Source organism: Janthinobacterium sp. 75 (assembly GCF_004365495.1).
In the GTDB taxonomy this organism is placed as follows: domain Bacteria; phylum Pseudomonadota; class Gammaproteobacteria; order Burkholderiales; family Burkholderiaceae_D; genus Janthinobacterium.
In genome coordinates this window covers 2,626,355-2,682,386 of record NZ_SORD01000001.1, presented here as the reverse complement: position 1 = coordinate 2,682,386, position 56,032 = coordinate 2,626,355, and the positions used below count along the sequence as shown (strand labels likewise).

The 56,032-nt window shown below is 61.6% G+C and carries 55 protein-coding genes, 4 tRNA genes and 1 pseudogene (1 of these 60 only partly in view); 13 read left to right on the top strand and 47 right to left on the bottom strand.

The window, feature by feature from the left end; genetic code table 11:
• Positions 1–123: 123 nt before the first annotated feature.
• A tRNA-Asn gene (locus tag C8C89_RS12165) sits at positions 124–199 on the bottom strand.
• A 391-nt stretch (positions 200–590) separates the two neighbouring features.
• Between C8C89_RS12165 and C8C89_RS12160 the strand changes: the two genes are divergently transcribed.
• Positions 591–1,298, top strand: a complete 708-nt coding sequence (locus C8C89_RS12160) for a GntR family transcriptional regulator (protein WP_133990084.1) — start codon at positions 591–593, stop codon at positions 1,296–1,298.
• Between the two features lie 88 nt (positions 1,299–1,386).
• Here the strand turns inward: C8C89_RS12160 and C8C89_RS12155 are convergent, their stop codons facing one another.
• From C8C89_RS12155 to C8C89_RS12135, 5 genes are all read right to left on the bottom strand, one after another.
• Complete coding sequence (locus C8C89_RS12155; protein WP_101482142.1) at positions 1,387–2,685, bottom strand: NCS2 family permease; 1,299 nt, start codon at positions 2,683–2,685, stop codon at positions 1,387–1,389.
• A 75-nt stretch (positions 2,686–2,760) separates the two neighbouring features.
• Positions 2,761–3,162, bottom strand: a complete 402-nt coding sequence (locus tag C8C89_RS12150; protein WP_101482143.1) for a GtrA family protein — start codon at positions 3,160–3,162, stop codon at positions 2,761–2,763.
• Between the two features lie 145 nt (positions 3,163–3,307).
• Positions 3,308–4,777, bottom strand: coding sequence for a c-type cytochrome (locus C8C89_RS12145; RefSeq protein WP_166674718.1), 1,470 nt, complete (start codon positions 4,775–4,777; stop codon positions 3,308–3,310).
• Positions 4,774–6,432, bottom strand: a complete 1,659-nt coding sequence (locus C8C89_RS12140) for a GMC family oxidoreductase (protein WP_101482144.1) — start codon at positions 6,430–6,432, stop codon at positions 4,774–4,776. The genes C8C89_RS12145 and C8C89_RS12140 overlap by 4 nt, the downstream gene beginning before the upstream one ends.
• Complete coding sequence (locus tag C8C89_RS12135; RefSeq protein WP_133990082.1) at positions 6,429–7,088, bottom strand: sugar dehydrogenase complex small subunit; 660 nt, start codon at positions 7,086–7,088, stop codon at positions 6,429–6,431. The genes C8C89_RS12140 and C8C89_RS12135 overlap by 4 nt, the downstream gene beginning before the upstream one ends.
• 326 nt (positions 7,089–7,414) lie before the next feature.
• On the opposite strand from C8C89_RS12135, the gene C8C89_RS12130 reads away from it, so the two are divergent.
• From C8C89_RS12130 to C8C89_RS12120, 3 genes are all read left to right on the top strand, one after another.
• Positions 7,415–7,930 carry a GNAT family N-acetyltransferase gene (locus tag C8C89_RS12130; RefSeq protein WP_133990080.1) on the top strand — a complete coding sequence of 172 codons (516 nt, stop codon included), beginning with the start codon at positions 7,415–7,417 and terminating at the stop codon, positions 7,928–7,930.
• Between the two features lie 76 nt (positions 7,931–8,006).
• Entirely contained in the window at positions 8,007–8,255 is a 249-nt protein-coding gene (locus C8C89_RS12125) for a hypothetical protein (RefSeq protein ID WP_133990078.1), read from the top strand.
• Positions 8,256–8,263: 8 nt separating this feature from the next.
• On the top strand, positions 8,264–9,232 hold the full coding sequence (locus tag C8C89_RS12120) for an alpha/beta hydrolase (RefSeq protein ID WP_133990076.1): 969 nt from the start codon (positions 8,264–8,266) through the stop codon (positions 9,230–9,232).
• A 157-nt stretch (positions 9,233–9,389) separates the two neighbouring features.
• Here C8C89_RS12120 and C8C89_RS27315 read toward each other — a convergent pair.
• The 6 genes and pseudogenes from C8C89_RS27315 to C8C89_RS12090 form a co-directional block, all read right to left on the bottom strand.
• Positions 9,390–9,515, bottom strand: a pseudogene (locus C8C89_RS27315) (alpha/beta hydrolase); the annotation flags it as partial.
• Between the two features lie 125 nt (positions 9,516–9,640).
• A tRNA-Asn gene (locus C8C89_RS12110) sits at positions 9,641–9,716 on the bottom strand.
• A gap of 89 nt (positions 9,717–9,805) precedes the next feature.
• Entirely contained in the window at positions 9,806–10,132 is a 327-nt protein-coding gene (locus tag C8C89_RS12105) for a Dabb family protein (protein ID WP_101482147.1), read from the bottom strand.
• Positions 10,133–10,258: 126 nt separating this feature from the next.
• A tRNA-Asn gene (locus C8C89_RS12100) sits at positions 10,259–10,334 on the bottom strand.
• Positions 10,335–10,468: 134 nt separating this feature from the next.
• Positions 10,469–10,544, bottom strand: a tRNA-Asn gene (locus C8C89_RS12095).
• Positions 10,545–10,675: 131 nt separating this feature from the next.
• The gene (locus tag C8C89_RS12090) at positions 10,676–11,890 is read right to left on the bottom strand and encodes an amino acid aminotransferase (RefSeq protein ID WP_208327694.1); all 1,215 of its coding nucleotides are present in this window, start codon (positions 11,888–11,890) and stop codon (positions 10,676–10,678) included.
• 111 nt (positions 11,891–12,001) lie between these two features.
• Between C8C89_RS12090 and uvrB the strand changes: the two genes are divergently transcribed.
• The gene (uvrB, locus tag C8C89_RS12085) at positions 12,002–14,089 is read left to right on the top strand and encodes an excinuclease ABC subunit UvrB (RefSeq protein WP_101482148.1); all 2,088 of its coding nucleotides are present in this window, start codon (positions 12,002–12,004) and stop codon (positions 14,087–14,089) included.
• A 66-nt stretch (positions 14,090–14,155) separates the two neighbouring features.
• Here the strand turns inward: uvrB and C8C89_RS12080 are convergent, their stop codons facing one another.
• The 4 genes from C8C89_RS12080 to C8C89_RS12065 all read right to left on the bottom strand — a co-directional run bounded on the left by C8C89_RS12080 (position 14,156) and on the right by C8C89_RS12065 (position 16,695).
• Positions 14,156–15,106, bottom strand: a complete 951-nt coding sequence (locus C8C89_RS12080) for an alpha/beta fold hydrolase (RefSeq protein ID WP_133990074.1) — start codon at positions 15,104–15,106, stop codon at positions 14,156–14,158.
• A 12-nt stretch (positions 15,107–15,118) separates the two neighbouring features.
• On the bottom strand, positions 15,119–15,775 hold the full coding sequence (locus tag C8C89_RS12075) for an SdpI family protein (protein WP_243857989.1): 657 nt from the start codon (positions 15,773–15,775) through the stop codon (positions 15,119–15,121).
• Positions 15,772–16,056, bottom strand: coding sequence for an autorepressor SdpR family transcription factor (locus C8C89_RS12070; RefSeq protein ID WP_101482150.1), 285 nt, complete (start codon positions 16,054–16,056; stop codon positions 15,772–15,774). Before C8C89_RS12070 ends, C8C89_RS12075 begins: the two co-directional genes overlap by 4 nt.
• Before the next feature lie 144 nt (positions 16,057–16,200).
• The gene (locus C8C89_RS12065) at positions 16,201–16,695 is read right to left on the bottom strand and encodes a DUF3224 domain-containing protein (RefSeq protein ID WP_243857988.1); all 495 of its coding nucleotides are present in this window, start codon (positions 16,693–16,695) and stop codon (positions 16,201–16,203) included.
• A gap of 56 nt (positions 16,696–16,751) precedes the next feature.
• On the opposite strand from C8C89_RS12065, the gene C8C89_RS12060 reads away from it, so the two are divergent.
• Positions 16,752–17,594, top strand: a complete 843-nt coding sequence (locus C8C89_RS12060; protein WP_243857987.1) for a helix-turn-helix domain-containing protein — start codon at positions 16,752–16,754, stop codon at positions 17,592–17,594.
• A 42-nt stretch (positions 17,595–17,636) separates the two neighbouring features.
• Here C8C89_RS12060 and C8C89_RS12055 read toward each other — a convergent pair whose 3' ends face one another.
• The gene (locus C8C89_RS12055) at positions 17,637–18,551 is read right to left on the bottom strand and encodes a LysR family transcriptional regulator (protein WP_101482152.1); all 915 of its coding nucleotides are present in this window, start codon (positions 18,549–18,551) and stop codon (positions 17,637–17,639) included.
• Positions 18,552–18,897: 346 nt separating this feature from the next.
• On the opposite strand from C8C89_RS12055, the gene C8C89_RS26950 reads away from it, so the two are divergent.
• The 3 genes from C8C89_RS26950 to C8C89_RS12045 are packed head-to-tail and all read left to right on the top strand — an operon-like array spanning position 18,898 to position 21,264.
• Positions 18,898–19,074 carry a hypothetical protein gene (locus tag C8C89_RS26950; RefSeq protein WP_166674717.1) on the top strand — a complete coding sequence of 59 codons (177 nt, stop codon included), beginning with the start codon at positions 18,898–18,900 and terminating at the stop codon, positions 19,072–19,074.
• Positions 19,075–19,091: 17 nt separating this feature from the next.
• Positions 19,092–19,895 carry a substrate-binding domain-containing protein gene (locus tag C8C89_RS12050; RefSeq protein ID WP_133990072.1) on the top strand — a complete coding sequence of 268 codons (804 nt, stop codon included), beginning with the start codon at positions 19,092–19,094 and terminating at the stop codon, positions 19,893–19,895.
• 34 nt (positions 19,896–19,929) lie between these two features.
• Positions 19,930–21,264: an MFS transporter gene (locus C8C89_RS12045; protein ID WP_133990070.1), complete on the top strand. Its 1,335-nt coding sequence runs from the start codon at positions 19,930–19,932 to the stop codon at positions 21,262–21,264.
• Between the two features lie 35 nt (positions 21,265–21,299).
• On the opposite strand, the gene C8C89_RS12040 is transcribed toward C8C89_RS12045, so the two are convergent.
• On the bottom strand, positions 21,300–21,926 hold the full coding sequence (locus C8C89_RS12040) for a flavin reductase family protein (RefSeq protein WP_133990068.1): 627 nt from the start codon (positions 21,924–21,926) through the stop codon (positions 21,300–21,302).
• Positions 21,927–22,134: 208 nt separating this feature from the next.
• On the opposite strand from C8C89_RS12040, the gene C8C89_RS12035 reads away from it, so the two are divergent.
• The 3 genes from C8C89_RS12035 to C8C89_RS12025 all read left to right on the top strand — a co-directional run bounded on the left by C8C89_RS12035 (position 22,135) and on the right by C8C89_RS12025 (position 24,720).
• Complete coding sequence (locus C8C89_RS12035) at positions 22,135–23,196, top strand: AI-2E family transporter (protein ID WP_133990066.1); 1,062 nt, start codon at positions 22,135–22,137, stop codon at positions 23,194–23,196.
• A gap of 3 nt (positions 23,197–23,199) precedes the next feature.
• The gene (locus tag C8C89_RS12030; protein ID WP_133990064.1) at positions 23,200–23,934 is read left to right on the top strand and encodes a hypothetical protein; all 735 of its coding nucleotides are present in this window, start codon (positions 23,200–23,202) and stop codon (positions 23,932–23,934) included.
• A 126-nt stretch (positions 23,935–24,060) separates the two neighbouring features.
• Complete coding sequence (locus C8C89_RS12025) at positions 24,061–24,720, top strand: glutathione S-transferase family protein (RefSeq protein ID WP_101482159.1); 660 nt, start codon at positions 24,061–24,063, stop codon at positions 24,718–24,720.
• A 6-nt stretch (positions 24,721–24,726) separates the two neighbouring features.
• Here C8C89_RS12025 and C8C89_RS12020 read toward each other — a convergent pair whose 3' ends face one another.
• The 19 genes from C8C89_RS12020 to ndk all read right to left on the bottom strand — a co-directional run bounded on the left by C8C89_RS12020 (position 24,727) and on the right by ndk (position 43,397).
• Positions 24,727–25,032 (bottom strand): NIPSNAP family protein, encoded by a 306-nt coding sequence (locus tag C8C89_RS12020; protein ID WP_101482160.1) that lies wholly within the window; start codon positions 25,030–25,032, stop codon positions 24,727–24,729.
• Positions 25,029–25,964, bottom strand: coding sequence for a hypothetical protein (locus C8C89_RS12015; RefSeq protein ID WP_101482161.1), 936 nt, complete (start codon positions 25,962–25,964; stop codon positions 25,029–25,031). Before C8C89_RS12015 ends, C8C89_RS12020 begins: the two co-directional genes overlap by 4 nt.
• Entirely contained in the window at positions 25,961–26,470 is a 510-nt protein-coding gene (locus tag C8C89_RS12010; protein ID WP_101482162.1) for a GNAT family N-acetyltransferase, read from the bottom strand. Before C8C89_RS12010 ends, C8C89_RS12015 begins: the two co-directional genes overlap by 4 nt.
• 65 nt (positions 26,471–26,535) lie before the next feature.
• On the bottom strand, positions 26,536–27,081 hold the full coding sequence (locus tag C8C89_RS12005) for a phosphoribosyltransferase family protein (protein ID WP_034752020.1): 546 nt from the start codon (positions 27,079–27,081) through the stop codon (positions 26,536–26,538).
• A gap of 66 nt (positions 27,082–27,147) precedes the next feature.
• Positions 27,148–28,461, bottom strand: a complete 1,314-nt coding sequence (locus tag C8C89_RS12000; RefSeq protein ID WP_034752021.1) for an adenylosuccinate synthase — start codon at positions 28,459–28,461, stop codon at positions 27,148–27,150.
• 3 nt (positions 28,462–28,464) lie between these two features.
• Complete coding sequence (locus C8C89_RS11995) at positions 28,465–29,625, bottom strand: ATP phosphoribosyltransferase regulatory subunit (RefSeq protein WP_133990062.1); 1,161 nt, start codon at positions 29,623–29,625, stop codon at positions 28,465–28,467.
• Between the two features lie 271 nt (positions 29,626–29,896).
• Positions 29,897–30,784 carry a protease modulator HflC gene (gene hflC, locus C8C89_RS11990; protein ID WP_101482164.1) on the bottom strand — a complete coding sequence of 296 codons (888 nt, stop codon included), beginning with the start codon at positions 30,782–30,784 and terminating at the stop codon, positions 29,897–29,899.
• Entirely contained in the window at positions 30,784–32,076 is a 1,293-nt protein-coding gene (hflK, locus tag C8C89_RS11985) for an FtsH protease activity modulator HflK (RefSeq protein WP_101482165.1), read from the bottom strand. Before hflK ends, hflC begins: the two co-directional genes overlap by 1 nt.
• A 2-nt stretch (positions 32,077–32,078) precedes the next feature.
• Positions 32,079–33,311 (bottom strand): GTPase HflX, encoded by a 1,233-nt coding sequence (gene hflX / locus C8C89_RS11980; RefSeq protein WP_101484652.1) that lies wholly within the window; start codon positions 33,309–33,311, stop codon positions 32,079–32,081.
• Between the two features lie 114 nt (positions 33,312–33,425).
• Positions 33,426–33,662 (bottom strand): RNA chaperone Hfq, encoded by a 237-nt coding sequence (hfq, locus tag C8C89_RS11975; RefSeq protein ID WP_008450615.1) that lies wholly within the window; start codon positions 33,660–33,662, stop codon positions 33,426–33,428.
• 240 nt (positions 33,663–33,902) lie between these two features.
• The gene (gene der, locus C8C89_RS11970; RefSeq protein WP_034752028.1) at positions 33,903–35,249 is read right to left on the bottom strand and encodes a ribosome biogenesis GTPase Der; all 1,347 of its coding nucleotides are present in this window, start codon (positions 35,247–35,249) and stop codon (positions 33,903–33,905) included.
• Positions 35,250–35,253: 4 nt separating this feature from the next.
• Positions 35,254–36,399, bottom strand: coding sequence for an outer membrane protein assembly factor BamB (gene bamB / locus C8C89_RS11965; RefSeq protein ID WP_101482166.1), 1,146 nt, complete (start codon positions 36,397–36,399; stop codon positions 35,254–35,256).
• A gap of 85 nt (positions 36,400–36,484) precedes the next feature.
• Positions 36,485–37,153 carry a tetratricopeptide repeat protein gene (locus C8C89_RS11960; RefSeq protein WP_133990060.1) on the bottom strand — a complete coding sequence of 223 codons (669 nt, stop codon included), beginning with the start codon at positions 37,151–37,153 and terminating at the stop codon, positions 36,485–36,487.
• 54 nt (positions 37,154–37,207) lie between these two features.
• Positions 37,208–38,569 (bottom strand): histidine--tRNA ligase, encoded by a 1,362-nt coding sequence (gene hisS / locus C8C89_RS11955; RefSeq protein ID WP_101482168.1) that lies wholly within the window; start codon positions 38,567–38,569, stop codon positions 37,208–37,210.
• A 51-nt stretch (positions 38,570–38,620) separates the two neighbouring features.
• Positions 38,621–39,883 carry a flavodoxin-dependent (E)-4-hydroxy-3-methylbut-2-enyl-diphosphate synthase gene (gene ispG / locus C8C89_RS11950; protein ID WP_101482169.1) on the bottom strand — a complete coding sequence of 421 codons (1,263 nt, stop codon included), beginning with the start codon at positions 39,881–39,883 and terminating at the stop codon, positions 38,621–38,623.
• 38 nt (positions 39,884–39,921) lie between these two features.
• Positions 39,922–40,878, bottom strand: a complete 957-nt coding sequence (locus C8C89_RS11945) for a helix-turn-helix domain-containing protein (protein WP_101482170.1) — start codon at positions 40,876–40,878, stop codon at positions 39,922–39,924.
• 13 nt (positions 40,879–40,891) lie between these two features.
• Positions 40,892–41,668 carry a type IV pilus biogenesis/stability protein PilW gene (gene pilW / locus C8C89_RS11940; protein ID WP_243857986.1) on the bottom strand — a complete coding sequence of 259 codons (777 nt, stop codon included), beginning with the start codon at positions 41,666–41,668 and terminating at the stop codon, positions 40,892–40,894.
• An 11-nt stretch (positions 41,669–41,679) separates the two neighbouring features.
• Positions 41,680–42,855 carry a 23S rRNA (adenine(2503)-C(2))-methyltransferase RlmN gene (rlmN, locus tag C8C89_RS11935; protein ID WP_034752035.1) on the bottom strand — a complete coding sequence of 392 codons (1,176 nt, stop codon included), beginning with the start codon at positions 42,853–42,855 and terminating at the stop codon, positions 41,680–41,682.
• Positions 42,856–42,980: 125 nt separating this feature from the next.
• Positions 42,981–43,397: a nucleoside-diphosphate kinase gene (ndk, locus tag C8C89_RS11930; RefSeq protein ID WP_070223377.1), complete on the bottom strand. Its 417-nt coding sequence runs from the start codon at positions 43,395–43,397 to the stop codon at positions 42,981–42,983.
• Between the two features lie 221 nt (positions 43,398–43,618).
• On the opposite strand from ndk, the gene C8C89_RS11925 reads away from it, so the two are divergent.
• On the top strand, positions 43,619–44,305 hold the full coding sequence (locus tag C8C89_RS11925; protein ID WP_101482172.1) for a Bax inhibitor-1/YccA family protein: 687 nt from the start codon (positions 43,619–43,621) through the stop codon (positions 44,303–44,305).
• Positions 44,306–44,421: 116 nt separating this feature from the next.
• On the opposite strand, the gene C8C89_RS11920 is transcribed toward C8C89_RS11925, so the two are convergent.
• From C8C89_RS11920 to C8C89_RS11875, 10 genes are all read right to left on the bottom strand, one after another.
• Positions 44,422–45,267 carry a LysR family transcriptional regulator gene (locus tag C8C89_RS11920; protein WP_101482173.1) on the bottom strand — a complete coding sequence of 282 codons (846 nt, stop codon included), beginning with the start codon at positions 45,265–45,267 and terminating at the stop codon, positions 44,422–44,424.
• Positions 45,268–45,295: 28 nt separating this feature from the next.
• The gene (cfa, locus tag C8C89_RS11915) at positions 45,296–46,483 is read right to left on the bottom strand and encodes a cyclopropane fatty acyl phospholipid synthase (RefSeq protein WP_133990056.1); all 1,188 of its coding nucleotides are present in this window, start codon (positions 46,481–46,483) and stop codon (positions 45,296–45,298) included.
• 268 nt (positions 46,484–46,751) lie between these two features.
• Positions 46,752–47,798: a cupin-like domain-containing protein gene (locus tag C8C89_RS11910; RefSeq protein ID WP_133990054.1), complete on the bottom strand. Its 1,047-nt coding sequence runs from the start codon at positions 47,796–47,798 to the stop codon at positions 46,752–46,754.
• 78 nt (positions 47,799–47,876) lie between these two features.
• A complete protein-coding gene (locus C8C89_RS11905; RefSeq protein WP_243857985.1) occupies positions 47,877–49,799 on the bottom strand; it encodes a glycosyl hydrolase family 18 protein in 1,923 nt (640 codons plus the stop codon).
• A gap of 393 nt (positions 49,800–50,192) precedes the next feature.
• Positions 50,193–51,536, bottom strand: a complete 1,344-nt coding sequence (gene rlmD, locus C8C89_RS11900; RefSeq protein ID WP_101482176.1) for a 23S rRNA (uracil(1939)-C(5))-methyltransferase RlmD — start codon at positions 51,534–51,536, stop codon at positions 50,193–50,195.
• A gap of 131 nt (positions 51,537–51,667) precedes the next feature.
• Complete coding sequence (gene rpoS / locus C8C89_RS11895; protein WP_101482177.1) at positions 51,668–52,699, bottom strand: RNA polymerase sigma factor RpoS; 1,032 nt, start codon at positions 52,697–52,699, stop codon at positions 51,668–51,670.
• 8 nt (positions 52,700–52,707) lie between these two features.
• Entirely contained in the window at positions 52,708–53,628 is a 921-nt protein-coding gene (locus C8C89_RS11890; protein WP_133990052.1) for a peptidoglycan DD-metalloendopeptidase family protein, read from the bottom strand.
• A gap of 42 nt (positions 53,629–53,670) precedes the next feature.
• A complete protein-coding gene (locus tag C8C89_RS11885) occupies positions 53,671–54,561 on the bottom strand; it encodes a protein-L-isoaspartate(D-aspartate) O-methyltransferase (RefSeq protein WP_101482179.1) in 891 nt (296 codons plus the stop codon).
• The gene (gene surE / locus C8C89_RS11880; RefSeq protein WP_101482180.1) at positions 54,558–55,295 is read right to left on the bottom strand and encodes a 5'/3'-nucleotidase SurE; all 738 of its coding nucleotides are present in this window, start codon (positions 55,293–55,295) and stop codon (positions 54,558–54,560) included. Before surE ends, C8C89_RS11885 begins: the two co-directional genes overlap by 4 nt.
• A gap of 94 nt (positions 55,296–55,389) precedes the next feature.
• A protein-coding gene (locus C8C89_RS11875; RefSeq protein ID WP_166674716.1) for a tetratricopeptide repeat protein crosses the window boundary here: on the bottom strand, positions 55,390–56,032 show its 3' end. The gene runs 1,823 nt beyond the window's last position; 643 of the gene's 2,466 nt are visible here — the last part of the coding sequence; the start codon falls outside the window, past its right edge; the stop codon is at positions 55,390–55,392.

Genomic DNA, 56,032 nt, shown 5'->3' with positions numbered 1-56,032 from the left:
CTGGCGGACCGGCAACGCGCACGTCGCTAAAACACGTAAGGGATGGCAAGCGTGTATGGAAAACCGTGCGCGCATGACAAAAGGGCCACGTGTTGCCACGTGGCCCTTTGCTGCTGCTTGTTCTGGCTCCCCGACCTGGACTCGAACCAGGGACCTGCGGATTAACAGTCCGTCGCTCTACCAACTGAGCTATCAGGGAAAGGAGGCCGAATTATATACGTCAAAATTTCTCATGTCCAGTTGTTGCTGCATGCCCGGCAAAAACAGGCTGCCTGTGGCTGCCTGCCTCGCTGGGACGTGAACGAATGGCGGGCGCTGCGGCGCGCCTTCGCCTTGAGCATAGGCGCTGACTGGGCGCTGCTGTGGCATCGTGCGCGTGCGCCAGACGGGACGCCGACGCCGGACGGCGCAAGCCTGCGGGTAGCCGCCGCGTCCGTCTGCGCGGCGCCACGCAAGATAGTAGAATAGCCAGGTCTTCCCGACACGGAAGGCGCTAACGGCATGCCGCCAACGGGGCGTCGACCACGCCACCGTGCGGGCATGTGCTTGCAAGGCTCATCCTTGCCCCTGGCTGACTGCTCTCACCCGACATGACAGAATCAAGCGCACCCCTGGTGGAAAAGCACGGCAGCGGCGACAGCTCGGCAGAGATTGCCGAGCATATGACGGCAGCCATCGTGGCGCGCCAATTGCCGCCCGGTACGCGGCTGCGCGAAGAGGCGCTGTGCCGGCTGTATGGCGTCAGCCGCACCAAGATCCGCGCCGCCCTGTTGATCCTGTCCAAAGACAAACTGATCCGCATGGTGCCCGACAAGGGCGCCTTCGTCAGCCAGCCCACCGAAGCGGAAGCGCGCGACATCTTCGCCGCACGGCGCATCATCGAGGCGGCCCTGGCGCGCGAGTTTGTCGCGCGGGCCAAGCCCGCCGACTACCGGATGCTGGAGCGGCACCTGAAAGCGGAGCGCCTGGCGCTGATGCAAGCGACGCCGCTGCGCTCGCAACTGCTGGGCGACTTCCACGTTTTGCTGGCCGACATCGCCGGCAACGCCGTCCTGCGCGACATCGTGCGCGAACTGGTGGGGCGCAGCTCGCTCATCACCATGCTGTACCAGTCCAGCCATGCTGCCGCCTGCTCGTATGACGAACACGGCCGCTTTCTTGAGGCCGCGCGCAGCGGCGATGCGGACCTGGCAGCGCGCTTGATGGTCGAGCACCTGGCACATGTGGAAGCGGCCTTGCGCTTCGATGGCAGCGCCGGCGACGCCAAAAAAGACCTGGTGGCGGCGCTGCTGATGTAAGCGACGCCATGATCAAAAAAAAAGGCCGCCCCTGCGGATGCCCGGGCGACCTGTCTCATGCGACGGCAACTGCTTGTCAGCAACCTGGCTATTCGCCCAGGTAGATAAACTTGAACAGGAAGATCGCGGCGATGATGTAGGCTACCACCGACACTTGCTTGCCCTTGCCAGTCAACAATTTTAATACCGCATACGTAATGAAACCGAACGCCACGCCGCTGGCCACCGAGTAGGTAAACGGCATCATCAGCGCCGTGATGGCAGCCGGAATGCTTTCCGTGCTGTCATCCCAGTCGATATAGGTCAGTTCGCGCAGCATCAGGCACGCCACGTACAGCAGTGCAGGCGCCGTCGCGTATGGCGGCACCGTGTGCGCCAGCGGGGCGAAGAACAGGCTGCCCAGGAACAGCAGCGCGACGGCCACGGCCGTCAAGCCCGTGCGACCACCGGCTTGCACGCCGGCCGCGCTTTCCACGAAGGCCGTGGTGCTCGACGTGCCCAGGCAGGCACCGGCGGCAATCGCCGTGCTGTCGGCCAGCAAGGCCTTGTTCATGCGCTCCATTTTGCCGTCTTTCAACAAGCCGGCACGGTTGGCCACGCCCATCAGGGTGCCCGTCGCATCGAACAATTCCACCAGGAAAAATACCAGCACCACGTTGACGATGCCGATCGACAGCGCGCCCATGATGTCGAGCTTGAACAGCGTCGGTTCGATGGCGGGCGGCGCCGAGATGATGCCGTTGAACTGGTTGCCGCCAAAGAAGAAGCTGGCGATGGTGATGGTGAGGATGCCGATCAGGATGGCGCCAGGCACTTTCAGGCGGTCCAGCGCGACGATGATGAAAAACCCGAGGATGGCCAGAATGGGCGCCGCCTTGTGCAAGTCGCCCAGAGCGATGATGGTGGCGGGGTTCGACACCACCACACCTGCGCTTTTCAGGGAGATGATCGCCAGGAACAGGCCGATACCGACGGTAATCGCCGTGCGCAGCGCGGGCGGGATGCTGTTGATGATCAACTCGCGCACCTTGAACAGGCTGACCAGGATGAACAGGCAGCCGGAAATGAAGACGGCACCCAGCGCTACTTCCCAGCTCATGCCCATGCCCTTGACCACCGTGTACGAGAAATAGGCATTCAAGCCCATGCCTGGCGCCAGTGCGATCGGATAGTTCGCGTACAGGCCCATGATCAGGGTGCCGATGGCGGCCGCCAGGCAGGTGGCAACAAAAACGGAGTCTTTCGGCATGCCCGCGTCGCCAAGGATGGACGGGTTGACGAAGATGATGTAAGCCATCGTCAGGAATGTGGTCAGGCCGGCCAGCAGCTCCGTGCGCACATTGGTCCCGTTGTCCTTCAGTTTGAAATAGCGTTCCAGGAACTGCATGATTAACCCCTTGTTTTGGTAAAACCGCGCGCGTGGTCTTGGACTATGCGCATCTTTTTTTCTTGCAAAAAATACTTACTTGGTCGGCGCGCTGGCCGGCTTGAAGGCCCACCAGCGGCTGCCCGCAAAATTCCAGACCAGCCCGATTCCCGTCGCCAGCACCTGCGCCAGCCAGTAATACCAGCCCAGTTGGTGTACCAGCAGCCACATCAGGCCCGTATTGATGCACCAGCCTATGCCCAGCAGGGTGAAATACTTGCTGGCCGCTTCGCCATGCCCCTTGTCGCTTTTAAACGTGAAAAAGTAATTGAGGATGTAGTTGACGACGGAACCGAGGATATAGCCGATGCCGGAAGCGGCGGCGGCGCTGATGCCAGCCCATTCCACGCCGCCCCACAGCACGCTGTACTGTACGGCCGTGCCGGAAGCGCCGACGGCGGCAAAACGTAAAAATTGGTGATGCAGGGAATGGGACATTGTCAATTTTCAAATGAGGCGAAAGCCAGGATCGGGCCAGAATAAAAAATGGCTACGATTGCTCGTAACCATTTTTCAGCCTGCATTTTACTGCAAGTTGCGTCCAACGTTCATAGTCGCCGCCGTTTCGCCGCCGCTTCGACTCTTAAACGTTGCGTTGACGGCGCCGGCGCAGCCACACCAACAGCGCGATCAGCAGCAAGATGCCCACGATGCCGCCGGGCAGCATGAAGGGTTGCATGCGCGCCAGCACGGGCTTCTCGCCGCCGCTGCGCGCCTGCGCCACGTACGCGGGAGTGACGGACACGTCCGGATTGCCATACTGCTTCAGCACGTAGTTGGCGATCGAAGCGATCTGCTCATCCGTCAATGGCTGTACGTAGGAACGCTGGTCGAAACGGGGCATGAAGGCTTCGTGCTCCTCCCCTTCGATCTTGCGCTCGACGCCAAACAGAATGGCCGACACCAGGTTGGCCGGCGTGTTGCCGCCCGTCGCCGTGTTGTTGAACAGGGCCGGGTAACTCTGGCCCGTGCTGCCGGCGCCGCTGGCCGAATGGCAGCTGGCGCAGTAGCCGGAAAACAGCACCGCACCGCTGTTCAGGGAATGGTTCTCGGTGGAACTGGCCATGCCGCGCAGCACAGCTTCCTCGCTGGCCGCGCTGCCATGGCTGAACGCGGCCTTGGTCTGCCCCGGCGCGCGCACGGCCGGCACCGTGCGCAAGTACGCCACGATCGCGGACACGTCGTCATCGCGCAGGAATTGCAGGCTGTTCTGGATGGCTTCGGCCATGCCGCCCGCCGCCTGCCCCTTGCCTTCCACGTGGCCCGTCTTCAGGTAGGCGGCAATTTCCCCGTCCGTCCAGGCGCCGATACCGCTGACCTTGTCGGACGTGATGTTGGGCGCGTGCCAGGAACCAAGCGACGCGCCCGCCAGGGTCTGGCTGCCGATTTCCGCCATCAGCGCATTGCGCGGCGTATGGCAGGCGCTGCAGTGCGCCAGGCCTTCGGCCAGGTAGGCGCCCCGGTTGATCTGCGCGCTCTTCGCTGGATCTGGCACAAAGCGTTTATTGTCGAGGAACAAAGTATTCCAGCCCAGCATGGACAGGCGCACATTGAACGGGAATGGCAGGGCCGTCTGGCGCGCCGGTTCATCGACAGGCTTGACGGCCTGCATGAAGTAGTAATACAGGTCGCCCACGTCCGCGTCCGTCAGCTGCGCATAGCTGGTGTAGGGCATGGCGGGATACAGATGGCTGCCATCGGCGCGCACGCCTTCGCGCAGCGCGCGCGCAAAGTCAGCTTCGCTGTAGTGGCCGATGCCGCCTTTTTTCGATGGCGTGATGTTCGTGGCGTAAATCGTGCCCAGCGGCGAGTCGATGGCATAACCGCCCGCATACGGCTTGCCGCCCGCTGCCGTATGGCAGGCCATGCAGTCGGCGGCGATGGCCAGGTAACGGCCCCGCTCCAGGCGCGCATCGGGGCCAGCCGCAGCGACTGCAGCGGGCGCGGCCGGGCGGTCCGGCGTCAGCGTGACGGGCGGAACAGGTGGCGCAGCGTGCACGGCCAGCGGCACGCCGGCCGCCAACGCCAGGCCAAGCAAGAAACGGCGCATCATGCTGCCTCCCTTGCCAGGGTGCGGGCGATGTCGTCGGCCGCGCGCAAACCGAGCGCGGCCATGCTGAGGGTGGTGTTCACCACGCTGGCCGACGGCATGGCGCCGCCGCCCGGCAGCCACAAATTGGCATGGTCGTGGGCGCGGCAATTGCCGTCGACCACGGAGTCAAGACGATTCGAACCCATGATGACGCCGCCCATGATGTGGTTATTCGCGTTCAGGCTGCTGGTGATGTTGAATTCCACGGCGCCGAACAGCTTGCCGATGTGCTCCAGCTGCGCATGCGCGGCCTTCGCGCCATCGCGCACGTAATCGCCCACGTCGTAATAAATATCGGGACAGGCCAGGCCCAGCGGGTCCTTGCGCGTCTTGCTCAAAGTCAAGCGGTTATGCGCTTCGGGCAGCGGCTCCAGGCTGATCGACAGGTCCACGCCAAAGGCGGCGCGGCGGCGGATTTCATCGTCGAGATCCTTGCCCACCAGGCCCAGTTTGAGCGACTGCTGGGTAGCAGGTCCCACGCGGGTAATATTGTTCAGGATCATCTTGTTGGCCGAATACTGCGAACGGAAGGCGCCGTCGCGCGGCCCCACCAGACAGCTGCTCTGCGCAGGACCACGCCCTGTCCAGATCGGCTCATTGGCGAGGAAGGTACAGTGGAAGCCCGAGTGATCCATCATGTTGCGGCCGACTTGATCCGAACTGTTGGCGATGCCGTTCGGATTGTTCTGGTTCGCCGCCAGCAACAGCAAACGGGGCGTTTCGATGCCATTGCAGGCAATCACGAAAGCCTTGCCGGTCGCCATGTGCGACTGTTTTTTTGCGTCATACCAGTGCACTGCCGTCACGCGGTTGTTGTGGTCCGTGTCGATGCGGTAGACGACGGCCTCGGCCAGCACGCCAGCGCCCTTCAGCTCGGCACGCTCCACATGGTGGATGCCGTTGTACATGGCGCCGATGGGGCAGATCGGCTGGCAGTTGTTATTGCCACAGCAAGTCGGACGGCCCTGCCACGGACGCGTCGAGCGGCCTTGCGGAATCGGCACGGAACGGTAGCCGTGCGGGTTGACCACTTCGGCGAAGCGCTTGTCGCCATAGCCCCAGGGCACCATGTCCATCGGGTACGGCGCGCTTCGCTCGCTGGGCGACTGCAGGGCCGGATCGTTGGGGCCGGCCACACCCATTTCCTGCTCGGCGCGGCAATAGTACGGTTCCAGCTCATCGTAGGAAATGGCCCAGTCGCGCCCTACCCCGTAATCGCTCTTCATGCGCATGTCGGACGGCAAATGGCGCCAGCATGAAGCGGCCCAGTGCCAGGTCGTGCCGCCCACAGTGCGCAGATAGCCCTGCTGGAAACTGCTGCCGCTGGGGCCGGACAATTCCACATAGTTATTCTTTGGGAAATACAGGGGCGCGGGCGCGTTCTCCGCCTGCGGATACAGGCCCTGGAAGTCGGAACCGACGCGGTTTTCGAACGGCATGTTGCGCCAGTTTTCCACGGCCTGGCCCCGCTCGATGCGCAAGCCCGCTTCCAGCATGATCACGGAGTGGCCCTGCGCGGCCAGCTGGTCGGCCATCATGGCGCCCACGACGCCTGTACCGACGATGACGACATCGGCGACGACGTCGCCATTACTCTTGAATTGGGGTGATTTCATTTTGCTTGCTTGCCTTTCGGTTCGGGAGTGCCGGTGGTGGCCGGGGCCGGTACGGGTTTCGGTGCCACGGGCGCGGAGACGCGCACGGCCGGCGGTGCCTTCAGCCACCACAGGGGGCCGTAGTTGCAATAGGTGGGCACGACCTGGCCATCGGCCACCGTGCGGTACATCAGGGCTTCCGCATACGCGACGACGATGGACTTCGTGCCCTGCGCCGGGTTGCCGGCCACGGTGCCCGTGTACCAGGCGGCGACGATAGCCAGCGCCAGCTCGCGCAGGCTGGCATCCACAGCGGTGGCGGCCGCCAGCAGCGCCTTGGCTTCCTGGCCCGTGACGAGCAGCGCGCCCAGCTGCGGCAAGCGCTCGGCAAAGCCGGGCAAGTTTGCGCGCATGGCTTGTTCGATGCGCGCCGCCGTAGCGGCGGACAGATCGCGGTGGCCCGTGATCGTTTGCGACAAGGTATAGAACAGCATGGTGGCGGGCGCCAGACCGGCAGCCGGAGCGCTGGCCGGCGCCTGCATGGCGGCGGACAGGGGATTGCTCCAGAAACCGGCCTGCGCCAGCAAGGCGGCCAGACCGATCAGGGCGTGGCGGCGGCTGATGCGGGGAAGGGATGACACGGATGTTGCAGATGGTTCGCTGCCTGGATGGTTCATGAGACTCCCGCAAGACTTGTTGTTTTGTTGACTTGGATGATTGCGTTACATTGCATTTGCGCATATGGAACCGGTTCCATCATTATCCTACATAAATAAATTGTTTGCCAATGGAGTATTACTACTGGGACAGTAGTGGGCAATAGACCTGCCGCAGTCGCAGGGCATCGCTCGCAGGCTTGTCGGTGCAGACGGTGCAGGATGCATGACCATCCCTCTTGAAATGATTGCAAGCTTGCTTAAAAATTGGCAGCATAGCGAATAGGCAAACGCCTGCAATACCGCCTGGGGCGTATCCACCAGTCTATCCCTGAACCGGAGCATCGATGCACACTTTGCCGCCTCCCCTCCTTGCCGCCCTGCCCGCCCCCTATCAATTGCGGCTACAGCACGACGGGGACGATGCCTTTGCCGCCGCGCTGTACAGTGCCACGCGCGATGACCTGCGCCAGATGCAGGCCGAGCCTGCCCTTATCGAAGAGTTGATCGCCATGCAGCGGCGCATGCAGTCGCACGGCTACCGCCGGCATTTTCCGCAAGCGGCCTACCTGGTGTTGCTGTACGGCGACATTCCCATTGGCAGGCTCGTCATCGAGCAGCGGGAACAGGCGCTGCGCGTGGTCGATATCGCCGTGCTGCCGGAGGCGCGGGGCCGGGGCGCAGGCAGTGCCGTGCTGCGCTGTCTGCAGTCGCTGGCCGAGGCGCAGCAATTGCAGATCCACCTTGGCGTCAACCGCAATAATATGGCCGCGCGCAAGCTGTATCTGCGGCTGGGATTTCAGGTACAGGCGGAAGACCAGGTGCAGGAGCAGCTGGTATGGCGAGCAGCGCGATGCCACTGACCTTCGATGTGGCCCGCATGCTGCACCCGGCTCAGTTGCCGCTGCCCCGCCTCGGCCTCGCCCCACGGCCGCGCAGTTGCAAGCGATGCGCGCGCGGCGGCGTGCATGCGACATAGGGCACGGCCTTCCACGGCGATCCACCGGTGCCCAGGACGACTGCCAGATCGATGATTTTTCTGCAGCCAACTATCTGAAGAGGAGGTTTGTCGACGCACCCGATGAAAACCATGCGAGCCGCATGGCCCTCGCGTACCCCATGCAGCTGTTCAAAGGCGGCGCGCAATATGCCGCTGCAATCAACCTGAAACTGACCCTGAAACCATGATAAAAAAAATGACCCTGGCAGTACTCTTAACCGCCCTGTTTCCCTTCTACGGATGCCAGGCGCAAACCACGGCTGAAGCAAAAACCGTTTCCGCTGAAGTCACTACCACCCTGACACCCGACATCGGCGGCATCAAGCAGGTGGTGGAAATCAAGACTGACGACGCGACCAAACCCGTGCTCCTGTTCTTGTCCGGCGGGCCGGGAAGCTCCATGATCAAGGGTGCGGATACCTTTACCAATGCGCTGAAAAGCAGATACACGCTGGTGCAATGGGACCAGCGCGATGCCGGGAAAACCTTGAAACTGAATCCCTCCCCCACGCAACCGTCCGTCGCTCAGATGGAGCAGGACACGTATCAAGTCATACAATTTCTGCGCAAGGAATTAAAGCAGGAAAAAATATACTTGCTGGGTAGCTCCTGGGGTAACGTCCTGGGCTTTTATATCGTCAAGCATCACCCGGAACTGCTGCATGCCTATTTCGCGTCGAATCCTGTCGTGAGCCAGCTGGAAAGCGAAAAAGAATTGCTGCAAGCCTTGAAAGTGCACTTCAAGGACAATGCCGTCGCCAGCAAGGAGCTGAACAGCATCAGTTTCCCGTTTACCAGTGACGAAAGCATGTTTTATTTAAGAAAATGGCTTTTCTACAAGGATGGCAAGGCATTTGCAACGAGCGAGGGTTTCAAGACGGGCTTTCTTCAATGGTCAAAAACCTGGTCGCCAGTCTGGAACGAGGTCATGAACATTGATTTGCCAAAGACCTTGAAGAGCGTTGACTGCCCCGTGTATTTCTTCGTCGGCAAAAATGACATCCAGACCTCGACCAGGATCACGCAAGCGTATTTCGAGACCTTGAAGGCGCCAAAGAAGGGACTGTTTTTCTTTGATCATTCCGGGCATCAGATACACCAGGATGAACCTGCAAAGTTCCAAGAAGCCATCATCAAGACATTGGATACGGCTGGCAATTCCTGACGCCACGCGCTGGATAAACAAACTGCCCCGACTCTGGTGTTGCCCATGACACCATGCTCGGGAGCTGGCCAGCCGGCCAAAACAGCGCCGCCTCACTCGCCGGCAATGCTCGCAACGGCCCTCCCGATCAGCGACGCCAACGCATGGGCTTGCAAAGCAAGGAATCGACAGACTCGCCTCGATCCGGCACAAACGCCGCAATGCAGACCAATGCCTGGGCCTTGGCATCGTTCCCCGCTTGCGTGACCACGGCGCCGCCATACGAATGAGCGACCAGGACCACAGTCGCTGGATGCCTGGCGGTCTATGTGGCGGATCAAGGGCAGGCAACATGGGCGTCTCGTGCGGGCTTTGAAACGCAAAAAGCCCAACCGGTAAAGGCTGGGCTTTTCGATACTGCTGATGTTCTGGCTCCCCGACCTGGACTCGAACCAGGGACCTGCGGATTAACAGTCCGTCGCTCTACCAACTGAGCTATCAGGGAAAAGAGGCCGCATTCTATAGGGTAAATTTTGCGATGTCCAGATTTCCTCCTGAAAAAGGTATATTTTCCTGCCTCACCTTGCCAGACACTCAGCCAGGATGCTCTTGCGGGTAGTAGTCAAAGACCAGCACCCGCCCCAGCCAAGGCTTGAGCTGCTCGACAAAGGCCAGGTGGGCCGGATGGGTCAGATACACGTCGCGCGCAGCAGCGTCATCGAAGGTCAGGGTAAAGCAATCGGTAAAGCCATCATCGAGGCCTTCCGGGCTGACGTTCGGCCCCCACTCAAATTGCCGCACGCCGGGAATGCGGTGTTTCAGTTGGGAAAACTCATAGACGAGCTCGGCATGCTTGGCGGAGGTGATGCCATCGAGAAAGTCGCACAGGACGATGTGGCGCAAGGCGGAGGTACAAGTCATGGGAAGGTGCTCCTGAAGTGATGCCTTCAGGATAGCGCAAAACGCGATCACGCACAGCCCGGCCCAGCCCAGCTGGCAACAACGGAAAAAAAAAGGCCATGTTTTTCAACATGGCCTTCCGAATTCTGGCTCCCCGACCTGGACTCGAACCAGGGACCTGCGGATTAACAGTCCGTCGCTCTACCAACTGAGCTATCAGGGAAAAGAGGCCGTATTATATAGGGCAACTATTCACATGTCCAGATTCCCATAGGGAAATTCTTGTCCTGCCTATCTGCCCGCGCCTGCGGCGGAAAACAAAAAAGGCCACGTTTTTCAACGTGGCCTTCCAAATTCTGGCTCCCCGACCTGGACTCGAACCAGGGACCTGCGGATTAACAGTCCGTCGCTCTACCAACTGAGCTATCAGGGAAAAGAGGCAATATTATATGTCGCTTGTTCCACATTTGCAAGAGCGATACTGCATCTCCACAAACACGGCTACCACCGACTTTCTACCGCCATCAGCGCCGCACTTGCATGCAGCGCCGAAGAAGCAAGATCTTAAAGCACTTTGGCGATCGCGTCAATAACGATGTCGATATTGCGCGAATTCAACGCTGCCACGCAGATGCGGCCCGTGTCGACGGCATAGATCGATTGCTCGCGCAAGGACGCCACTTGCTCCTTGGTCAGGCCCGAGTACGAGAACATGCCGATCTGCTGGCGCACGAATTCGAAGTCGTGCGCTGGCGCCTTGGCTTTCAGCTTTTCCACGAAGGCATTGCGCATTTCACGGATGCGCACGCGCATGCCGGCCAGTTCCTCTTCCCACAACTGGCGCAGTTCCGGCGTGGCCAGGACGGTAGCAACCACCTTGCCGCCATGCGTAGGCGGGTTCGAGTAGTTGGTACGCACGACGCGCTTCAATTGCGACAGCAGACGGGCAGCTTCATCGGCGCTCGCAGCGACGACGCTCAGGGCGCCCACGCGCTCGCCATACAGCGAGAACGATTTCGAGAACGAGTTCGACACCAGCAGCGGGCCGCCCGCGTCGGCGAAGCGGCGCACCACGGCGCCATCTTCGGCGATGCCGTTGGCAAAGCCCTGGTAAGCCATATCCAGGAACGGCACCAGGCCCCGCGACGTGACGATGGCGATGATCTGATCCCACTGGGCCACGCTCAGGTCGGCGCCGGTCGGGTTGTGGCAGCAAGCGTGCAGCACGACGATGGAGCCGGCTGGCATGGCGTTCAGGCTGGCCAGCATGCCGTCGAAGTTCACCCCGTGGGTGGCTGCATCGTAATACGCGTAGTTATTCACGACGAAACCGGCGTTTTCAAACAGCGCGCGGTGGTTTTCCCAGCTTGGATCGCTGATGTAGACCTGAGCACCCGGCGCGAAGCGCTGCAGGAAATCGGCACCGATCTTCAGTGCGCCCGTGCCGCCGATGGCTTGCACGGTGATGGCGCGGCGCTCTTGAATAACGGCACTATCGGCACCAAATACGAGTTCTTGCACCGCCTTGTCGTAGGCGGCCAGGCCTTCGATCGGCAGATAGGTGCGTGGCGAGGCCTGTTCGATCAGGATGGCTTCTGCCTTGCGTACGCAAGCTAACAGCGGCACTTTACCGTTGTCGTCATAATAGACGCCAACGCCCAGATTGATTTTGGCGGGATTCTGGTCCGCGTTAAATGCTTCGGTGATGCCCAGGATCGGGTCGCGTGGGGCCATCTCGATGGCGCTAAACAGACTGGCAGAAACAGTTGGGTTCGTCATGATAAGATTGGATTCGATTGGAAGCAGGTTCACAGCGGAGTTGTAGACAGCGCCCCGAATACAACGCCAGGGCCGCCAGCAGAGCACTATTCTAACAAAGGTCTGATTCACATGCCCGAATTATCTACCGCCAGCGAGGCGGAAAGCGCAATTATCTCTTTCCCGGACTCCCCCTTCAAGCTGCACCAGCCCTTCCCTCCGGCTGGCGATCAGCCGGCGGCGATCGCCCAGTTATCCGAGGGGATTGCCGATGGCCTGGCCTTCCAGACCCTGCTGGGCGTGACCGGTTCGGGCAAGACCTACACCATGGCCAACGTCATCGCGCGCATGGGCCGGCCGGCCATCGTCTTCGCGCCCAACAAGACGCTGGCGGCGCAACTGTACAGCGAATTTCGCGACTTTTTCCCGCAGAACGCGGTCGAATACTTCGTCAGCTACTACGATTACTACCAGCCAGAAGCCTACGTGCCGCAGCGCGACCTGTTCATCGAAAAGGACTCGTCGATCAACGAACATATCGAGCAGATGCGTTTGTCGTGCACCAAGTCGCTGATGGAGCGGCGCGACGTCATCATCGTCGCCACCGTCTCGGCCATCTACGGTATCGGCAACCCGAACGAATACCACCAGATGATACTGACGTTGCGCGTAAAAGACAGGGTCGCGCAGCGCGACGTCATCGCGCGCCTGATCCAGATGCAGTACACGCGCAATGAAGTCGATTTCGGCCGGGGCACCTTCCGCGTGCGCGGCGATACCATCGACATCTTCCCCGCCGAGCATGCGGAACTGGCCGTGCGCCTGGAAATGTTCGACGACGAGATCGAATCGATCCAGCTGTTCGACCCGTTGACGGGCCGCGTGCGGCAAAAAATCCCCCGCTTCACCGTGTACCCGGGTTCGCACTATGTGACGCCCCGCTCCACCGTGTTGCGCGCCGTCGAGACCATCAAGGACGAACTGCGCGAGCGCCTCGAGTTCTTCCGCAAGGAAAACAAGCTGATCGAAGAACAAAGGCTGGAACAGCGCACGCGCTTTGACCTGGAAATGATGGCCGAAATCGGTTTCACCAAGGGCATCGAAAACTATTCGCGCCACCTGTCCGGCGCGCTGCCGGGCGAACCGCCGCCCACCCTGGTCGACTATTTGCCCGCTGACGCGCTGATGTTCCTCGACGAGTCGCACGTGCTGACGGGCCAGCTGAGCGCCATGTACAACGGCGACCGTTCGCGCAAGACCAACCTGGTCGACTATGGCTTCCGCCTGCCGTCGGCGCTCGACAACCGGCCCTTGAAATTCGAGGAGTTCGAACAGAAGATGCGTCAGACGATCTTCGTCTCGGCCACCCCGGCCGACTACGAAAAAACGCATTCCGACCAGGTGGTCGAGCAGGTCGTGCGCCCGACCGGCCTGGTCGACCCGCAAATCATCGTGCGCCCCGCCAGCAGCCAGGTGGACGACCTGATGTCGGAAATCGTCGAACGCATCAAGAAGGATGAGCGCGTGCTGGTAACGACACTAACCAAGCGCATGTCCGAGCAATTGACGGAATACCTGGGCGACCATGGCATCAAGGTGCGCTACCTGCACAGCGATATCGAAACGGTGGAACGCGTGGAAATCCTGCGCGACCTGCGCCTGGGCACCTTCGACGTCCTGGTGGGCATCAACTTGCTGCGCGAGGGCCTGGACTTGCCGGAAGTGTCGCTGGTCGCCATCCTCGACGCGGACAAGGAAGGCTTCTTGCGCTCAGAGCGCAGCCTGATCCAGACCATCGGCCGCGCCGCGCGTAACCTGAACGGCACGGCAATCCTGTACGGCGACCGCATCACGGACTCCATGCGCCGCGCCATCGACGAGACAGAACGCCGCCGCGCCAAGCAGATCGCTTTTAATACGGCCAACAACATCATCCCGATCGGCGTCAAAAAATCGATCCGCGAAATGATCGACGGCGTCTACAGTCCGCAGGAAGCGCGCGAAAACCTGCAAGTGGCGCAGGAAGCGGCGAAGTTCGAGGCCATGAGCGAGAAACAGGTCAGCAAGGAAATCAAGCGCCTGGAAAAACTGATGGTCGACCACGCCAAGAACCTGGAGTTCGAAAAGGCGGCGCAAGTGCGCGACCAGCTGCACCTCCTCAAGCAGCAGCTGTTCGGTGCACCCGGCACCGACAATGTGGCGTCGATCCTGGGCAAGTAAGCGCCAGCAATGGTGTCGGATGACGGCGCTTCGCGCCTGATCCGGCCTGCCCCATCTTCCCGGTTTTCAACGCTCCTGAACAAAGGCCGTCACCGCGTCGATCAGCGCGGGCGCCAGCGGCAGCTCGGGATTGCCATACGACGGCATTTGTTGCGCCAAATCGCCACTGACCATTTTCAATACATGGTTCATGCCTGGCACGATCAGCAACTGCGCCCTCGGCGCGGCCGCCGCCAGCGCCTGCGCGTCGACCACCGACACCTGTAGATCGGTCGTCCCTTGCACGATCAACAACGGCATGCGCAGCGCGGCCACCGCATCGCGGGGCGAATACTTCAGCGACGAGATCAGATACGGCTGCACGGAAGGCCGGTAAAGCGCCATCAGGGCAGGCGGCACGTCCTTTGCCAGCTCACCCTGCCTGAGCGAGACCAGGATGCGTTCGTTCTGCGCATACAGCCCGGGTGGCAGGCGCGGCTTGAGCTGCGCGCGCAGGATTTCGTCGAGCGTGCTACCCGCGCCAGCGATCGAGATGCAGGCATCGGCAGGCGCCCTCTGGCAAGCTAGCGCAGCGATCAGCGCGCCTTCGCTATGGCCAGCCATCACGATATGCGAAAAGCGTGGATCGGCGCGCAATTGCCGCAGCCAGGCCGTTGCGTCGTCGATATAGTGGTCGAAACGCAGATCAGCTTCACTCAGCCCTGCCTGCGTGCTGGCGCCGATGCCGCGCTTGTCAAAGCGCAGCGTAGCGATGCCATTACGCGCCAACGCGTCAGCCAGCATGCGCAGCCCATCATTGTGGCCCGGCAACATGGCGCTGTTGCCATTGCGGTCAGTCGGACCGGAGCCGGCATGCAGCAGCACAACCGGCACCTTTCCATCCACCTTCGGCAGCGACAGTGTGCCGTGCAATACGCCGCCAGTCACCGCCAGCGTCACCTCCTGTTCACCACCGGTGGCGGCGCGTACCGACAAGCACACCATCAAGACCAACATTCCCAGCGTCCATCGCAACATGGTTCCCTCCTGTCAGTGAATTTCCAGTTGATCCTTGTCCAAGCGCTTGTACTGCAGCAACGAGTACAGGATGGCCAGAGGCACCCAGGCCAGCGCCAGCACCAGCAGCAGCCAAGCAGGGGCGCCCAGTGCCAGTGCGACCAGTCCCAGCAGACCGCTGCCCACCATCAGCCTGGCCGCCAGTCGGTGGGTGACATACCAGACGCGCTCGCTGGCCAGCGTCCACGGCGTGCGGATGCCGAGATAGAAATTGCGGCGCACCTTGCCCATTGGATTGCCAGCCAGTATCAGCATCACCAACAGCCCGGCCGGCACCGCGCGCGCTATCGGCACCTCCATGCCCATGGCGCTGGCCAGCACCAAGCCATGCACGTACGCGAGCAGGCCCATCACGACCACGAAGCTGTAGTAAAAAGTGGGCGCGAACGGCTGCACTTCAAAGCGACGCGGCGACAGCGATGGCAGCAGCAAGGCCAGCAGCAGGAGGAAGGCCATCAGGCCCGGCCCCAGCAGCCACAGCACCGCGCGCGGCGCGTAGCCATCCACCTCGCCCCGGTAATTCCAGTGCACGGCCACCACCTCGGGCATCTGCGGCCAGGCGTACAGGGTGGCCGCAATGACGGCGGCGATCATCAACAGGCTCAGGGCGATAAAGCGCGCTTTCATCATTTGCTCTCCTTATGGTCGGTATCGGTCAGGTCCAGCATCCACGCCAGCACATCCTGCAGCACAGTGGTGTTGAGGCCATACCAGATGGTCTGGCCTTCGCGCCGGCGCGTGATCAGGTCGGCATCCGCCAGCACCGCAAAATGGTGCGACATGGTCGGCTTGCTCATGTCGAAACGGGCGGCCAGGTCGCCGGCCGTCATTTCACCGGCCCGCAGCAGCCGCAGGATTTCGCGCCGCGCAGGGTCGGCAATCGCCTTGAAGGCACTGTTGGCGGCATTCATATTAAGATAAACATCTAATTAGATAGTTATCTAAATATAGAGCCAGCTGCGGCAGGGGTCAAGAGATTTTCAGTACCCGCCCGGACAAGAAGACGGACGGGACACGATTCCCGGCCCTGCTCTCAGGCCCAGCCCGGCACCGCCCTACTCCGGCAGCGAATAGTCGATGTCGTAGAAATGCTGACCATCGACGATGCGGATGGCCATCGTCCCGCTGATGCCCGTCAGTTGCCCCGTGCCGGAATACGGCACGATGACGATACTCAGCTCCTGCCTGCCGTCGGCCATCGTGCCGAAATGCTGGGCCACGAAACTGCCCTCTTTTCCCTGCAGGACGCCCGTGATGGCTTCCATCGCGACATAGCCGGCAGCGCCTTTGGTGTCGGTCACGCCATTGAGCATCTGCCCCTTGGCAGTGGCGACAAGGTCGCCCGCATACACCTTGTCAAGCAGCACCCTTCCCAAGGTCGTGCGCCCCGCGCGTTGCGGCGCCGTGGCCGGCGTCATGGTGATGCTAAAACTTCCCGTAGCGTGCGCGTGCATGCGATGATTCCCCTCTGTAGACGAGGCGGCGCCGGCTGGCGCCACCGATAGACAACATGCGGCCAGCATCAGGCCCGACCAACTGTGTGATTTCATGATTCCCTTCCGATCAATGCGAGAGGGCCAGCTTAAGGCCGTGCAGGAGACAAATATTGGATAAAGCCGACAGCGCGGCCAATCTGCTTGCCGTGCGCGGGCAAGCACCGAAAGGCATCGTCGACCCGCACGCAGCGGCCCGCCGCATACGCCTGGCGATCTATCCACCGGCTGCAGCGCTGGCGCCGTTCGTCGAGTATTGCTGGGTGGTCGAATGGGACAGGCGGGGCTGCGCACCGGAGACGCAGCGCGTGCTGCCGTATCCGAACGCCCATCTGGTTTTCGATGCCGGACGCACCGCCATTCATGGCGTGGTGCGCGGCGCCTTTGACAGGCCATTGATCGGTGCAGGCAAAGTACTGGGCGTGCGTTTCGCGCCGGGTGGCCTGCGCCCGCTCATCACGCAGCCACTGTCAAGCTTCACCGACACGACCATCGCGGCCGAGGCGCTGCTGGGCATGCCGGCAGCGCAAGCCGAGGCGCGGGTGTTAGGCAAGTCCGACGATCTGACCATGGTGGCGCAGGCACAGGCACTGCTGCTGGCAAGACTGCCGCAGGTCGATGATGCTGCCCTGCTGTCCGCCCGCTTGACTGCCGCGGCAGCGGCCCATAACGGTCCGGCGAGTGTGGCGCAACTGTGCGAAAAAATGGCCATTGGCGAACGCAGGCTGCAGCGCCTGTTCGCCAACTACGTAGGCGTGCCGCCTAAATGGGTCATACAGCGCTACCGCCTGCAGGAGGCGATCTGGCGCCTGGCGCAGCCCGATGCACCCGACTTGGCCAGCCTCGCACATGAACTGGGCTTTTTTGACCAGGCCCATTTCAGCCGCAGTTTTGCGGAACTGGTGGGCAGCGCGCCGCTCGACTATCGCCGCTCGCAACTGGCGAAAGTCGCCTAGCCCGGCGCTTCAGTGCACTCACCACATCGCACTGCACTGCAGTCATGTTCGCCGCCCCTGCTTTCCTATGCTCGCGCTCATCATGTCGAACAGGGTGCGTGACGCGGGCGGCATCGCATACTGATGCCGGCTAATCAAGCCCAGTGTCCGCTTCACGGCAGGATTGACGAGCGGCACGCCGACCACCGTGCTTTGCCGCTCCGGCAAAATGGACAGCCCCGGCACCGCTGCCACGCCCAACCCCGACTCCACCAGCGCCAATATGCCTGATACATGGTTGATCTCGCACGAGATCCAAGGGTGCTTTTCCACGCCAGCCAGCGCCGCATCGAGCACGCTGCGGTTGCCGCTCGACTTGGCCACCGAGATATAGCGCTCGTCGACGGTGTCCTTCCAGTTCAGTTTCTTGCGCTTGGCCAGCCGGTGATCGTGCCGCATCGCCAGCACGTAGGTCTCGACGTAGATGGGCTGGAAATTGATCTCCGGATTTTCCGCGCCGGTAAAGCTGATGCCGAAATCCGCCTCCCCCGCCAGCACGAGATTGAGCACGTCTTGGGCGCTTTCGTCATGCACGCGCACGCGGATTTTCGGAAACTGCGCGCTGAAGCGCTTGAGCACGTCGGGCAGGAAATGCCATACGGCCGAAGGCACGCAGGCGAACGTCACCGTTCCGGTGCGGTGTGCGGCGAGGTCGGCGACGCCCAGTACGGCATCCTCCAGGCCATTGAGCGCATCGCGTACGTTCACCAAAAACACCTGTCCGACATTGGTTAGCTGCACGCGCCGGGTGGTGCGTTCGAACAGCTTGACACCCAGCGCATCCTCCAGTTTTTCGATGCGGCGGCTGAGCGCCGGCTGCGACAGGAACAGGTCGGCTGCGGCCTGGCGAAAGCTGTTGCGCTCCGCCACTGCCACGAAGGCCTGCAAATCATGAAGTTCGTAATTGATGCGTGCCACGCATTAATCCCTGGAAAAATTGCAATTATCAAATTATGCCATTTCAACGATGATGGGATCCTAATACTGAGCCTCGCCAAGAAGGCATCACTCAAAAACCGGAGACACCATGCCCGCCATTTGCAGCGGCGTCAACAACACAAACTGCGGGGGCGTGCGCGGCCAAAGCCGGGAAGCTGTGCGACCGGCAGGCCTGGGCCGACCTCAAGCCGCCGCTCGGATCGGTGTATCTGGGACGCCAGGCGACCATGCTGGGCGACACCAACGCGCCCTTGGACCCGCTGGCGATCCACTGCGCCTCCCTCCATCCGAACATCGACATCGCGCAGCGCCACGGGCCATGTCGATGACGGCTTCCAGCGCGCTTTCGCCTACCCGGAAAAAAGCGCTCTCGCCACGCTTGGCCCTGGACCTCGAATTGGACTACACCCTGTGGCAAGGCGATACCGCCGGCGTCACAGGAGCGCGGAGCAACGACCGCAAAGGCATGAGCCTGACGTTCGGCCTCATGCGCAAATTTTAACGACAGGAGAAACAACGATGCTTCAACATATCCTGGTGCGGCGATCCGCCCCCATACTGGCCGGCTTCATGCTGCTCGCCGCCGGCGTGGCCCACGCCGCCGACATCCGCGTGGTCAGCTCAGGCGGTTTCGCGCAGGCCTACAAAAACCTGGCGCCCACCTACGAGCGCGCCAGCGGCAACCATCTGCTGTCCGAATGGGGGCCGTCGATGGGTACCACAAAGAATGCGATCACGGCGCGGCTGGCACGCGGCGAACCGATCGACGTCGTCATCATGGTGGGCGACGCGCTCGACAAGCTGATGCAGGAGGGGCGCCTGGTCCCCGGCAGCAAGGTAGTCCTGGCGAATTCGCCGATTGCCTGCGCCGTGCGGCGCGGCGCGGCAAAGCCCGACATCAGCACCACCGAGGGCTTGCGCAGCGCTTTCCTGCACGCGAACAAGGTGGCCTATTCGGACAGCGCCAGCGGCGAATACATCGAGAAGCAACTGATGAAGAAACTGCACATCTCGGAACAGATGCAGGGCAAGGCCGCAAAAATTCCCGCCACCCCCGTCGGTGAAATCATCGCGCATGGCGAGGCAGATTTTGGCTGCCAGCAGCGCAGCGAACTGCTGCCGGTCGAGGGCATCGACATCGTCGGCCTGCTGCCGCCGGAAGTACAACTGATGACGCAGTTTTCGGCAGCGCTGGTCCCGGGCGGCAAAGAACCAGAAGCCGGCCGCGCCTTGCTACGCTTCCTCGCCGCCCCTGCCAACGCCGGCGCGATCGAAGCAACCGGACTGGAACCGGCATCGGCACCCATGCCAATCACACACTAGACGACGTCACTCATCTTTCATCAATAGGTAAACCATGGCCATTCCATCCACCGTCACGCCCAACGCCAAGGCTGCACCGCCGCGCGCGCAGGTGCACCCTCCCTCGCGCATCGCCACCGTCATCCGGGTGACGAGCGGGAACTTCATCGAAATGTACGATTTTTTCCTGTTTGGTTTTTACGCGACGTATATTGCCAAGGCCTTCTTCCCAGCCACCAGCGAATACGCGGCCTTGATGATGACGTTCGCCACCTTCGGCGCGGGTTTCTTCATGCGGCCGCTGGGCGCCATCATCCTCGGCAGCTATATCGACCGCATCGGCCGCCGCAAGGGCCTGGTGCTGACCTTGGCCATCATGGCTTCCGGCACGGCGCTGATCGCCTTCGTGCCCGGTTATGCAACCATCGGGCTGCTGGCGCCGTTCCTGGTGCTGATCGGGCGTTTGCTGCAAGGCTTCTCCGCCGGCGTAGAACTGGGCGGCGTCTCGGTCTACCTGTCCGAGATGGCGACACCGGGCAACAAGGGATATTACGTGAGCTGGCAATCGGCCAGTCAGCAAGTCGCCATCATCTTTTCCGCCGCGCTCGGCTACTATCTCAACGAAACCTTGAGCAAGGAATTCATCGCGGACTGGGGCTGGCGCATCCCGTTCTTCATCGGTTGCTCCATCATCCCGGTGGTGTTCTACATCCGCCGTTCACTACAGGAGACCGAGGCCTACCTGACGCGCAAGTCCCATCCGACGTTCCGGCAAATGCTGGGGACTATCACCCTCAACTGGCCGCTGGTCGTCGCCGGAACGATGCTGATCGTGCTGACGACGGTCGCGTTCTACCTGATCACCGTCTACACGCCGACCTTCGGCAAGAACGTGCTCAAGCTGAGCACAGAGGAAAGCCTGCTCGTCACGCTGTGCATCGGTTTGTCGAACTTCATCTGGCTGCCCCTCATGGGCGCTCTGTCCGACCGGATCGGGCGCTGGCCGATCATGGCCGCGTGCTCGGCGCTGACGGTGCTGACCGCCTATCCGGCCTTGTCCTGGCTGGTCGCCCATCCCAGTTTCGACCACATGCTCATGGTGGAGCTGTGGCTGTCCTTCCTCTATGGCAGTTACAACGGGGCCACCATCGTCGCGCTGACGGAAATCATCCCGGCCAGCGTCAGGACCACGGGTTTTTCGCTGGCCTACAGTCTGGCCACCGCGCTGTTCGGCGGCATGACGCCGCTGGTATCGACCTTGCTGATCGAAAGCACCGGCGACAAGGCGGCGCCAGGCTACTGGATGGCAGGCGCCGGCGCCATCAGCCTGCTGGCCACGTGGCTGATCTATCGCGGCATCGTCAAGGAGCGCCATCCCGTCCCGGCATGAACCAGTCCCACCTGGCCAGACGGCATGTCATGGTGTCATGGCCAGGCGGGCCGGCGCATGTGAAACAGGCTGTCCGGTCCGATCTCAAAATAATCGGCCGGCCCGCCACCGCGCAATATCGGTGCAGCGGCGGCCGTGTCGTACACGCCATCGCTCAACAGATGGCGCGCGATATGCACGCCCACCACTTCACCCAGCACCAGCCAGCTGCCGACACCATCGCCATTGACGCCTTGCAGCTCGATGATCTGCGTGCGCCGGCATTCGAAGGACACGGGGCTGTCGGCTACGCGCGGCACATTGACGATGCGCGAGGCGGCCGGGCTCAAGCCGGCCAGCGCGAATTCGTCGACGTCGGGCGGCGCCGCCGCGCAGCTGAGGTTCATCGCCTCGGCCAGCGGACGCGTCGCCAGGTTCCACACGAATTCGCCCGTCTGCTCGATATTGCGCAAAGTGTCCTTGCGGCCGATGCTGGAAAAACCGATCAGCGGCGGCGTGTAATTGAAGGCGTTGAAAAAACTGTAGGGCGCCAGGTTCAGCACGCCTGCGCTGCTGCGCGTGGCGATCCAGCCGATCGGCCGTGGTCCGACAATCGCATTGAAGGGATCGTGCGGCAGGCCGTGGCCCTGCGCAGGTTCATAAAAGTGAATGGGGTCAAGCACGCGCGTTCCTGAAGTCAAAAGAAGTCAAAGGCGCCCGGGGATGGAGCGCCTGAAACGACAGCTTACTGGAATTGCCGCCACCACGTTGCCAGCCCGCCGGCGCCAGGTGCGCTCGCGCACAGACGACCAAGGCGACAATTGTATGGCGCGCCCCAGCACGCCTCGCTTATGATGGCACAACTCAACCCTTATCATAGCGCTACCGCCCATGCATACACTCACGCTGCACCAGAAAGTGTTCTTGCTCCTCTTGAGCATCGTCACCATCGGCTTCGGCTGGATACTGGCGCCATACGCTGGCGCCATCTTCTGGGGCGTCATCCTGGCGATCCTGTTTGCACCTGTGTATCGCTGGCTGCTGCGGAAAAGCAAGGGCCGCGCCGGCCTGGCGTCGGTGCTGACCTTGCTGCTCATCGTCGTCATCGTGATCCTGCCGCTGTCGCTCATTTCAGTGTCGCTGGTGAACCAGGCGGCCAGCGTAGTGGAAATGGTACGTTCGGGCGAAATCACGGTCGGCATGTTCTTCAATAAAATCATGGCGGTGCTGCCGCAATGGCTGATCAATTTGCTCGAGCGCTTCAATCTGAGCAGCCTGGCCAGCCTGCAGGACAAGCTGGCCGAGGGCGCCACGCAGCTAAGCCAGGTGGTGGCGGTGAAAGCCATCAATGTGGGCCTGTACACCTTTGAATTCCTCACCAGCCTGTGCATCATGCTGTATCTGCTGTTTTTCCTCATGCGCGATGGCTCCGCCCTGTCGGCCCGCATCAAGGGCGCCGTGCCGCTGAGCCGCAAGTACAAGCAGCGCCTGTTCACCAATTTCACGACGGTGATCCGCGCTACGGTGAAGGGCAACATCCTCGTGGCGATCGCCCAGGGCGCCCTCGGCGGCCTGGCGTTCTGGTTCCTGGACGTGCCCGCGCCCCTGCTGTGGGCAGTGCTGATGGCCTTCCTGTCGCTGCTGCCAGCCGTCGGCGCCGCCCTTGTCTGGGCGCCCGTGGCCGTCTACTTCCTGGCCACGGGTGCGATCTGGCAAGGCGCAGGCCTGGCCGCCTTCGGCGTCTTCGTCATCGGCCTGGTCGACAACGTGCTGCGCCCCATCCTGGTGGGCAAGGACACCAAGATGCCCGACTACGTGGTGCTGCTATCGACCGTAGGCGGCATGGCCCTGTTTGGCCTGAACGGCTTCGTCATCGGCCCCGTGGTGGCGGCCCTGTTCATCGCTTCGTGGGATCTGTTCGTCTCGGCCAGCGAGTTTCAGGCCGAGGATTAAAGCGTGGCGACCTGGCCAAGCGGGAAACAGATGCGCATCAACCCTGCACGACAGGAGCATGATTTTTCTCTCGGCCAGCGTCCCCATGGCCGCTACATCGCCGCGATTATCCTGCTGCACCTGGCGCTGTTCTGGGCCGCTACGCAGCCCGTACACACCAGCATCGAGCACGATGACCGGGTCTGGCTGCAGCTGACGCCACCACTGCCGCCAACACGAGGGTTGATTCCACCCGCCGAGCCAGATCCAGCGCCGGCACCTCCGCCAACCCTTCCATCGAGCACGGCAAGCGTGTCGCCACAGAAGGAGGCGCCAGCACCGGTGCAGGACCAGCCGCAAGACGATGCCCTGTCGGCAGAACCGGTGCCTGCCGCACCCAAGGCCGCCCCCCTCACCCTGGCGCAACAGGCGCTGCAGGCAGCCGGCGCCATCGACCGCCAACTACGCGCAGAGCATCCGCAGGAATTCGTGGCGCCGCCCGAGACGCCGCACACGCGCCTGGCGAAAGGCTTCGCGGAAGCGCATGCGGCGGTCAAGCCGAAGTGGTTCGAAGCAGCACGTATCGAACTGTGGAGCGCACCAAACGATCCCAAGCGCATCTACCGCGTCATCACGGCGACCGGTGAATACTGCATCTATTTGCCGGACAAAGGCAATATGACGCTGAACCTCAGCGCGCGATCCGGCTACGCCGGTTTTGGCGAAGGGACTGCGGCCCCTTGTCCCATCAGGTTCTAACGACGAGTGAAGGTGGGTAGCGGGAGGTGTACGAACAGCCCGGATCGCTTGCATTGACACTGCCATTGCACTATCGTTACAGCACGCGCGTGTTGCCAACCTTGCAAAACAACCGGAGATCCTACCGTGTCGCTCATCCTCTACGGCCATCCTTTTTCCTCGTACACGCAGAAGGTGCTCATTGCCCTGTACGAGAACGCCATACCGTTCGACTTCCGCTGCCTGGCACCGGACATGCCGCAGCACCTGCAGCAGTGGCTGGCGCGCTGGCCGCTGCGCAAGTTTCCGCTGCTGGTGGACGGGGAGCGCAACGTCGCCGAGACCAGCATCATCATCGAATACCTGCAAGTGGCCCATCCCGGCCCGCTGCGCCTGCTGCCGGACGACTCGATGCAGGCGCTGGAAGTGCGCTTTCTCGACCGATACTTCGACCTGCATGTCATGACGCCCGTGCAGCTTGCCGTCGGCGCGGCCCTGACTGGCGACCCGGCGAAGACTGAGGAAAGCCGCGCGTTTGCCGGCGAAAAACTGGACCTCGCCTACGCCTGGCTGGAAACCCACCTGGCGGGCAGGACGTGGGCCGCCGGCGAAGACTTTACCCTGGCCGACTGCGCCGCCGCCCCGTCGCTGTTCTATGCCGACTGGACGCAGCCGATTCCCGCCGCGCTGCCCCTGCTGCGCGCCTACCGCGCGCGCCTGCTGGCCCGCCCATCGTTCGCCCGCGCTGTGGAAGAAGCACGCCCGTATCGCCACCTCTTTCCCCTGGGCGCGCCGCAGCGCGATTGAGGCGACTCAGGCAAACACGGGGCGGAAAAAACTGCGCTCGTAGCTGACGATGCAGCGCGTCTCCTCCGCGTAGCGGAAAGCGGCCTGGCACTCGGCGTCCTGCATCGAGTCGCTGCGGTACTGCTCGTACAGGGCCAGACTGGGGAATGAAAACATGGCCAGGGCCACGTTGCTGGTGCCTTCGGACGGTAAAAAGTAACCGTGGTGCTGGCCGCCGAAGCGTTCGACCAGCGGTATCCACAGCTTGCCGTAGGCTTCGAATTCCGTCAGTTTGTACGGGTCGATGATGTAGCGCAAATAACAGGTGATCATGCGGTTTCCTTGTAAACGTTCACATCCATCAGCATGCCCGCTTCCCAGGAGCCGATGGCGGCCAGTGGCGAGCCAGGCAAAAAGTCCAGCGCGCAGGGATACGTAAAAGCGTCTTGTGCCAGCACGCCGAGCCCCGGCCAGCCGTAAAACAGCAGCTTGCCCTTGCCGATACGGCCCAGCGCGCTGCCGTCGGGCAGCCAGCGCAAGCCGTTACCCGTGCCGCCCCCCGCCTCCACGGGCACCTTGCCCAGGCAACTGCCGTCGGCCAGCGCGTACATGGAAAGGAATTCCGTGCCGCCCGCGTGGTGCAGCACGGCCAGATATTCCCCATCTGGCGACGGCGCGCACGACATCAGGCCTGGCAGCGACAACACTACCCTCCCGCCGCCCGTCCGCAGGGGCCAGTCCCACACACTGCAGTAGTCGGGCGGCTGCAGCAGCCCCTCGTCCACCGACTTGACGCCGTGCTGTACCAGTAAACGCCGCCCGCCATCGATGGCGTCGATCGTGTGCATGGCGCGCAGCATCTCGCCAGCATGCACCTGCGTGAAGAGCACCTCGCCCGTTTGCGCGTCGCGCAGCCGCAGGCTGCCATCCCAGCCGCCATCGGCCAGATATCGCCCGCACGGCGACCATGCGGGGCCGCAGCCTTCGCCATCCTTCTTGTTTCGGAAGTTCAGCAGCAGCTGGCCCGCCTGCGCATCCACCACGGCCATCTGGCCCGTCGTGCTCTTGATGGCCAGTTGACTGCCGTCGGGCGAAAACGCCATGCCCGACATGTGCGCGATGAACTTGCCGCGCCACAGTTTCTGCCGTGCCGCCACATCCCACAAGACCAGGTCGCGCCCCAGCACAGCCAGGCGCGTGCCATCGGGCGAAAAGCGCACGCCGTAGCTGCAACCGAGCTTCAGGGGCTTCGGCCTTGCCGTCATGGGCGCGCCAGACGGTACACGACGCTATCGATGTCGTAATGGCGTTCCATGCCCGCGTATTGCATGCCCAAACGCGTCATGACCTTGATCGAGGCGGCATTGTCCGGGTGCGCCACGGCCACCACTTCAGGCGCACCGACGACGTCGAAGGCATGCGCGACGATGGCGGCGGCCGCCTCGCTGGCATAGCCCTGCCCCCAGCCGGTGCGGGCCAGACGCCAGCCGATTTCATGCGGCCTGGTTTTGTCGCCATCGAGATGCTGCAGGCACGCCATCCCCACCATCTCGCCATCGTCGAGACGGATCAAGGCCCACCACGAATAGCCCCATTCGGCCCAGCGACCTACCAGACGCGTGACGGCAGCGCGCGTGTCCTCTTCCGTTTCGGGCTGGCCCGCGTTCAGATAAGTCATCACCTCGGGATCGGTGTTGAGAGTGCGCATGCGCTCGTAGTGGTTTTCGGTGATCGGTTCCAGGCGCAGCCGCGCCGTCGTCAGTATGGTCATCGCATTTCCTTGGACGAAAAAAAAGACGATACACGATCGTCTTTTTTTTGCAAGCGCGCACGCAATTACTTGCCTGCTTCGCCCTTCTTGATCCATGCCGCCAACTGGTGCGGGCGCAGGCCGTCATAGTCTTCGAACGGCTGATGGATCCACGGGTTGTGCGGCAATTCGTCGAGGAAGTAGTCTGGACGCACGACGGAGCAGCCTTTCAGCCAGATCACGGCCGATTTGACTTCGGTCACGTCAGGGAAGTTTTCCTTCAGGTGACGCGTGACCTTGTCCAGGGTGACGCCGGAATCGGCCAGGTCGTCGACCAGCAGGATGCGGCCAGCCAGCGGACCCTTGGTCATGGTCATGTACTTGGCGATATCGAGGTCGCCGCGCACGGTGCCCGCGTCTTCGCGGTAGGAGCTGGTCGACAGGATGGCCAGCGGCAAATCAAAAATGCGCGAGAACACGTCGCCAGGACGCACGCCGCCGCGCGCCAGGCACAATACCTGGTCAAACTTCCAGCCTGATTCGTAGACCTTGAGCGCCAGGCGCTCGATCAGGCGGTGGTACTCTTCCCAGTTGACCCAGAGATGTTGATCGTTCGATTGTGGGGTAGTCATGATAGTGAAATCTTATTATTAGCGTGATTAAAAAAATCCGCCTTGCGGCGGATTGTGTCCAGCAGCTTACTCGAATGGGTGGCGCAGCACGATCGTTTCTTCACGATCCGGACCGGTCGAAACCATGTCCACCGGTACGCCGACCAGTTCTTCGATGCGCTTGATGTAAGCGCGCGCCGTCGCCGGCAAGGCAGCCAGCGATTTCGCGCCGACCGTGCTTTCCGTCCAGCCTGGCATCTCTTCGTACACCGGTACGCAACGTGCGGCTTCTTCAGCGCCCGATGGGAAGATGTCCGTGGCCACGCCGTCGATGGTGTAGCCAGTGCACAGTTTCAGCGTTTCGATACCGTCCAGCACGTCCAGCTTGGTCAGGCACATGCCCGTCACACCGTTGATCTGCACGGAACGGCGCAGCAAGGCGGCGTCGAACCAGCCGCAGCGGCGGGCGCGGCCCGTCACGGTGCCGAATTCATGGCCCACTTGCGCCAGGTGATGGCCGACGCCTGCATCCGTTGGCAATTCCGAAGGGAAAGGACCGGAACCGACGCGCGTCGTGTAAGCCTTGGTGATGCCCATGATGTAGTGCAGCATGCCTGGGCCTACGCCCGAACCGGCAGCGGCATTGCCGGCCACGCAGTTCGACGAGGTGACGAACGGATAGGTGCCGTGGTCGACGTCAAGCAGGGAACCCTGCGCGCCTTCGAACAGCAGGTTTGCGCCGGCCTTGTGCGCCTTGTACAGCGCGCTCGACACGTCGGTGACCATGGGACGCAGACGCGGCACATAGGCCAGCGCGTCGTCGAGGGTCTTCTGATAGTCGACTTTCGGTGCTTTCAGGTAGTTTTCCAGCACGAAGTTGTGGTAATCGAGGTTCTCGGCCAGCTTTTCGGCAAAGCGCTTCTCGTTCAGCAGGTCGGCGATACGGATCGCGCGGCGCGCCACTTTGTCTTCATAGGCCGGGCCGATGCCCTTGCCGGTGGTACCGATCTTCGCATCGCCACGCTTGGCTTCACGCGCCAGGTCGATCGCGGTGTGGTACGGCAGGATCACGGGCGCAGCGTCCGACACTTTCAGGCGCGAGGCGACTTCGACGCCCACAGCTTCGAGTTTGTCGATTTCGCGCAGCACGTCCGGCACGGAAACGACCACGCCGTTACCAATGTAGCAGGCTACGCCTGGACGCATGATGCCCGAAGGGATCAGTTGCAGCGCGGTTTTCACGCCGCCGATGACCAGCGTGTGGCCTGCATTGTGGCCGCCCTGGAAGCGCACCACACCCTGGGCGTGATCGGTCAACCAATCGACGATCTTGCCTTTACCTTCATCGCCCCATTGGGTGCCGATGACAACGACGTTCTTTGCCATAATTTTCTTTGACATCACTCAACCTAAGTTTTTAAGAATCCAGCTACTACCATTATCGGCAAGTACCAGCACGCGATCGCACTCGAACTCGTCTTGTTCATTACTGTGACCCGGCATACTCTGGATCACGACCTCGCCCGCCTTGCGCAACTCGGCGATTTTTTCCTTCAATTCTGGCGCGCTGCCCCACGGCGCGCGGATCGAATGCTTCCGTTCCGCGGTCGGTAACAGGCGCGCCAGTTCGCGCAAATCGAGCGAGAAGCCGGTCGCGGGACGAGCCCGGCCGAACGCTTCGCCGACGTGGTCATAACGGCCGCCGCGCGCAACCGCGTTCGGCAAGCCAGGTACATACAGCGCAAACATCGCGCCGCTTTCATATTGGTAGCCGCGCAGGTCGGCCAGGTCGATCGCCACTTCGGCGCGGCCCAGGGCGGATCCTGCCAGCGCGGCCAGCTCGGCCAGCGCCTTCAGCACGCCCGGCAACGGCGGCAGCACTTGGCGTGCACGCGCCAGCACGTCGATGTCGCCGTACAGATTCGGCAAGGCCAGCAAAGCATCGCGCGTGACGGGATCGTAGGTGGCAGTCAGCGCACGCAGGCCCGGCGCATCTTTCGCGCGCAGCAAGGTGTACAGCGCAGCCTCGTCGCGCACGGCAGCGGCGTCTTGCGCAATGATAGCGCGCAACAGGCCGACGTGCGACAAATCCAGGCGGACAGAGTCGAAACCGGCCAGTGCCAGCGAAGCGAGCGCCAGTTCCTGGATCTCGGCATCCGCTTCCAGGCCGGCGTGGCCATAGATTTCGGCGCCGATCTGCAGCGGTTCGCGGGTGGCATGCAGACCCGACGGACGGGTATGCAGCACGCTGCCGGCATAGCACAGGCGGGTCACGGTGGCACGGTTCAGCAGGTGCGCGTCGATGCGCGCCACTTGCGTCGTCATGTCGGCCCGCAGGCCGAGCATGCGGCCCGACAGCTGGTCGACCAGTTTGAACGTGCGCAGGTCGGTATCCTTGCCAGCGCCAGTCATCAGCGATTCCAGATACTCGAGCAGCGGCGGCATGACCAGTTCATATCCGTACAGACGGAAATTATCCAGCATGAGGCGGCGCAGCTCTTCGATCTTGCGCGCTTCCGACGGCAGAACATCGGCAATATTTTCGGGCAAAAGCCAATTCGGCATGAGGGAGCGAGATACGGAAGAAAGTTGAAAAAATGCATCATGCGAGGCAGCGGCGAGCGCGCCAGGCAAGAGGCCGAACCTGATATTTTACGCGAAAACACGGGCCTTTAGGGACAAGTTCTCCGAATAGCTGCCACACAGCCCTAAAAACACCGCATTTTACGCCTTCCCGCAACAACTAGACGGGCACAAAAAAACGGGGCCGGCGTCGATGCCGGCCCCGCTGCTGCTGCCACCCGTCCTTGCGGCCAGGTGCAGTCTCGATGCTGCCTTACTTCTTGGACGGAGCGGCCGTGCCGTTACCCTTGAAGTACTTGAAGAATTCCGAACTCGGATCGACTACCATCACGTCGCCCTTGTCCTTGAAGGTGGCGCGGTAGGCTTCCAGGCTACGGTAGAACTTGTAGAACTCCGGATTCTTGCCAAACGCTTCCGCATAGATTTGCGACGCCTTGGCATCGCCCTCGCCGCGGATCTTCTCGGCTTCGCGATACGCTTCGGCCAGGATCACGGTGCGCTGCTTGTCGGCGTCGGCGCGGATTTTCTCGGAGTCGGCCGAACCGGTCGAACGCAGCTCATTGGCCACGCGCACGCGCTCGGACTTCATGCGCTCGTACACGGAGTTGTTGATCTGCTCGACGTAATCGACACGTTTCAGGCGCACGTCGACGATTTCCACGCCGATGGCCTTGGCTTCCGCCGAGACCTTCGCCAGGATCGCTTCCATCACCTTGCCGCGCTGGCCCGAGATCACTTCGCGCACGGTGCGCTTGGTGATTTCATCGTTCAGCGCCGCCTTGACGATTTGCGACATGCGGTTGCGGGCCGGTTTTTCATCACCACCGAAGCTGCGGAAATACAGCCGCGGGTCGGCGATGCGCCACTTCACGTAGGCGTCGACGAGGATGTTCTTCTTCTCGGCCGTGATGAAGCGTTCCGGCTCCGGCGTATCGAGCGTCAGGATGCGCTTGTCCAGGTACAGCACGTTCTGGAACGGCGGCGGCAGCTTGAAATACAGGCCCGGCGTGCTGATGACTTCCTTGACTTCACCGAGGGCGAAGACGACCGCATACTTACGCTGGTCGACCACGAACACGGTCGAGGACAAGAGCATGATCGCGATAAAGCCCGCGATCAGGGCGGCTACGATACGGTTCATTAGCGGCTCTCCCGTTCACGCGAAGAGCGGCTGTCGCGGCGCGTATTGACTTCTACTGTCTGCATGGCTTCCTGTGGCAAAACGGTATTGGCTGCGGGTGTCGCGGCAGCACGGGCGGCGGCAGCGGCAGCATCGGTGGCAGCCGTCTGGGCGATCAGCTTGTCGAGCGGCAGATACAGCAGATTGCTGCCCGTCTTCGCGTCAACCATGACCTTGCTGGCACTGCTGAACACTTGCTGCATCGTTTCCAGGTACATGCGGTCGCGCGTGACAACGGGCGCCTTCTGGTACTCAACCAGCACCTGTTTGAAACGCGAGGCATTACCAGCGGCGTTTTCAGTCACCATCGAACTGTACGCTGCGGCTTCCTCCATCAGGCGGAAAGCGGCGCCGCGGGCTTTTGGAATGACGTCATTGGCGTAAGCCTGGCCTTCATTCTTCTGGCGTTCGCGGTCCTGTCCAGCCTTGACGGCATCGTCGAAAGCGGCTTGCACCTGCTCCGGCGGCTGCACGGCCTGCATCGTCACGTTGGTGATGACAGCGCCAACCTTGTAGCGGTCCAGAATTTGCTGCATCAGCTGCTGCGTATCGTAAGCGACCTTTTCGCGGCCTTCGTACAGCACGAAGTCCATCTTGCTGCGGCCGACCACTTCGCGGATCGCCGTTTCGGCGACCTGGCGCAGGGTGTCTTCCTGGTCGCGCGTGTTAAACAGCCACGCCACGGGATCTTTCAGCGTGTATTGCACCGCGAACTGGATGTCGATGATGTTTTCATCGTCCGTCAGCATCAGCGACTCGCTGGCCTGCTTGTTGCGCAGCGACTGGCGGTAACCCACTTCCACCGTGCGCACCTGCGACACGTTGACCGTTTCGTCGGTCTGGAACGGGTACGGCCAGCGCCAGTTAAAACCGGCCGGCGTAGTGTGGCTATACTTGCCGAACGTGAGCACCACGCCGTTCTGGCCCTCTTGCACGATGAAGGCGCCACTGGCGAGCCAGATGAAGACGGCGATCACGCCGACCACGCCGGCGGTGATGCCGGCGCCCTTCATGTCGGGACGCGGGCCGCTGCCACCACCGTTGTTATTGCCGCCGTTGTCGGGACGGTTCTTCTGTCCGAAAAAGGCATTCAGGCGCTGATTGAAATCGCGCCACAACTGATCGAGGTCCGGCGGACCTTCGCCGGGCTTTTTGCCTTCTTGGGCTTTCTTGCCGTCGTCCTTGCGATTGCCCCAGCGGGGATCGTTCAGGGACAACTTCAAGCCTGTTTTTTTGAGTAGGGAGACAAGCATAACTATCGTGTTCCGACTTGGGAGTGGGTGGAAATCCTATCGTCCTCGCCAGGCTCTTCGTCCTGGTCCGGGGCGGCGCCATCGTGCTGGTCGTGCTGGTCGTACTGACCGTCCAACTGATCTTCCTGCTGTGCTTCGTCGTTCTGATACAGGTGGGCCGAGCGAGGCGCCTTCCTGGCCATCTCGACGATCGCATCGCGCAGCAGGTCGAGCCCGCTGCCCTTCTGCGCACTGACAAACACGCGACTGATCGTAGCATATTCGTCGCGCTCCACCGAAGGCTCCAGCCCGGCCGCATCGATCTTGTTCCACACCAGGATTTGCGGAATATGATCGGCGCCGATCTCTTTCAAGACCAGATTGACCTGCTCGATCTGCTCCATGCGTACCGGCGACGCAGCGTCGACGACATGCAGCAGCAAATCGGCATGGATGGTTTCTTCAAGCGTGGCGCGGAAAGCGGCCACCAGCTGATGCGGCAATTCGCGCACGAAACCGACCGTATCGGAGATCACCACATTGCCCACTTCCTGGCCCAGGTAAACCCGGCGCGAGGTGGTGTCCAGGGTGGCGAACAATTGGTCGGCGACATACACGCCAGCCTTGGTCACGGCATTGAACAGGGTCGACTTGCCGGCATTGGTATAGCCGACCAGGGACACCGAGAATGTGTGATTGCGGCCGCGCGCACGGCGCTGCGTTTCGCGCTGCTTGTGCAGTTTTTCCAGGCGCGCGCGCAGGGCCTTGACACGGTCGCCGATCAGCCGGCGGTCCGTTTCAAGCTGCGTCTCGCCGGGACCGCGCAAGCCGATACCGCCCTTTTGCCGCTCAAGGTGGGTCCAGCCGCGGATCAGGCGCGTGGCCAGATGCTGCAGCTGGGCCAGCTCGACTTGCAGCTTGCCCTCGTGGCTCTTGGCGCGCTGCGCGAAGATGTCGAGGATCAGGCTGGTACGGTCGAGCACCCGCACGTTCAGGCGCTTTTCCAGATTGCGCTGCTGAGCAGGTGAAAGGGCGTGATTGAAGATGACGATTTCCAGGCCATCGTTGACGACGACGTCGCCAATTTCATCGGCCTTGCCGCTGCCGACGAAATACGCGGAATCGGGACTGGAACGCTTGGCCGTGATGGTGGAAATCGGGTCAGCGCCAGCCGAGCGCGACAACAGCATGAGTTCCTCCATGCTGGCGGCGAAGTCGCTGTGACCGAAGTCAACCCCGACTAGTACGGCGCGCATGATGGCATCAGACAAGTTGCGGCGGACGCCGACGCCGATGCAAACGCATCAGCGCCGCTGGCGCGGACGGGGGCGATGGAGGGTGAAAGGCGCTGGGCCTTCAAGCTCAACGCTTTACTCCGCTTCAGATTCAATATTGAGATTGACGGCACGGGCCGGCACCACTGTCGAGATGGCATGCTTGTACACCATCTGTGTCACTGTATTGCGCAGCAATACGACATATTGATCGAACGATTCGATATGGCCCTGCAATTTAATGCCATTGACCAAGTAGATCGAGACAGGAACATGCTCTTTGCGTAATGCATTGAGGAATGGGTCTTGTAACAGTTGCCCTTTGTTGCTCATAACAGCTCCGTTTGTTTATGTTGTTGTGTAAGAATTGGAGGCGACTCGCTTGATTTCAAGTGCTCTCACACCTTTCAAAGAGAGAAAGATGCGTCATAGCTACTGTAACCTGTTTTCACGATCGCTGTCGCGCATGGCGCATTAACACTTTATTATTTTCGTGCAAATGCCGTTGAATTGGCAGTCGGCGCCGCATTATCTCTGCGGCGCCTTAATATGCACTTAATTCAGCCGAAATCGTTACTTGCTCGGCGTGCGTGCAAACGGATTTTTACCCGTGCGCAGTTCAATGCGCAGCGGCGTGCCGACCAGGGCAAATGTATCGCGGAAATGTTTTTCCAGATAACGCTTGTATGGATCGCCAACGGCGTCGAGCGCATTGCCGTGTATCACGATCACAGGCGGGTTCATGCCGCCCTGGTGGGCATAGCGCAGCTTCGGACGAATCGAGCCTTTGCGGCGTGGTTCCTGTTTCTCCACAGCCTCGATCAAGGCGCGCGTCAGCTTCGGCGTCGACAGGTCGCACATGGCGGCTGCATACGCGGCGTTGAGCGACTTCATCAATGGACCGATGTTGGTGCCCTTCAGCGCCGAAATGAAATGCATTTGCGCGAACGACAGGAAATCGAGCTTGCGGTCAATATCGATCTTGATTTCATCGCGTTCGTGCGATTGCAAGCCATCCCACTTGTTCACGGCCACCACCAGCGCACGGCCCGATTCCAGAATGAAGCCGGCGATATGCGCGTCTTGTTCGGAAATATCCTGCTGCGCGTCAAGCATCAGCACCACCACGTTGGCCTCGGAAATCGACTGCAGGGTTTTCACCACCGAGAATTTCTCGATCGCTTCAAACACCTTGCCGCGGCGGCGGATACCGGCCGTGTCGATCAGCGTGTATTGCTGGCCATCGCGCTCGAACGGAATCTCGATCGAGTCGCGCGTCGTACCCGGCATGTCGAATGCGATCACGCGCTCTTCGCCCAGCAGGGTGTTGATGAGCGTCGACTTGCCCACGTTCGGACGGCCCACCAGGGCAATCTTGATGCCGCGGTCCGTCTTTTCCAGCTCTTCAGGCTCATCAGGACGCTGCGCAAAAGCGAGGTCCAGCATCACTTCGACGAGGTCGTTGACGCCGTCGCCGTGCGCCGACGAGATCGCATACGGATCGCCCATGCCCAATTCATAGAATTCGGACACGACGGCCGTATAGCGCATGCCTTCGCTTTTATTGACTACCAACAAGACCGGGCGTCCGCTCTTGCGCAGGAAGTCAACGATGGTCTTGTCATGCGGGGTCAGGCCTTGGCGGCCGTCCACGATGAAGACCACCACGTCGGCCTCGGCCACGGCCTGCTTGGTCTGCAGTGCCATCTGGTGCATGATGCCTTCCTTGGCGACGGGTTCGAAACCACCCGTATCGATGACCAGGAAGGGACGTTCGCCGACACGGCCTTCGCCATAGTGACGATCGCGCGTCAACCCAGGCAAATCCGCCACCAGCGCATCGCGCGAGCGGGTCAGACGATTGAATAAAGTCGATTTCCCAACATTGGGTCGACCTACTAGTGCAATTACCGGCTTCATTGTATTACTCGACCGCGAGAGCGGTCACTGTCCCTGATTGGGTTTGAAAAATCAAATTCGAACCGGCAACAACGGGAGCCGAAACAATCGGGCTACCGTCGGTACTGACACGACCTATTAATGCGCCATCTTCCCGTGACAGGAAGTGGATATAACCTTGATAGTCACCGACGGCGACGCTGCGGCCAAAGGAGGCCGGCGTCGACAGACGGCGGCGCGCCAGCGCCTCATTCTTCCAGGCGCTCTGACCGGCTTCGCGGCCGAACGCCACCACCGAGCCCTGGGCGTCAGCGGCAAACACGAAACGCTGGTCGACGGCCACGCCCACATCGGACGAGATCGGCTTGGTCCAGCGGGGCACGCCCGTGGCGGCATCGAAGCAGCCCACCTTGCCCTGGTACGTGACGGCGCACACTTCGCCCTCGAACACCACCGGCGTGCCGGCGATGTCGGAGACGCGCTCCAGTTCGGTGGCGCCGCGCGGTTCGCTGACGACGATCTCCCAGCGTACCACACCGGTGGCGGCCGTCAGTGCCAGCAGCTTGCCGCCTGGCTGGGCCACGTAGACATTCGCGCCACCCATCACCATGCCCGGCGCATTGCGCAGGGTCAGTGCCGGCGTGGCGCGCTGCACCGTCCACTTGCGCTCGCCCGTCTTGGCATCGAAGCCGACGATGCGGTTGTCCACGCTGCGCACTACGACCACGCCCTGTCCGACTACAGGCGGGGTCAGCACTTCGCTGGACGCCTGCGCCTTCCACAGTTGCTTGCCATCAGTATCAAAGGCCAGCACGGCGCCCTTGGCAGCGCCCACGGCCACCAGCGCGCCATCGCTACCGGCGCTGGAAGTGATGTCGCTGCCGGCCTTGATGCGCCACGTTTCACGGCCGCTGGCCGCATCCAGGCGCGCCAGCGCGCCATCGGCATTGACCACGTACAGGCTGTTGCCGGCCAGCGCAGGCGTAAAGGCGTACACGCCGGCCTTGCCGATCGAATACTTCCAGGCGTCGCGTACGGCAATGCTCGATTTTAACTCGACCAGCTTGGCCGGTTCGACTTTCGGGTCTTTGGAGGCAAACGGGTTCCAGGACGAGCAACCGGCCATCAGGGCCAACAGACTTGCAGCTACCAGCTTTTCAGTGACACGCATAAGTGTTATCCAACCTTTTTCTTGTACTTGTAAGGGCAAGGCAGGCGGCGCAAAACGCCGCATGGCCGAACCATCAGTGTTCCTGTCAGGCGGCGGCCTTCTCAGCCTTGGCCTTGTCTTCCGGTACCGTGCCGCCAATCGCCTCCAGTTTGACCTGAATCAATTGACGACCTGGATTATTCTTGTCCGTCGCGGCCAGCGCGGCCTGGTAGGCCGTGCGGGCATCGGCCAGCTTGTTTTGCGCCACCAGGATATCGCCCTTGCGGTCGGCCACGGCGCCGGCAAATTGCGCTACGCTGGCCGTCGCCAGCACTTTCAACGCTTCATCGTAGGCTTTCTCGTCCAGCAGGACACCCGCCAGGCGCAGCTTGGCCATGGCCTTGTACTCTTCCGTGCCATGCTCGGCTACCCATTGCAGCTGGGTCTTGGCCGTCTTCAGGTCATTCGCGTCAAACGCCACTTTGGCTGCGGCCAGCGCGCTCATCTGCGCATACGCCGTGCCGCTGAAACGCGATTGCATGTCGCCGGCCGCGCGCATCACCTTGGCGGTGTCCTTGGCGGCGATGGCGTTTTGCAGTTCGTCGTACAGCTGGCCCGCTTGCGCAGCTTGCGTGCGCTGGTAGTACTGCCAGCCAGCCCAGCCGCTATAGCCTGCCAGCGCCACGATCAGGACCCAGGAGGTCAGATTGCCATTGCGCTGCCACCAGGCCTTGAGGGTTGCCAGTTGTTCTTGTTCTTCGTGATCGTATGCCATGGGTCGTCAGTTTTAATGAGTAGTTGATCGAGGGTAGTACGGTCTTGCTTCAAATCAATGGTGGTGATGCACGTGACCGCCAGGACCGTGGTCGTGGCCGCAATCATGGTCACCGATGATCTGGTCCACCACGTAATCGACGACATCGTCGAACGGTACCGTGTTTTGCTGCGCGCCCGCATCGGCTTCGCGCATGGCTTTCACCGTAGCGACATTGTTGGCGATTTCATCATCGCCCATGATCACGGCAAACGCCGCACCGCTGGCATCGGCCTTTTTCATTTGCGTCTTGAAGCTGCCGCCGCCGTTGCTCGCTGCGCAATGTAGCACAACGTCGAGGCCCGCATCGCGAATCCGTTCGGCCAGCACGAAGGCTTGCAAGCCTGCCTGCTCGCCCTGATGCACCAGGTAGACGTCGCACTGGGCCGGCGCTTCCGGTTCGGCCGCATCCTTCATCAGCAGCACCAGACGTTCGACGCCCATGCCGAAACCGACGGCTGGCGTCGATTTGCCACCGAACATTTCCACCATGCCGTCATAGCGGCCACCGGCGCACACCGTGCCTTGCGCACCCAGCTTGTCGCTGACCCACTCGAACACTGTGCGGTTGTAGTAATCGAGGCCACGCACCAGGCGTGGATTGATGGTGAACGGGATATTGTTGTGATTCAAGATCTTCTGCACGCCGTGGAAGTGGGCCAGCGATTCCTCGCCCAGGTAGTCCAGCAGCTTCGGTGCACCATTCACCAAGTCCTGCATGGCAGGGTTCTTGGTATCGAGGATGCGCAGCGGATTGCTATGCAGCCGGCGCTTGGCTTCTTCGTCCAGCAGCTCGCTATGGCTCTCCAGATAGGTGATCAGGTCGGCGCGGTGGCGCAGGCGCTCGGCCGCGTCGCCGATCGAGTTCAGTTCCAGGCGGATGCCTTCCAGGCCCAGGTCATCCCACAGGCGGCGCGACAGCATGATGATCTCGGCGTCGATATCCGGGCCCGTGAAACCGATGGCTTCCACGCCAAACTGGTGGAACTGGCGGTAGCGGCCTTTTTGCGGGCGCTCGTGGCGGAACATCTGACCCTTGTACCACAGGCGTTTCGGACCTTCGTAGACGAGGTTGTGCTCGACCACGGCGCGCACCACGCCAGCCGTGCCTTCCGGACGCAGGGTCAGGTTGTCGCCGTTCATCGAATCGGTGAACGAGTACATTTCCTTTTCCACGATATCGGTCACGGCGCCGATGGCACGCGCGAACAATTTCGTTTCTTCCACGATCGGCGTACGGATTTGCTGGAAACCATAGCTTTGCAGCACGGATTGCGCCGTATTTTCAAACAATTCCCACAGCGGGGCGTCGGCAGGCAGCACGTCATTCATGCCTTTCACGCCGGTGATCTTATCTGCTTTTTTATTTTCGGACATAGTGTTCTCTTTAACTTGATTGTCGGATTACGCGCGTAGCGCTAATCCGACCTACGCTGCTGCGCCATAATGGCTTTTAACATAACTGAGGACGATGTCCTGGAATTCCTCGACGATGCGTTCGCCGCGCAAGGTAACGACTTTTTCGCCATCGACAAACACGGGCGCGGCCGGCGACTCGCCCGTACCGGGCAGGCTGATGCCGATATTCGCATGCTTCGATTCGCCGGGGCCGTTGACGATGCAGCCCATGACGGCCACGTTCATCGCTTCCACACCCGGATACGATTTTTTCCATTCCGGCATCTGCTCGCGCAGATACGTCTGGATGTTGTCGGCCAATTCCTGAAAGGTGGTCGACGTCGTGCGGCCGCAACCTGGGCAGGCGATCACCATGGGTGCGAACTTGCGCAAGCCCATGGTTTGCAAAATTTCCTGGCCGACGATGACTTCACGCGTGCGGTCGCCGCCAGGTTCTGGCGTGAGCGAGATGCGGATGGTGTCGCCGATGCCCTCTTGCAGCAGCACGGACAGGGCCGCCGTCGAAGCGACGATGCCCTTGCTGCCCATGCCCGCTTCCGTCAGGCCCAGGTGCAGCGGATAGTCGCAGCGCTGGGCCAGCTCGCGGTACACGGCGATCAAATCTTGCACACCAGAAACCTTGCACGACAGGATGATCTTGTCGCGCCCCAGGCCCAGCTCTTCGGCCCGCACGGCGTTCTCAATCGCCGACGTCACCAGCGCTTCATACATGACGGCTTGCGCCGGCCACGGTTCGGCGCGGCCTGCATTTTCATCCATGATGCGCGCCAGCAAGGCTTGATCCAGGCTGCCCCAGTTCACGCCGATGCGCACCGGTTTATCGTACTTGCAAGCCGCTTCGATCATTTGCGCGAATTGCGTATCGCGCTTGGCGCCCTTGCCCACGTTGCCCGGATTAATACGGTACTTCGACAGCGCGCGCGCGCAATCGGGGTAGTCGTTGAGCAAGGTATGGCCGTTGTAATGGAAGTCACCCACCAGCGGCACGTCGATGTCCATCTTGTCGAGCTGCTCGCGGATATACGGTACGGCCGCAGCTGCTTCCGGACGGTCCACGGTCAGGCGCACCAGTTCCGAACCGGCACGCGCCAGTTCCTTGATCTGGATCGCCGTGCCGATGGCGTCAGCCGTATCGGTGTTCGTCATCGACTGCACCACCACGGGGGCGTCGCCGCCTACCCAGATCTGGCGCTGGCCGTGCACGATCAGCACCTTGCGGCTGTCACGCCGGCCGGAAGGACCGGAGCCGATCGCTGTTTTCGAGGTAGCCATAATATTATCTTCTGAGTTTGCTTGAACGATTACTGCGCTTATTTGATGCTGACACGGGAAATCGTGCCACCCGCAACGGTCGGCAGGTCCAGCTTGGCACCGCGCAAAGTTGCCTGCACGACACCTGGCTTGCCCACCACCAGGGTGGCCGGGCCCGTGATATCAAACGTTTCCGTGCTGCCAGCCTTGACCATGCGCGAAATCAGCGGCGTGCTGCCAGGGCGGCGAATCTCGACCCACGAATCCTGCTCCACCTTCAACACCAGCGCATTCGCGCCCACGGCAGCGGGGGCCTCGGCCGGCGCAACGGCAGCCGTCGTCGCTGGCGGCGTCGCAGGCACAGCGGCAGGCGCCGAAGCCACGCTGGTGGCAGGCGCGCCCGTCTGCGTATCGTTGCCTGGCGGCGGCGGCACGGAAATCAGCGGCACGGACGGCGTCTGCACGGGCGTCAAGTCCTGGCCCGGCTTGATCAGGGTTGTTTCCACGGGGCCCACGTCCGCATGTGCCACTTCTTTCTCGGCGTGCGAGGACAGCAGGCTGGCTGGCACATAGCCGAGCTTGTAGGCGCCAAAGGCTGCCGCCACGACGACAGCTACGGCGCCGGCGATCCAGAGGGGAGTCTGGTTCGACGAGCGCTGCGTCATCGACGGGAAGCGCGATTCGGAAAACGTGGCGGAAATTTCACGCCGCACGGGCGCGGCCGGGTCTTGCGCCGGCGCCGGATGGACTTCGATCATGGCCACCAGCGGCGCCGCGTCGAGGCGCACCACCTTGGCATAGGCGCGCACGAAACCGCGCACCACGGCCACGTTCGGCAAGGCCGCCATGTCGCCCTCTTCCAGCGCGATCACCTGGCGTGGCGCCAGCTTGAGCTGGTCGGCCACCTGTTCCACAGGCCAGCCCAGCGCTTCGCGCTGCGCCTTCAACTGTGCGCCTGCCAACGCAAGATTGCCCTGGGGCTGCTGCTGAGGCGTTTCTGCCCACTCTGAATTCATTGGTATCCCTGTCTCACTCATCAAACGCCCCATTTTGATAAGCAGCATATTCGGGGGAGCCGGAATGGTGGTTGCGCAAATGCGCCCCCAGGCCAGCTTCCGCACCCGCATCCCCGAGCTTATGCTGCACCTTGATCCCGAGCCACAGCACATCGGCCGTCTGGCTCTCCATTGTCGCTACTTTACCGAGCCGCTCAAGGTAATGAGCCGCTTGCCGGTAGTCTTGCTGTTGGTAATACACGCGCACCAAGCCGGCATAGGTCATTGCCGCAGCAGGTGCGATGCGCTCCGCCTTGAGCCAGTAGTCAGCGGCGCGCGGGTAATCTTTCATCATCAGGCTGCACGCCGCTGCATTCTGCAGCGCAAGTTCAGGCGTGCCATAGGCCACATCTTGCAGTGCGGCATCGAAATATGCCAACGACTGCGCCGCGCGCCCGGTCTGGCACAGAAACTGGCCATAATTATTGCTCAACTCGGGATTGTGGGGCGCGAGGCGCAATGCGTAAAGAAAATCTTTTTCAGCAGCCACAGGTTGGCGCAGGGCGGCAAAAATCAGGGCGCGCATGCCGCGCACCTGGGCGTTGTCCGGCACCAGCCGCACCGCCTGCTCTGCCTCGGCCAAAGCCACCACAAACTGGTCTTGCATATAATAGGCGCTGGCCAACTGCAAGCGCAAGGCGGCGCGCTGCTCGACAGATGCGGCTTGCTCCTTGTTTGCGGTGGAAGCACAGCCGGCCAGCAGCACGCCCAGGCTGACAACAGCCACGGCAAGTGCGCCAGGATAAGCCATGCCTCCCCGCATCAGGAGCGAATCTCCACGATCTTGCCGAAATTGGCACCAAATTTCTGTTGATACTCGGTCATCTTTTCCATGCGCTCCTGCACCCGCGTGCGGTCCTTGACCTCGCCCGCCAGCTGACCGCAAGCCGCATCGATATCGTCGCCGCGCGTTTTGCGCACGGTGGTGATGATGCCGCCATCCATCAGCACCTGGGCAAACGCCTTGATGCGCGGGTTTTTCGAGCGGAACAGGCCCGACTCGGGGAAGGGATTGAAGGGAATCAGGTTGAACTTGCAGTTCACGCCGAACTCGCGGTCTTGCACCAGCGCCAGCAGTTCGCGCGCGTGCTCGTCGCTGTCGTTGACGCCGTCGAGCATACAGTATTCAAACGTGATGAAATCGCGCGGGGCGAATTCCAGGTAACGTTTGCAGGCCGCCATCAATTCCTTCAGCGGGTATTTCTTGTTCAGTGGAATCAAACCGTCGCGCAAGGCGTCGTTCGAGGCGTGCAGCGAGACGGCCAGGGCCACCGGCACTTCCTGCGACAGCTTGTCCATCATCGGCACCACGCCCGAGGTCGACAGGGTCACGCGGCGGCGCGACAGGCCATAGGCATTGTCGTCGAGCATCAATTTCAGGGCCGTGACGGTCGGTTCAAAGTTCAGCAGGGGCTCGCCCATGCCCATCATCACCACGTTGGTGATCTGGCGCTCACCTTTCGGGCCCGGCTCGATGCCCTTGGTGCGGCGCAATTCGAATTCCGCCATCCACAGCTGGCCGATGATTTCGCCAACGCTGAGGTTGCGGTTGAAGCCTTGCTTGCCCGTCGAGCAGAAACGGCAGTTCACGGCGCAGCCGGCCTGGGTCGAGATGCACAAGGTGCCGCGATTTTCTTCCGGAATGAACACGGTTTCCACGGCATTGCCGTTGCCCACGTCAACCAGCCACTTGCGCGTGCCATCCGTCGATGTGTGGTCGCTGATGATGGCCGGGGCGCGCACTTCGGCGCGCGTGGCCAGCTTGTCGCGCAGCGACTTGGCCAGGTCCGTCATGGCGTCGAAGTCGGAGGCGCCGAACTGATGTATCCAACGTTGCAATTGTTTCGCACGAAACGGTTTCTCTCCCAACTCGGCGCAGTAGGCGATGAGTTGCGCGGGATCGAGGTCCAGCAAGTTGGTGAGGGTCGTCGTATTCATGATCATGTCTATTCTAAAAATCCGTCCCCGCGCGCATCAGGAGCAAAAACTCCACAGCGCAGCGGGAACAGGGGGTGATAAGTTATTTCACAGATAACGCCAGGAAATAACGTTATCTAAGGCAATTAAGCCTTCAGTTCTGGGAAGAAGTAAGCGATTTCCACTTTAGCAGCTTCGACAGCGTCGGAACCGTGTACGGCGTTAGCGTCGATCGAATCGGCGAAATCGGCGCGGATCGTGCCTTTTTCTGCTTTCTTCGGATCGGTCGCGCCCATCAGGTCACGGTGGGCCAGAACGGCGTTTTCGCCTTCCAGGGCTTGGATCATGACTGGACCCGAAACCATGAAGTCGACCAGATCCTTGAAGAAGCCGCGCTCTTTGTGCGCTGCGTAGAAGCCTTCAGCTTGTTCGCGCGACAGTTGGGTCATGCGTGCTGCAACGATTTTCAGGCCAGCGTTTTCAAAACGGGTGTAGATTTGACCGATTACGTTTTTTGCAACTGCGTCTGGTTTGATGATCGACAGGGTGCGTTCGATTGCCATGTGTGAAAACTCCAATAAAAAGTAAGGTTTAAAACGGTAAATTGATAACTCAATCAACCTTTGATTTTACCATACTCCACCCCATATCACCCAGACAGGCAGGGGGCGTCTTGCCGCCCTACCCCTGTTTAATGAAATCTTAAGCTGCTTTTTTGGCAAATTCCGACCCTCATGCTATCCTTGGGTAAAGCAGTAATTTGAATTGACAACACGGAGGCACTATGAATCAGAACATGCAACGCACCTTTGACCTGTCGGGGGGCATGCAGCAAGTCCGCCACCAGGTCTTGCGCAACACTTACTGGCTGCTGGCACTGTCCATGATACCGACCGTGCTGGGCGCCTTCATCGGCGTGCAAATGCACTTGCCGATGCTGAGCGGCGGCATGGGTTTCATCATCTTCATGGCAGTCGCATTCGGCTTCATGTATGCGATTGAAAAAACCAAGAACTCGGGCCTGGGCGTCGCCGTCCTGCTGGGCTTTACCTTCTTCATGGGCCTGATGCTCACGCCTATCCTGACGCGTACGCTCGGCTACTCGAACGGCGGCATGCTGATCATGACGGCATTCGGCGGTACGGCCACCATCCTGGCCGTGATGGCGACCATCGCCACGGTCTCGAAGCGCGACTTCTCGGCCATGGGAAAATGGCTGTTCGCCGGCGTGATCGTGCTGATCCTGGCGTCGGTGGCGAACATCTTCCTGGGCCTGTCGGCACTGTCGATCGTGATCTCCATGGTCGCCATCGCCATCTTCTCGGCTTACATCCTGTATGACGTGCAGCAAATCATCAATGGCGGCGAGACCAACTACATCTCGGCCACCCTGCGCATCTACCTGGACGTGTACAACATCTTCACCAGCCTGCTGTCCTTGCTGGGCTTCGCCGGCGGCAGCCGCGACTAAGCGCTGATGCAAAAACGCCCCGGGCGGCGTTGCAGCACCTGGCCCTGAACGTTTTATGCGCCTGGGCATGAAAATAAAAGCCGACCCTCGGGTCGGCTTTTTTACGCCTGCAGTCTCTACTTGATCTTCTCCGCCGCCGCCGACAGGCAGGCGCGGGCACGGTCCAACGTCGGGTTGTCGCGCTGGGCCGCATACACGGCGTAGGCGGAATGCGAGAATTCGGGCGCGTCACGCACGCGGTGCAAGAGTCCTGCATCGAGGTAAGGTTGCGCGCTGCCAATGCGAAAGTAACTGGCGCCACCCACTTCCAGCAAGTACACGAGGGCCAGCGGCCCCAGCGAGATCGACACGGGCGGGCTGCTCAACTCAGGATACGCCGCCTGGTGGTTGGCCGCGAAGCTGGGCCCCCAGTCAACATACACATACGTATCAACATGCATCTGCCCGTCGGCGCGCGTGGTCACCATCACCAGCTTTTCCTCGGCCAGCAATTCGCTGGCCAGGCCCGGGCGCTGCGGCGGGTTGTACAGCACGGCCAGGTCGAGTGAGCCGTCGTGCACGGCGTCGAGCAAGCGCGCAGGACTGTCGACTTCCGCACGCAAGGCGATCTTGGGGCAATCGCGGCTCATGCGTATCAACCAGTCGCCCAACAGCGGCTGCCACAAACTCAATTCGCAGCCGATGCTGACAGCGTCGTCGCGCCCCGGCGGCAAGGCCACCTGGTGGCGGGCCCTTTCCCACACCTGCACCATGGTGGCCGCATGGCGCATGAAGCGCTCGCCGGCCGAGGTCAGGCGGGCGCCCGCCTTATTGCGTACGAACAACTGGCGCCCCAGCTGCTGCTCCAGGGTACGGATGCGGGCGCTCACGGCGGTCTGCGTCACGTGCATGCGTTCGGCCGCCATGTTGAAGCTGCCGCAGGAAGCCACTTCCAGGAAGGTGCGCGCTTGATTGATATCCATCAAGCCATGATATCAGCTGCCGCACATATCAACTGACACGCTCGTAGCCGCCCAGCACGCCCTGCTTCGATAGCACCCATTGCCACAGTTGCAAGTCGCGCGCGCGGAAGGCGCCCGCACACGACAGCAGATAATATGACCACATGCGATGGAAGCGCTCGCCCAACTGGGCGGAAAACCGCGGCCACGCCTGCTCGAAATTCGCATGCCAGGCCATCAGGGTCTGGTCGTAGTCAGCGCCGAAGTTGTGCAAGTCCTCGGCCACAAATAAATCGTCCATGGCGTCGCCGAGCTGCCCGATCGACGGCAAGTCGCCATTCGGGAAAATGTATTTGTCGATCCACGGGTCGCACGCGGATTGGCGCTTGTTCTTGCCGATGGTATGCAGCAGGAACAGGCCATCGTCTTCCAGGCAGCGGTGCGCCACTTCCATGAAGGTGCGGTGGTTCTTGTGCCCCACATGCTCGAACATGCCGATGCTGACGATGCGGTCGAATTTTTCATTGAGGTCGCGGTAGTCCTGCAGGCGGAAATCCAGGTGCTCGCCACCCGGCATGGCGCGCGCATACGCGGCCTGCTCTTTCGAAATCGTTACGCCCACGCACTGCACCGCGTATTTTTCCACCGCATAACGCATGAAACTGCCCCAGCCGCAGCCGATGTCGAGCACGCGCATGCCCGGCTCCAGCCTGAGCTTGCGGCAGATCAAATCGAGCTTGGCTTCCTGCGCCTCGGCCAGGTTGCTGGCGTCCTTCCAGTAGCCGCAGGTGTAGGTCATGCGCGGGTCGAGCATGGCCGCGTAGAAGGCGTTGCCCAGGTCGTAGTGCTCCTTGCCCACCATCCACGCGCGGCGCTCCGTCTGCAGGTTGAACAGGCGCGCAGTCAGCGCGTGGAAGACCAGGCGCATGGGCCGCACGTCGTCGGCTATCCTGGCGCGCAGCAGATGGCAAAAGAATTCATCCAGCTGGCTCGCATCCCAGTCGCCGTCCATGTACGCTTCGCCCAGACCCAGGTTGCCGCTGGCGAAAGCCCGTTCGGGTACGCCAGGCTTGCGCAGCTGCATGTCCCATGCGGCGCGGCCATTCAAATGGATGCCGGCCCTGGCCAGCAATTCGGCCGCTTCGCGGGTCAGCCGCGTGTCGAGCCGGAGTCCGGCACTACCTGCCGGTGTTTGTCGCAACTGCCTGCCTGCTTGTGTCGTGTGCTGCGTGTTCATGCCCTGCCGCCTCCAGATGGTTGTCGGTGCTGGCGCGCGCCGGCAAGTCCACTCAGAGGCCCGGCGGCGCACCAGCAATAAAATTATCTACCCCTCATCCGCATCTGGATAATGAAACATCATGACCATTCATATCAAAAATTTTGCTGCAAAATGATTTGAATAAATTATTTGTGAAAACATTCCGCGCATGAAGCGCTCTGTAGCATGAAAAAAGCCGCCTGTATGGCGGCTGTTCGCGGCAAGTTCGCGCCATTCGGCAGCACGATCAAAAGTCGTGATTCGACGGATACTTACTATAAAAATCGTTATCCCATTTGAAATTGGTGAAGGCCACGGTAAGGGAAATATCCAGCGCCTCGACAAAATGCCAGCAGCCGACGGGCAGAAACAGGATTTCGCCCGGTGCCAGCACGCATTCGCGCACCTGCACGTCGGCCATCAGCGGATAGCGCTGCAAGTCGATGTCACGCCCGTCAACGGGGGTAAAACAGTGGCGCTGGTTGTATACGCGCGCCACCTCGCAGGCGGCCATGATGCGCAGACGCTTGCGCCCTTTCACCTGCGCCATGAAGTTGTTCGTCAGGTCGTGGTGGAATGGCGTCACCGTGCCGGCCGGTCCAAACCACAAAAAGCCCGTGGGACCGCCATCCTGCTTCAGGTATTCGGGCAGCTGGCCGATATCGCCCCACAGCTCGCGCAAGGCTTGCCGGTTCTGCGAATTATTGTTCGCAGTCATGTAGAAATCGTTGGTCGTGCCGCTGCTCTCGACCAGGCTGGCGTACTCGCCAAAGGCCATCTTGCGCTTGTGCGCCACGCTGTTCATTTCATACTGGGCGTCCGCTTCGCGGCCGAACTGCACTTCCACCTCGCGCTGCGCGTAATGTTCGCGGAAATAGGCCGGACTCCACTTGGCCATGGCGGGCCAGTCGTCCAGCATGCCCGTGATGATCACGGGTTGGTTGGTGGAATAGAACTCCGTTAAAAACGCTTGCGCGGACAGCCTCTCCCGGCGGGGAATCTCGGTCGGGCGCAGCTGGTTCAGCTTGCGCTGGATATCGATCACCCAGTCGCGCTTGGCCAGCCGGTTCGACAGGCGCACGGCGCCGGCAAGATACGGGCTGTGCAACGCAAGTTCGATTTCGCGGCGCGCCAGGGGCTCAGCGATGCCGGCCTGTTGCAGCACCGGCATCAGCGCCGACGGATGGCTGCCCAGCATGAGGTTTTCCGCGATCCAGCTGCGCCATTCGCGGCTCAGCTCCGCGTCTTGCTTCTGCTCCAGCTGCTTTGCTCCCAATGTCGATACCGCCGCCATCGTCCGTCTCCTGTGTCTTTATATAAATAAACGGCCGGACAGCATGACTATCCGGCCGCGTCTTACGCTACATCAACATTACCGCACCTTCCACACCTCGGTTGCCAGCACGCCATTCGCGTCGCCATCGAGTTCCCACGAGAACGCGCCGCGCAAGCCCTGGTCCTTGACGTATTTCACCTTGGTGCCGATGACGGTCGGGTCATCATAGCTCCACCACTGGCCGCCCGCGCCCGTGTACAAATACAGTTGCTTGGTTACGGGATGGTAGTAGCGCGCACCGGTTTTGGCGACGAGGATTTTATAGTCCTCGATGCCCGACTCGTACGTGCCCGGCGCCGTGCCCGTCGCCGCCTGGTACAGGCCATCGCCGTTCGGTCCCGGTGCCACGCCGGTCCAGCCACGGCCATAGAACGGTATGCCCAGCAGCAGCTTGTCGCGCGGCACGCCGGCGGCAATCATGTACTGCACCGCCTTGTCTCCCACGTATTCGCGCGCCATGCCCGTCGAAGGATCGGCAGGGTCGGCAAACAGCTGGGCATTGAAGTTGGTGCTGCTTTCCCAGCCGCCATGGAAGTCGTAGGTCATCAGGTTGATCCAATCCATGTACTGCGAGTACAGGGCCGGTTCCGTGTTGTCGATCTTGTCCTTGCCGGCACCAACGGCCGCCGTCAACAGGTAGCGCTTGCCGTTGGCGGCACCGAGCGCATCGAGCTGGCTGCGGAATTCCGCCATCAGCAAGGTGAAGTTGCGCTTGTCGTTGGGACTGACCGTGTTGTACGGCTGGCCGCCGCCCACCGGGTATTCCCAATCGATGTCGATGCCATCAAAGATGTTGGCAGCCGCACCCACGCCGCCGCGCCCGCCCTGCACCGGCAAATTGCCCTTGATGTAGATATCGATGCAGGAACGTACCATCTGCTTGCGCAGGGCATCCGTGGCCGAACCGACGGAGAAGTTCTTCGACCAGCTCCAGCCGCCCAGCGAGATGAACAGTTTGAGGTTCGGGTGCGCCGCCTTCAGTTTTTTCAGCTGCAGGAAGTTGCCCGACAGGGGAGCGTCCCATGGGATCGCCTGGCCATCGACGGTGCGCTTCGGCGTACGGATGTAGTCGGCTTCGGCATCGCCACCGGTGCCCGCGTCCGGCGCATTCGGATTCGTCGCGCCCGGCTCCGCCTTGGTGATCATGCCGCACTCGTAGCCGCCATTTTTCGGATAGATGTTGCCGAAGGCATAGTTAATAAAGGTCAACTTGTCGGCCACGCCGCTGGAATGCACGTTCGCCACTTCATAGTCGCGGCCATACACGCCCCACTGCGCGAAATAGGAGCCCACTTCGCGGCCCGTTGGTGTCGGGGTTGGCGTTGGCGTTGGCGTTGGCGTTGGCGTTGGCGTCGGGGTAGGAGTAGGCGTCGGGGTTGGTGTCGGAGTAGGCGTTGGGGTAGGCGTGGTGCTGCAGACCTCCTGGCTGGTCCATGGCTTGCCCGTGCCGGCGGCGCCGCTGCTGGTCGACGGGTTATTGCCCTGCGTCCAGTAGTTGGCGCGGTAATTCGTGCCGGCATAGCTGACGGTGGCGCCCGCGCTGTAAGCCGTGCCCGCCACCCACGCCAGCGCGCAGGTGCCGCCGGTTGGGATCGGCGTTGGCGTCGGGGTGGGCGTCGGGTTCGGCGTTGGCACCGGTGTCGGGGTGGGTGTCGGAGTCGGCGTCGGCGTCGGCGTCGGCGTGGTACCGCCATCACAGGTGCCGCCCGCGCTCCACAGGCTAGGCGTGGAGACGGGATTCCAACCCGAGCCCACGTGATCGGTCTGCGTTACCAGGGCCGTGTAGTTGGCGCCCAGGTAAGTGACCACCGTGCCGGCATTATAGGTGCCACCCTCTTGCCATGGCACGCAGGCGACTACCGTGCTGGCCGCCAGCAATTGCGAGCCGGCCGGCGTACTGGCGTCGCCGCCGCCACCGCAGGCCGCCAGCACGCCTCCACTGGCCAGACATACCATCATGTTCCTGATTGTTTTTTTAAGTATTAGATTTTCCACGCTGTCTCCTGTTCAGGTTTGCGGAGTGCCACTCTGCTTCGTCAATAACTACCCTTGATCTGTTTTTTGCAGTTGCAAGAACAGCATGCTGCTGAAAAAATAGGCGGTCAAGTGGTTTTAAAGTGGACTCAAAGTGGACAATACCACTCCGCGTAAAAAACGCGGCAGCCCAGGCGAACGGCATGTTGTCCTACTGGACAAACAAAAAACGACAGAGGGAGGATGAAAAAAGAAGCATGATCTGGAAAATACAGACCAGTTTTATAATACGGCGTAAGTGGTATTGCGCCAGTTTGTTGCGCCGCCAAACGCGGCAACGGCGGGTGCCTGCCTGGCCACCCGCCGTATTTTCAATGCTTATTGCGCCAGATCAAACACTGCCATCGATTCCACGTGCGAAGTGTGCGGGAACATGTTGACCACGCCCGCCTTGCTCAGCACATAGCCAGCTTCCAGCGCCAGGATGCCGGCGTCGCGCGCCAGGGTCGAAGGACTGCAAGAGACGTAGACGATGCGTTTCGGCAGCATGTCGGGACGCACTTGCGACAGGCCGACCAAGGCCTGGCAAAGGGCCATGGCGCCATCGCGCGGCGGGTCGATCAGGATGCGATCAAAACGGCCCAAGGCGATCAGGTCGTCGGTGGTGACTTCGAACAGGTTGCGCGTCGAGAACGAGGTCTTTTCCGCCAGGCCATTGGCCAGCGCATTTTCCAGCGCCCGCTCCGTCAGGGTAGTGCTGCCTTCGATGCCCACCACTGCGCTGCCTTGCGTAGCCAGCGGCAAAGTAAAATTGCCCAGGCCACAGAACAGGTCGGCCACGCGGTCCGTCGGCTGCACTTCCAGCAAACGCAGGGCTTTCGACACCAGCACGCGGTTGATGTGGTGGTTCACCTGGGTAAAATCGACAGGCTTGAACGGCATCTTGACGCCGAATTCCGGCAGCAAATAGTGCAATTGCTTGTCCAGCGGATAGAACGGCACGGCCGTTTCCGGGCCTTTGACTTGCAGCCACCATTGCACGCCATACTCGTCGGCAAAGGCCTTCAATTTCGTTTCATCGTCCGCCGTCAATGGCGCCATGATGCGCAAGACCATGGCGGTGACGTCTTCGCCCACGGCCAGCTCGATCTGCGGCATCTGGTCGAAGATCGACAGCGAAGCAATCAGTCCACGCAGCGGCAGCAGCATGGCGGAGATGTGCGGCGGCAAGATTTCGCAGCTATCCATGTCGGCGACAAACGCCGATTTCTTTTCATGGAAGCCCACCAGCACGGCGTCTTTTTTCTTGACGTGGCGCACCGACAGGCGCGCGCGGTAGCGGTAGCCCCAGGTCGGGCCATACATGGGGCGCATGATGCTTTGCGGACGCACCTTGCCGATATGCCACAAGTTATCTTCCAGCACGCGCTGCTTGATCGCCACCTGGGCCGACGGCTCCAGATGCTGCATGGAGCAACCGCCGCAATTGTCGAAATGCTTGCACTTGGGCGTCACGCGCATGGACGATTCGCGGTGCAGCGCCGTCATGCGGGCCATTTCCCAGTTCTTCTTTTTCTTGAACGTCACAAAGCTGACGCGCTCGCCCGGCAATGCGCCTTCGACAAACACGACCTTGCCCGGCGAGCCGTCTTCGTTTTCAATATGGCCAACGCCACGGGCGTCCATGTCGAGCGATTTGATTTCGATGATATTTTCTTGCATAGCGATCAATAGGTAAGAGTGGGCCAGGACGCAGGGCCGCGCTGGAACTTGAAAGAATGGGGGAAAGGTCAGGCGCCGCGAGCGGGGCGTATGATAGCAGATGCAGCCCCGGAAATACCGGACCGGGTACCTTAGAGCAGGGAGTCGCGCACCACGCCGCGCGCAGCCATGGCCCGCTTGAGCTTGATCAAGGCTTCCTGCTGGATCTGGCGCACTCTTTCACGCGTCACGCCCATTTCCTCGGCCAGGGTTTCCAGGGTGGCGGGGTCATCGTTGTCGAGACCGAAACGGCGCATGATGACCACGCGCTGCTTGTCGGGCAGCTTGGTCAGCCAGTCACGCACCAGCACCGTCATTTCATGGTGTTCCGCGCGCGCGTCGGGGCTGTCTTCGCTGGCGCCCGGCAGCATGTCCATCAGGGACGACTGCGGGTCGTTGTCAAGCGGCGCGTCGAGCGAGGTGGCGTGTTCGGACAGGGCCAGGATATCCTGCACCTCTTCCACGGGACGCCCCACCAGGTGGGCGATGTCTTCCGCAGTGGCATCCTTGCCGTCGTGGTGCTGGGCTTCCAGGTGGTATTTGCCGCGCAAAATTTGATTCAGTTCGCGCACCATGTGCACGGGCAGGCGCACCGTGCGCGCCTGGTTCATGATGGCGCGCTCGATGCTCTGGCGTATCCACCAGGTGGCGTAGGTGGAAAAGCGGAAACCGCGCTCGGGCTCGAACTTGTCGATGGCCCGCATCAGGCCGATGTTCCCCTCCTCGATCATGTCGAGCAAGACCACACCGCGGTTGATGTAATGCTTGGCGATCGACACGACCAGGCGCAGGTTGTGTTCGATCATGGTTTGCCGGGCTTCAAAATTGCCCTGCTTGGCCAGGGTGGCGTAATACACCTCTTGCGCCGCCGTCAGCAATGGCCGCGTGCCGATCTGGTTCAGGTAGTGCTGCGTGGTATCGGTCGACAGCTCGGCCGCCAGCACTTTTTTCAATTCATCGACACTTTCGACCAGCACGCTGACGCTGGCCACCTCGCCGCCCTCGCCCGCGTCAACGGCATCAATGCCGTCGAGTTCGCCGACATCGTCCGTCACGACTTCGTCCGCTCCGTCTTCCGGCAGTTCCGGCTCATCGTCCAGCTGATCGTGCGGCGCGTGTGTCATTGCTTTACCTAACGGTTAGGCAGGAATTTCGAAGGGTCGACAGGTTTGCCCTGCTGGCGGATTTCAAAGTGCAGCTTCACGCGGTCGGCATCGGAATCGCCCATTTCGGCGATGGCCTGGCCTTTGTTGACGTTCTGCCCTTCCTTCACCAGGATGCTGCGGTTATGCGCATATGCCGACAACAAGCTATTACTGTGCTTCACGATGACAAGATTACCATAACCACGGATTCCGCTCCCGGCATACATGACTTTTCCCGCGCCGGCGGCCACTACTTGCTGGCCCGCCTTGCCGGCGATATCGACGCCCTTGTTCTTGCCTTCGTCGAAAGTGCCGATGACCTTGCCTTCGGAAGGCCACATCCAGCTGATCTTGTCATCGCCAGCCGCTTGTGCGGCAGGGGCGGCGGCCACTACTGCCGGTGCGGGGGCCGCAGCGACGGGGGCAGGCGCCGGGGCAGGCTTGGCGTCGGTGGCGCCGCCGTCGGCGCGCAACTCGGCCAGGGTGGCGTCGGAATACGCGCGCTTCTCGCCGCGCGGCCCCGCTTTCTTCGGCACGACAGGGGCGGCCGGCTTGATTTCCGTGACAGGCGGCATGACGATGGCCGACGTTTGTGCGCCGCCCGTGTCGCCATTCGGCGGAAGCACGCGCAAGACCTGGTCGACCTTGATGTCGTTCGGGTTGCTCAAGTCATTCCAGGCCACCAGGTCGCGGTAATTCTGGCCGTGTTCCAGAGCGATGCGCAACAGGGTGTCGCCGCGCTTGACCGTGTAATAGGCCGGATCGCGGTCGCGCGGATCGCTGGCGGCGGCGCTGCTGCTCGATGGATGGCGCTCCACAACGGGCGCCTGGACACCAGTGGTGCCGCAACCGCTCAACAGAGCGGCCAGCGCGAGGCTGCAGAGGAATATGTTACTTTTCTTAATCATTCGCATGTATGTTTAGGTCCTGCTTGCTAGCTGATCCGAGGATCATATGATGCCCGGGCGCAAAGGCACGAAATGGCAGTCTTCCAGGGTCTGGCTGGTCCATTCCATTTTCCCCACCCGGGTAATGAGTTGTAAGTGTTGCAATTTGCCCCCCACCGGCGCAACCAGACGCCCGCCGGGCGCCAGCTGTTCCAGCAAGGCTTGCGGGACTTCCAGGCCGGCTGCGGCAAGGATGATCCCGTCAAAGGGCGCCGCCTGCGGCAGGCCAAGCATACCATCTCCGTACTGCAAACGCAGATTTGACACGCGCAGGGGGCGCAGATTGGCCTTCGCCAGCTCGTGCAAGGGCCGGATGCGCTCGATCGAATACACCTCTTTCGCCACCAGCGACAGCACCGCCGCCTGGTAGCCGCAGCCCGTGCCGATTTCCAGCACTCGCTGCAAGCTGCCGCCCTGGCGCATGACTTCGATCATGCGCGCCACGATATACGGCTGTGAAATGGTCTGGTGGTGGCCGATGGGCAATGAAGCGTCGATATAGGCCTGCGACGCCAGCGCCTCGTCCATGAACAGATGACGCGGCACGGCTTGCATGGCGTCGAGCACTACCTGGTCCTTGACGCCCTGTTTCGCGATGCGCACCACCATGGCCCGGCGCACGGCCTCCGACACCAGCGGGTTTTGCCGTGGCGGCGACAGTACCGCTGGCTGCGCCCGCTCATTGGCGATGGCCTGGGCGCGCGACGGCGCGATGGGCACGGCGGCACCATGGTGCGGCGCTCCGCCCCGCGCCGCGTTTTGCGCCGCATTCTGCGTGGCCGTCTGCGGTGTGGCGATCCTGGACTGGGCCAGCGACTGCCCCCCGCCCAGCCTGGCGGGCTTGCCTGCCAGCGAATCGAGGGAAAGGGGGAAGGTACGCGGCTTATCGGTCATGCCAGGCCTTTTGCCAGTGCATCGAGTTGGGTGGTATGCGTCAGGTCGATCTGCAGCGGCGTGATCGATACTTGTCCATGTTCAACGGCATGGAAGTCCGTGCCCGGACCGCCTTCCTTGGCAGCGCCGGCGGGGCCGATCCAGAAGATTTCACGGCCACGGGGATCGAGGGCGCGGATCACGGGCTCAGCCGAATGACGCTTGCCCAGGCGCGTGGCCACCATGCCTTGCAATTGCGCGTAAGGGATGGCGGGGATATTCACATTCAGCAAATACGGTTTCTGCAGGGCGTCAAACTGGCGCTCGACGATTTCCCTGGCCACGCGGGCGGCCGCGTCCAGGTTGGCCCAGCCAAACTGCGACTGGGAAAAGGCGATGGCAGGAATGCCGAACAGATAGCCTTCCGTGGCGGCCGCCACAGTGCCAGAATACAGGGTGTCGTCACCCATGTTGGGGCCGTTGTTGATGCCGGACACCACCAGGTCGGGCCGCTCGATGAGCATGCCCGTCAGCGCCACGTGCACGCAGTCGGTGGGCGTGCCGTTGACAAAATAAAAGCCGTTGGCGGCCTTGTGCACGGACAGGGGCCGGTCCAGCGACAGCGAATTGGATGCGCCCGAACGATTGCTGTCGGGCGCCACCACGACGATCTCGGCAATGGGCGCGAGCGCGTCGGCCAGGGCAGCCAGGCCAGGCGCCAGGTAACCGTCGTCGTTACTGATAAGAATTCTCATAAGCAGATTTTACCCGAAGCAATGCCAACACTGGGCGTACCGCACGCTGATAGTCAGCATTATTTGTCCCGCCGCGCGGCCATGGCGCGCGGCGTCAGCGCTGCCCGATGCGTGCCTCCGACAAGGCCCCTTCCAGCGCCTGCACTTCATCCTCCTGCAAGGCCAGCAAGGCGTTCAGGTTGCCTTGTAATTTGTACATTTTTTTCAGCTGCGCCATGCCACGCCTGCGCAGCTTGCCCGGCACACCCGGGCGCAGCAGGCAGGACTTCATATGGTCGGCCAATTCATCGGCCTGCGCATACTGCTCACGCTCTATCATGCCTTGCAACATCAAGATCATGCTGGCCAGGGTATCCGGCTCGGCCACGCCCCGCCCGCTGGCACGGCCGGCCAGTATGGTTTGCTGCAAATGCCGGGCGCCGTCCAGCACGCTGTCCGCATGCCCCGTGACAGGCGCATTCAACAGCCGGTCGCTGCCGCTGAGCACGGCGTCCTCCAGCAGGCGCGCCGCCTCACTGTCACCCTGCTGCTGGAGGGTGCCGGCCAATTGCTTCTTGCTGTGCAAGGTATCAAGGTGGTCTTCGCCCAGCAGGCGCGCGTGCACTTCCAGCACCTGCTCCTGCACGCTGCGCGCCGCATCGAGTTCGCCGCGCCGCAGCAGCGCTTCGGCCAGCTTGCGCTGGCTCATCAGGGTTTCCGGATGGTCGAGCCCGCGCGTGCGCTCGCGCGCCGCCACC

Coding starts and splice junctions, on each gene's coding strand:
- C8C89_RS12160 (WP_133990084.1), top strand. CDS start 591: ATGACAGAATCAAGCGCACCCCTGGTGGAAAAGCACGGCAGCGGCGAC.
- C8C89_RS12155 (WP_101482142.1), bottom strand. CDS start 2,685: ATGCAGTTCCTGGAACGCTATTTCAAACTGAAGGACAACGGGACCAAT.
- C8C89_RS12150 (WP_101482143.1), bottom strand. CDS start 3,162: ATGTCCCATTCCCTGCATCACCAATTTTTACGTTTTGCCGCCGTCGGC.
- C8C89_RS12145 (WP_166674718.1), bottom strand. CDS start 4,777: ATGATGCGCCGTTTCTTGCTTGGCCTGGCGTTGGCGGCCGGCGTGCCG.
- C8C89_RS12140 (WP_101482144.1), bottom strand. CDS start 6,432: ATGAAATCACCCCAATTCAAGAGTAATGGCGACGTCGTCGCCGATGTC.
- C8C89_RS12135 (WP_133990082.1), bottom strand. CDS start 7,088: ATGAACCATCCAGGCAGCGAACCATCTGCAACATCCGTGTCATCCCTT.
- C8C89_RS12130 (WP_133990080.1), top strand. CDS start 7,415: ATGCACACTTTGCCGCCTCCCCTCCTTGCCGCCCTGCCCGCCCCCTAT.
- C8C89_RS12120 (WP_133990076.1), top strand. CDS start 8,264: ATGACCCTGGCAGTACTCTTAACCGCCCTGTTTCCCTTCTACGGATGC.
- C8C89_RS12105 (WP_101482147.1), bottom strand. CDS start 10,132: ATGACTTGTACCTCCGCCTTGCGCCACATCGTCCTGTGCGACTTTCTC.
- C8C89_RS12090 (WP_208327694.1), bottom strand. CDS start 11,890: ATGACGAACCCAACTGTTTCTGCCAGTCTGTTTAGCGCCATCGAGATG.
- uvrB (WP_101482148.1), top strand. CDS start 12,002: ATGCCCGAATTATCTACCGCCAGCGAGGCGGAAAGCGCAATTATCTCT.
- C8C89_RS12080 (WP_133990074.1), bottom strand. CDS start 15,106: ATGTTGCGATGGACGCTGGGAATGTTGGTCTTGATGGTGTGCTTGTCG.
- C8C89_RS12075 (WP_243857989.1), bottom strand. CDS start 15,775: ATGATGAAAGCGCGCTTTATCGCCCTGAGCCTGTTGATGATCGCCGCC.
- C8C89_RS12070 (WP_101482150.1), bottom strand. CDS start 16,056: ATGAATGCCGCCAACAGTGCCTTCAAGGCGATTGCCGACCCTGCGCGG.
- C8C89_RS12065 (WP_243857988.1), bottom strand. CDS start 16,695: ATGAAATCACACAGTTGGTCGGGCCTGATGCTGGCCGCATGTTGTCTA.
- C8C89_RS26950 (WP_166674717.1), top strand. CDS start 18,898: ATGACGGCTTCCAGCGCGCTTTCGCCTACCCGGAAAAAAGCGCTCTCG.
- C8C89_RS12050 (WP_133990072.1), top strand. CDS start 19,092: ATGCTTCAACATATCCTGGTGCGGCGATCCGCCCCCATACTGGCCGGC.
- C8C89_RS12045 (WP_133990070.1), top strand. CDS start 19,930: ATGGCCATTCCATCCACCGTCACGCCCAACGCCAAGGCTGCACCGCCG.
- C8C89_RS12035 (WP_133990066.1), top strand. CDS start 22,135: ATGCATACACTCACGCTGCACCAGAAAGTGTTCTTGCTCCTCTTGAGC.
- C8C89_RS12020 (WP_101482160.1), bottom strand. CDS start 25,032: ATGATCACCTGTTATTTGCGCTACATCATCGACCCGTACAAACTGACG.
- C8C89_RS12015 (WP_101482161.1), bottom strand. CDS start 25,964: ATGACGGCAAGGCCGAAGCCCCTGAAGCTCGGTTGCAGCTACGGCGTG.
- C8C89_RS12010 (WP_101482162.1), bottom strand. CDS start 26,470: ATGACCATACTGACGACGGCGCGGCTGCGCCTGGAACCGATCACCGAA.
- C8C89_RS12005 (WP_034752020.1), bottom strand. CDS start 27,081: ATGACTACCCCACAATCGAACGATCAACATCTCTGGGTCAACTGGGAA.
- C8C89_RS12000 (WP_034752021.1), bottom strand. CDS start 28,461: ATGTCAAAGAAAATTATGGCAAAGAACGTCGTTGTCATCGGCACCCAA.
- C8C89_RS11995 (WP_133990062.1), bottom strand. CDS start 29,625: ATGCCGAATTGGCTTTTGCCCGAAAATATTGCCGATGTTCTGCCGTCG.
- hflC (WP_101482164.1), bottom strand. CDS start 30,784: ATGAACCGTATCGTAGCCGCCCTGATCGCGGGCTTTATCGCGATCATG.
- hflK (WP_101482165.1), bottom strand. CDS start 32,076: ATGCTTGTCTCCCTACTCAAAAAAACAGGCTTGAAGTTGTCCCTGAAC.
- hflX (WP_101484652.1), bottom strand. CDS start 33,311: ATGCGCGCCGTACTAGTCGGGGTTGACTTCGGTCACAGCGACTTCGCC.
- hfq (WP_008450615.1), bottom strand. CDS start 33,662: ATGAGCAACAAAGGGCAACTGTTACAAGACCCATTCCTCAATGCATTA.
- der (WP_034752028.1), bottom strand. CDS start 35,249: ATGAAGCCGGTAATTGCACTAGTAGGTCGACCCAATGTTGGGAAATCG.
- bamB (WP_101482166.1), bottom strand. CDS start 36,399: ATGCGTGTCACTGAAAAGCTGGTAGCTGCAAGTCTGTTGGCCCTGATG.
- C8C89_RS11960 (WP_133990060.1), bottom strand. CDS start 37,153: ATGGCATACGATCACGAAGAACAAGAACAACTGGCAACCCTCAAGGCC.
- hisS (WP_101482168.1), bottom strand. CDS start 38,569: ATGTCCGAAAATAAAAAAGCAGATAAGATCACCGGCGTGAAAGGCATG.
- ispG (WP_101482169.1), bottom strand. CDS start 39,883: ATGGCTACCTCGAAAACAGCGATCGGCTCCGGTCCTTCCGGCCGGCGT.
- C8C89_RS11945 (WP_101482170.1), bottom strand. CDS start 40,878: ATGAATTCAGAGTGGGCAGAAACGCCTCAGCAGCAGCCCCAGGGCAAT.
- pilW (WP_243857986.1), bottom strand. CDS start 41,668: ATGGCTTATCCTGGCGCACTTGCCGTGGCTGTTGTCAGCCTGGGCGTG.
- rlmN (WP_034752035.1), bottom strand. CDS start 42,855: ATGAATACGACGACCCTCACCAACTTGCTGGACCTCGATCCCGCGCAA.
- ndk (WP_070223377.1), bottom strand. CDS start 43,397: ATGGCAATCGAACGCACCCTGTCGATCATCAAACCAGACGCAGTTGCA.
- C8C89_RS11925 (WP_101482172.1), top strand. CDS start 43,619: ATGAATCAGAACATGCAACGCACCTTTGACCTGTCGGGGGGCATGCAG.
- C8C89_RS11920 (WP_101482173.1), bottom strand. CDS start 45,267: ATGGATATCAATCAAGCGCGCACCTTCCTGGAAGTGGCTTCCTGCGGC.
- cfa (WP_133990056.1), bottom strand. CDS start 46,483: ATGAACACGCAGCACACGACACAAGCAGGCAGGCAGTTGCGACAAACA.
- C8C89_RS11910 (WP_133990054.1), bottom strand. CDS start 47,798: ATGGCGGCGGTATCGACATTGGGAGCAAAGCAGCTGGAGCAGAAGCAA.
- C8C89_RS11905 (WP_243857985.1), bottom strand. CDS start 49,799: ATGATGGTATGTCTGGCCAGTGGAGGCGTGCTGGCGGCCTGCGGTGGC.
- rlmD (WP_101482176.1), bottom strand. CDS start 51,536: ATGCAAGAAAATATCATCGAAATCAAATCGCTCGACATGGACGCCCGT.
- rpoS (WP_101482177.1), bottom strand. CDS start 52,699: ATGACACACGCGCCGCACGATCAGCTGGACGATGAGCCGGAACTGCCG.
- C8C89_RS11890 (WP_133990052.1), bottom strand. CDS start 53,628: ATGATTAAGAAAAGTAACATATTCCTCTGCAGCCTCGCGCTGGCCGCT.
- C8C89_RS11885 (WP_101482179.1), bottom strand. CDS start 54,561: ATGACCGATAAGCCGCGTACCTTCCCCCTTTCCCTCGATTCGCTGGCA.
- surE (WP_101482180.1), bottom strand. CDS start 55,295: ATGAGAATTCTTATCAGTAACGACGACGGTTACCTGGCGCCTGGCCTG.